We start from the raw sequence: 55,139 nt of genomic DNA, 5'->3' as shown, positions 1-55,139 counted from the left end.
GCCTTGTGCAGAAGCACCGCTATCCACAGCAAAACCGCTTTCCAGTTGGAAAATAGCAGCTAAACCGCCACCTAGGTCTTCGCTGCCCTTCATGCCCCAACGGCTACCGTTCAGGCCGCCGGAGTCTTGCTTGGTTTGCGTCAGGCTTTTGATGCTGGCGGGAGCTACAGGTGTAGTGGTTGCAGGAACCAATGCATTGGTCTTGAAAGAACCGACGTTGGCATCAATCAAACCATACAAGGTAACCGTGGATTGGGCCATGGCGGTGCCGGAAGCGGCAATAACAGCCAAGGCGATCAGGGATTTTTTCATTCAAGTAACTCCAAAGATTGAAAGATGTCGGGTTCGCAGTCTGGCTGCCACCTCAACGTTACTTCTGATTCAGAAGCTGCCGCGATTACAGCAGATGGTTTATAAATATTCGGTGAATAGCTTGTCACAAATCCGTATATGTTGAATTTAAACAACGGTTTTTGCCTGGGTAACAGCAACCACCCCTGCAGAATAACCAGTTCGTAACTTTAGCCGAAATCGTTACAACCAAGCGCTGTTTGTGTTGTAACTTTGCCAAAAAGACACACAGTAGATACTTAGCGTGGAGCGGCTTGGCGCTGGGCAAAGTGCAACTACACAGGGTTTCCCCCTGTCAAAAAAGTCGCGCAAGCGACCTACACCCCGCTGCAATTTGGCAACATGCAGGCTCACGCAATGTGGTGTGTGCAGCAAATTCACTATTTAAAATAGTTGTTTCACTGCGCAATTTTGAGAATAACTTTGGAGCAAGTATGAAGAAGATGACATTGGTTTCTGTCGCAGCGCTGGGCTGTCTGGCGGCCTCTACCACCATGGCACAAGAAGCCGCCAGCAGTGTCACGCTGTACGGCATTGCCGATGCGGGCATAAACCACGTTACCGGTTTGAAGCAAGGCACCGTCACCCAGCTGGCCAGCGGCATCATGGAAGGCTCGCGTTGGGGCATGAAGGGCAATGAAGAGCTGGGCGGCGGGTACAAGGCCATCTTCACGTTGGAAAGCCGGGTGGAGCTGGATACGGGTTCGGTGAGCAACCGTCCCGCCTCAGGTTCACAAGTGCCCGATCGCCTGAATACAGCCACCCTCATGGGCCTGCCTGCAGCATTTCAACCTGCAGTCACGGCCGTCGCAGGTAGCCTGGGCGCGCAGCTTGGCGTCAACCATATTGATAAGAATTTATTTGACCGCCAGGCCTACGTCGGCCTAATCACCCCGGTAGGTGCCATCACGGCGGGCCGCCAGTACACCCCTGGCTATTTGGCATCCGCGACCTTCGACTCCATGCACACCGAATCCAGTCTGGCGCTGGGCCAGCTGGTGTCGGTGCCCGTGTCATTCACGATCCGTACCAGCAACTCATTGCAATACGCCATCCAGACCAATGGCATTACCGCCACGGTGATGTACGCCATGGGCGAAGTCGCGGGAAATAACTCGGCCAACCGCCTGGTAGGCACCATGCTGACGTACAAAGGTGCGGGCTTCTCGGTCGGTGGTGGATACAACACCCAAAAGAACGAAGTAGGTCAAAAGTCCCTTACTAACGGCATTCTGGGCGCATCGGTTGATATCGGCCCTGGTACTTTAAGCACCATGTTTGCCACTATCAAAGACGACAATCCAGCGGGCGTGTCGGGCATTGCGACCTTGGTTGGTGGCGGAGCAGGTGTATTGGTACAAAACGCCTTCACCACAGCACTGAAGCAAAACGCCACCTTGGCCCACATCGGCTACCGCATGACCATGGGTGCCAACACCGTCACCGTGGCCTACAATACCATGAACGACAAAACCGCGTCCAATGCCGACCGTGACTCGTACGGAGTAGCGTATAGCTACGCGCTGTCCAAGCGAACCGACCTGAACGCCGTGTTGACCCGTTTCAACAACAAAAACAGTTCGCAACTGGCACCCGGCGGCAACGGCTTCCTGGGGGGTGTCACCGCATCTGCAGGCACCGATTCGACCAACGTCGCCTTTGGTATCCGCCACCGGTTCTGATCGGGCGGCCTGAATGGCCTCTCATAAAAAGTCCTCTTCCGTGGAGGACTTTTTTTTGGGCGACTGCAAGCGGGCGGGCTTGCTTTACAGTGGGCGGATGTCTTCATCCAGCCCACGCATGTCCTTGCCCCGCCTCCCTACCCTCGACCAGCTCTGCCGCGCGGCCGATACCGCACTGCGCACGGTATTCACCCAGCCCCACGCCAGCCGCAGTTGCCCGACAGTGCCTGAGCGTACGACCGAACTCAGTCCGGCCGACAAAGCCCATGCCGGTGCGCTGATGCGGGTCAACCACGTCGGTGAAGTGTGCGCCCAGGCCTTATACACCGCGCAGGCGCTGGTGACGAAAAGCCCCGCGCTGCGCAGCCATTTCCTGCACGCAGCTGCCGAAGAAACCGACCACCTGGCCTGGACGCGCCAGCGGCTGGACGAATTGGGCGCCCACCCCAGCGTGTTGAATCCCCTTTGGTACGCCGGGGCTTTTGGCCTGGGGCTGGCCGCCGGTCAATTCGGCGGTGACCGCTGGAGCCTGGGCTTTGTGGTGGAAACCGAAAACCAGGTCGCAACACATCTGCAAAGCCATCTGGAGCACCTGCCCGCCGACGACCACGCTTCACGGGCCATCGTGGTGCAAATGAAAGACGACGAAGAGCGCCACGCGCAGCAGGCTGCGCTAGCCGGTGCGCTGGATCTGCCCGCGCCCGTCAAAACCCTGATGACGCTGGCCGCCAAAGTGATGACCACCGTGGCGCACCGGATTTAAGCTGCTTCGACCAGGTCAAAACTGGTGGTGATCTCCGCCGTCTTGCCCAGCATGATGGTGGCCGAGCAGTATTTATCGTGGCTCATGGCGACGGCGCGCTCTACCGCCACGGCGGGAATGCCCTTGCCGGTCACGGTGAAATGCATGTTGATCTTGGTAAACACCTTGGGATCGACCTCGGCGCGCTCGGACACCAGCTTGACCGAGCAGCCGCGTACGTCGTGGCGGCCACGTTTCAAGATCAGCACCACGTCATAGGCGGTGCAACCACCGGTTCCCGCCAGCAGGGTTTCCATGGGGCGGGGGGCGAGGTTCTGGCCGCCGTTTTCGGGTTTGGCTGCGTCGGGCGCGCCGTCCATGGTCAAGGTGTGGCCGCTACCGGTTTCGGCCACAAAACCCATACCCGAACGGGTGCCCGCTGCGCCGGTCCAACTGACTGTGCATTCCATGCTGCTATCGCTTTCTTTAACAAATGACGAAAGAAAAGTCGGATTTTGCCCGTGATGCCTACTTGTTCACGTTTTTCGCCACACAACATGCTGCATCGCAACATCACTAAGGGAAAACGACTACAATAAATCATCGTAACAAAATTACCTTGTTACCCCGGTTGTCTCCTCCACCCTCTGAAAAGGTGGATTTAAGCCCCGAGTTTCACGACTCGGGGCTTTTTTTATGCCTTTTCCAAGACCTTTTGGCTGCCCCTTATCATCCAGGGCCCAGGAGAACACATGACAACCGCATCCGCCAAGGCTGAAAAATCCCCCAAGGCCTCCAAGCCGCTCACCCCCGCCGACTATCTAAAGAAGATTTTGACCGCCCGCGTCTACGACGTGGCGATTGAGACCGCGCTGGAACCCGCCCGCACCTTGAGCTTGCGGCTGAATAACACCGTGCTGCTCAAACGCGAAGACACACAGCCGGTGTTCAGCTTCAAACTGCGCGGTGCGTACAACAAGATGGCGCACCTGAGCCCAGCGCAGCTCAAGAAAGGCGTGATTTGCGCCTCGGCCGGTAACCACGCCCAGGGTGTGGCCATGAGTGCCCGCAAACTGGGTACCCGCGCGGTCATCGTCATGCCCACCACTACGCCCCAACTTAAAGTGGATGCCGTGGCGGCACTGGGCGGCGAAGTGGTGCTGTTTGGCGACAGCTACACCGATGCCTACAACCATTCCCTGCAACTGCAAAAAAAGCAGGGCCTGACCTTTGTGCACCCCTTCGACGACCCGGACGTGATCGCGGGCCAGGGCACGATTGCCATGGAAATCCTGCGCCAGCTGCAAAGCCTGGGCTCGCAGAAGCTGGATGCGGTGTTTGTGGCCATCGGCGGCGGCGGTTTGATCTCGGGCGTGGCCAACTACATCAAGGCGGTGCGGCCCGAGATCAAGGTGATCGGCGTGCAGACCGAAGATTCGGATGCCATGCTGCAGTCCGTCAAGGCCAAAAAGCGCGTCACCCTGGCCGACGTGGGCCTGTTTGCCGACGGCACCGCCGTCAAGCTGGTGGGCGAAGAAACCTTCCGCGTGGCGCGCGGCCTGGTGGACGACTACATCACCGTAGATACCGATGCCGTGTGTGCCGCCATCAAGGACGTGTTTGTCGACACCCGCAGCATCGTCGAGCCCTCGGGCGCGATGGCGGTGGCGGCCATGAAACAGTACGTGGCCACACACAAAACCAAGGGCGAGACCTACGCCGCCATTTTGTGCGGTGCCAACATGAACTTCGACCGCCTGCGCTTCGTAGCCGAGCGGGCCGAGGTGGGCGAGGAGCGCGAAGCCCTGTTTGCCGTCACCATCCCCGAAGAGCGCGGTAGCTTCAAGCGTTTTTGCGAAGCCATCGGCCAATTGCCCGGCGGCCCGCGCAATGTGACCGAGTTCAACTACCGCATCAGCGATGCGGCCAAGCGCAACACCGCCCACGTGTTCGTCGGGCTCACCACCACGGCCAAAGGCGAATCCCAAAAGATTGCTGCCAACTTCAGCAAGCAAGGCTTCCAGACACTGGACCTGACCCACAACGAGTTGGCCAAGGAACACATCCGCCACATGGTGGGCGGACAGTCGGCATTGGCGCAGGACGAGCGCCTGCTCAGCTTTGTCTTTCCGGAGCGGCCCGGCGCGCTGATGAAATTCCTGAGCCTGGTGCGTCCCGGCTGGAACATCAGCTTGTTCCACTACCGCAACCAGGGCGCGGACTATGGCCGCATCCTGGTCGGTCTGCAGGTGCCCAAGGCCGATGCCAAGACCTTCGACAAGTTTCTGGCTACGTTGGACTACCCCTGCGTCGAAGAAACCCTAAATCCGGTTTACCGGCTGTTCCTGCAAAGCTAAGCACGAACCCATGGACGGTGTTCGCCACTACCTGCTAGCCGTCCAGTTCTTCACCCGTATCCCGGTGACCGGGCGGCTGGCGGTCTGGGTGGGCTACAGCCCGGCCATGCTGCGGGCTAGCGCGGCGCATTTGCCCGGCGTGGGCTGGCTGGTGGCGCTGGTGGCCTGCACGGTGGCGGCAGTGAGCGGCACGCTGCTGCACGGGCGGCCCGGCAGCGCGCTGGTGACGGCGGTGCTGTGCACCATTGCCACCGTGATGCTCACCGGCGGCTTCCACGAAGACGGCCTGGCCGACGTGGCCGATGGACTGGGCGGCTTCGTTCCGCGCGGGCGGGCGCTGGAGATCATGAAGGACTCGCGCGTCGGCGCGTTTGGCGCCATGGCGCTGGTGCTGGCGCTGACCGCCAAGATCGCCTTGCTGGCCCTGCTGGACGCGAGCAGCGGCACGGCCTTGCTGGCGGCGCTGGTGGGTGGGCACGTGTGGTCGCGCTTTTGCCCGCTGGTGCTGGTGCGTCTGCTGCCGCACGTGGGCGACACCGCCACGTCCAAGAGCAAGCCGCTGGCAGACCAGATCAGCCGCCGCGCGCTGGGCGTTGCGTTTTTATGGTGTTTTATGCCGCTAGCGCTGGTTGCATATGCACAAGCAGCTCCTTTTTTAATAGCAGGCATGCTGGCCAGCGGGTTGGCACTGGCCTGGATGGGCCGGATGTTCCAGCGGCGACTGCAGGGCTTTACCGGCGACTGCCTTGGTGCCACGCAGCAGGTCTGCGAGATTGCGTTCTACCTGGGTGCGGCAATCGCTTTATGACACTTTGGCTGGCCCGGCACGCTCTGCCGCTGGTGGAGCCCGGCGTGTGCTACGGCGCGCTGGATGTAGCGGCAGATGCGCAGGCTACCCTGGCGGCGGCGCACACACTGGCAGCCACACTGCCTCCGGGTATTGCCGTTAATAGCTCACCGCTACAAAGATGTGAGCAGCTAGCGCAGGCGCTATCTACGCTAAGACCCGATTTAACTCCTATTTTTGACCCCCGCCTGCGCGAAATGGATTTTGGCCACTGGGAGGGCTTGCGCTGGGATGCCATCGGCCAGCCCGCACTGGAGGCCTGGACGGCTGACTTTGCTCGGCACCGGCCTGGCGGCGGTGAATCGGTGCAAATGTTCATGCAGCGGGTAGCGGCGGCCTGGGATGCTGTGGGCACGCAGCCCGCGCTGTGGATTACGCACGCAGGGGTGGCGCGCGCCTGCACGCTGCTGGCAGCGGGCAGCCGCGAGATCCACCGTGCCGACCAGTGGCCGCACGCGGCGCCCGGCTACGGCGAATGGCTTATTTTCGAACCGGCAATTCCAACGCGAATGCCGCCGGACCTTCCAGGCTGTTAGCCAATTCGGCACGGCGCGGGCCGACGGATTGCAGCAGCAAGCCGCCGTCCACCACACTGCCCACCCGGAAAGGCTTGGGCGGCTTGCCATCAACCGCAATCAGGGCTGCGCCCCCGTGGCCCTGGCCGGCAATCACGCCCGACAACACAAACCGGGTCGAGGGATTCACCAGCGCCACCGCCGCCACACCCTGCGGCACGGCACCCAGTACACGGGCGACAGCCGCAGTGTCGATGGGCGCACGGGTCTGCGTGGACACGGCGGTCTGCGGGCCGGCCGCATCGGCGGTGGACTTCAGCCCCCAGTACGCCGCGCTGGCCAACGCCAAAGCCCAGACCACAAAAGTCACCAGCCGGGGTGCCCAGCGTGCTGCAAGGGAATAAGATGTGTTTAGTAACATGGATTGATTATCATCGCTGCCCATGACGACACCACAATCCGCTTTTCGCCGCCTGCAAGCAGGCTTTACCCTGATCGAACTGATGGTGGTGCTGGTCATCATCGGCGTGCTGGCCGCGCTGATCGTGCCCAATGTGCTGGAGCGTGCCGACGACGCCCGCGCCACCGCCGCCAAGACCGACGTAAACAATCTGGTCCAGGCCCTGAAGCTATACAAGCTGGACAACCAGCGCTACCCCACCGCCGAACAGGGCCTGCAGGCCCTGGTCACCAAGCCCACCACCAACCCCATTCCCCCCAACTGGAAGCCCTACGTCGAGAAGCTTCCCAACGACCCCTGGAGCCGCCCCTACCAGTACCTGAACCCCGGCGTGCAAGGCGAGATCGACGTGATGTCCTTCGGTGCCGACGGCGTGGCCGGTGGTGAAGGCAAGAATGCCGATATCGGCAGTTGGCAATAATCTGGCCCCCCGGCTTGTCACTGCGTGTACTACGCCACCCCCCGAGGGGGAGGCGCGGCTCGCCTTGGGGCGGCCCGGCGCTGCGGCGTTGAACCCCGCTCAAAAGGGCTTCACGCTGCTGGAGCTGTTGGTCGTCGTGGCCATCATCGCAATCGCCAGCGCAGGTGTCGCTTTCGCCCTTCGCGACAACAGCCAGACCCTGCTGGAGCGCGATGCCGCCCGGCTGGCGGCGCTGTTCGAGTCGGCCCGCGCCCAATCGCGGGCCATTGGCGTGCCGGTGCGTTGGAGGCCCACGCCCGAGGGTTTTGCCTTTGACGGCCTGCCTGGTACTGGTTCCGGTGCCCTGCCTAACCGCTGGCTGGGCACCGACACCGTGGCGCGCAATAGCGCCCCCTTGCTGCTCGGCCCCGAGCCGGTGATTGGCCGCCAGGAGGTCGTTTTGCAATCCGTCAGCCAGCCCAGCCAGGCCCTGCGCATCGCCACCGACGGCGCACGGCCTTTTACGGTACAGAGCGTGCAAGCGGTCACTCCATGAAGACCCGCGGCTTTACTTTGATCGAAGTGCTGGTGGCCCTGGCCATCGTTTCAATCGCGCTGATCGCCGGGCTGCAGGCTACCCAGGCGCTGACCACCAACGCCACCCGCCAGACCAATGTGCTGTTGGCCCATCTGTGCGCCGAGAACCAGCTCATCGCAATGCGCCTGTCGGCCCAAATGCCCAGCGTGGGCGACAGCACCCAGCAGTGTGAGCAGTCCGGCCACGTCTACGAGGTGCGCCTGAACGTGCTGCCCACGCCCAACCCGAGCTTTCGGCGGGTGGACGCACAGGTGTTCGATGGCACATCGCCCATCCTTCGCCTCTCCACCATAGTCGGGCGGTTTTGATGCAGCGCCAAAAAGGCTTCACCCTGGTCGAGCTATTGGTAGCACTGATGGTGATGGCGCTGCTGGCGGTGCTGAGCTGGCGCGGGCTGGACGGCATGACCCGGGCGCAAAGCCAGACCCAGCAGCGCGCCGACGAAGTGCTGACCCTGCAAGCCGGGCTGAGCCAATGGACGGCGGACCTGGACGCGCTGCTGGAGCAGCCCATGACCAACGCCCTCGACTGGGACGGGCGCGGTCTGCGCCTCACCCGGCGCAGCAGCGACCCGCAGGCCACCGGCCCGCTGGTGGTGGCCTGGACGCGCCGCACGGTGGACGGCACCGACCAGTGGTTACGCTGGCAGTCGCCCCAGGTCCATAGCCGCGCCGAGCTGGCCCAAGCCTGGAGTAACGCCGCGCTGTGGGCGCAAAACCCCAGCAACGAGTCCAAGCGTGCCGAAGTCGCACTGACCCCGCTGGCCGATTGGCGCATTTTTTATTACCGCGACGGGGCCTGGAGCAACCCGCTGTCCAGCAGCGCCACAGCCCCCGCTCCCGCAAACCCAGGGTTACCCGCCGACGCCAGCATCCCTGCAGGTGTGCGCCTGGTGCTGACCCTGCCGCCTGGCCAGGCACTGGCCGGGGTGATCACACACGACTGGATCCGGCCCACATGGGGTGGTGGAAAGTCATGATGGTTCATATATATAAAAAATCGGCTTCTAGCGCATATTCCACCTATGCAAGAAGCTCTCAATTAAATAGCAATCATCGCCAAGGGGGTGCCGCCCTGTTGATGGCCATGTTGACCGTCACGCTGGTCGCGACCCTGGCCGCGGCCTCGCTGTGGCAGCAGTGGCGCAGCGTAGAAGTGGAGGCGGCAGAGCGCCAGCGCGTGCAGTCCACCTGGATTTTGACTGGCGCGCTCGACTGGGCACGGCTAATCCTGCGCGAAGACGCGATCTCGGGCACCACCGACTACCTGGGCGAACCCTGGGCCGTACCGCTGCAGGAATCCCGCCTGTCCACCTTCTTGGCAGCCGACCGCAACAACACCGGCGGCATCGACAGTGACGAGCAGGTGGACGCATTTTTGTCCGGCCAGATCACCGACATGCAGTCGCGCCTGAACATTACCAACCTGGTGCAAGACGGCAAGATCTCTGCGGTCTCTCTGGCCTCCTTTAACCGCCTGTTTGAACTGCTGAACCTGCCGCCGCTGGAACTCACCCTGCTCAGCACCGAGCTGCCATTGGCAATGGACACCCGCAATGCCAGAAACACAGATACCACCGTACCCCTGCTGCCGAAAAATGCATCGCAACTGGGCTGGCTGGGCCTGTCGCCCGGCACCGTGGCAGCCCTGCAGCCCTACGTGACCGTGCTACCGGTACCCACGCCCGTCAACCTCAACACCGCCAGCGCCCAGGTGCTGGTGGCCAGCGTGCCTAACCTGAGCATGGCCCAAGCCCAGAAACTGGTGGCCGCGCGGGCCAGCAAATACTTTCGTAGCCCCGCCGATGCCAATGACATTCTGAACCAACCCACCATCGTCTTCAACAGCACCGAACACGGCGTGGCGACCAACTATTTCGAAGTATTGGGTCGCCTGCGCATGGGCACCACCACCGTGCTGGAACGCTCGCTGGTAAGACGCGAAAACAGAATTGTGACCACCGTCCAGCGCGAGCGTGCGGTCGCCGATCCTGTCGGCCAAGCTCCCCCCTGAAGTCTGCATGCCACTACATACAATGGTTGACCCTTTACGTCGCACATGAGCACCCTGATCGTCCTACTTTCCCTAGAGTCTGCCAACGGCATGCTCGACTACGTGCTTACCTCTGACGGACGCAGTGCAGGCACCCACGACCGCGCTCCCGCCGCCATGCTGCCACGCAGCACGGAGCTGGTGGCCATGGTACCCGCACAGGCTTTGTCGTGGCACCAGGTTACCCTGCCCAAAGGCAGCCTGAAACCGGGCACGCTCGGCGGAGCCACGGACTCGCCCCGGCTGCGCGCCGTGCTCGAAGGCCTGTTGGAAGACCGACTGCTGGAAGAACCTGCCGAGCTGCACTTTGCACTGCAGCCCGCCGCTCCCGCAGAAGGCCCGGTGTGGGTGGCGGCCTGCAACCGTGCCTGGCTGCGCGCCGCACTGGCCGTGCTGGAAGCCGCCAAGCGCCCGGTGGCCCGCATCGTGCCCGAATGTGCCCCCGACGGCCTGCGCCTGCAGGTGCTGGGCACCCCCGACCAGGCCCAACTGCTCAGCACCAGCCTGCACGGTGTCAGCCTGCTGCCACTGAATGCCGCCACGCTGGCCATGGCCCAGGCCGCCCACGCGGAACCGGTGGAGCTGGTGGCCGAACCTGCCGTAGCCGCGCTGGCCGAGCAACTGGCGCAGCGCCCGGTAACCCTGCAACAGGCCTCGGAACGCTGGCTGGCATCGGCCCGCGGGCGCTGGGACCTGGCGCAATTCGACCTGAGCAACTCCACCCGCAGCCGCGCCTGGAAAGGCCTGGCCGCACAGGCCACCGTCTGGCTGCAGGCACCCCAATGGCGGGCTGCGCGCTGGGGCCTGGCCCTGCTGCTGCTGGCCCAGATCGTCGGCCTGAACGCCTGGGCCTGGAAGGAAAGCAACAGCCTGCGAGCCAAACGCAACGCCTTGGCGCAAACGCTGACACAGACCTTCCCCGGCGTGAAAGTGGTGGTGGATGCGCCAGTGCAAATGACCCGGGAGCTGGCGCTGCTGCGCCAGACTGCCGGGGCCACCTCGGCCCGCGACCTGGAGGCCATGCTCAGCGTGCTGGGCAGCGTTCTGCCGCCCGGGCAAGCAGCCACCGCGCTGGACTTTGCCCCTGGCGAAGCCCGGCTTAAAGGCCTGCCGACCAGCAATGGCACGGGCAGCGACACAGCCACCGCTGAAAGCCTGCGCGCCCAGGGCTACAGCCTGCGTTTTGAGGGCAACCTGTCCATCCTGCAACCCATTGCGCCATCGGCCACCGGAGCCGCCCCATGAAGCTGCCAGCATCCATCCGCCCCCATTGGGACAGCCTGGCCCCGCGTGAGCGCCGCAGCGTGCAGGCCGCGTTGGTCCTGGTTGCCGCAGCCCTGCTGTGGTGGGTGGGCATCGGCCCGGCCCTGCACACCCTGAACGCCGCCGATGCCCAGCACCGCAGCCTGGACGCCCAACTGCAAACCATGCACAGCCTGCAGGCCGAAGCCCAGGCGCTGCAAGCCCAGCCCAAGCTCAGCTTTGACGATGCCCTCCGGGCGGTCGAACTGGCGGTCAAGGCGGAACTGGGCGGCAGCGGCCAGCTCAACGTCACCGGCGAACGCGTCACCGTGAGCCTGAAAAACACCCCGGCCGACGCGCTGGCCCGCTGGCTGGCGCAGGTGCGCATCAACGCCCGCGCCCTGCCCACCGAGGCCCGCCTGGTGCGCAGCACCGCCACCGCGAACGCCAGCATGGCCAGCTGGGACGGCTCGCTGGTGCTGACCCTGCCCAGTAATCGCTGATGCGCCGCTCGATCACCCGCTCCGCCAACACCGTGGCAAACACCCCCTGGCGCTGGGCCTGGGCGGGCGGCCTGCTCGGCCTGGCCCTGGCTGTGCTGCTGTGCGCCCCGGCGCGCTGGCTGGCCGCAGGTGTGGCCCAGGCCAGCCAAGGCCATGTCCAACTGGCCGACCCGCGGGGCACGGTGTGGAACGGCTCGGCCCAATTGGTATTGGCCGGGGGCGAAGGCAGCCGTGACAGCACCGCCCTGCCCGAACGCCTGCATTGGCAAATCCGCCCTGGCTGGAACGGGTTGCGCACCGCACTGCAGGCCGACTGCTGCATGGCCCAGCCCCTGCAACTGCACGCCATACCCCACTGGGGCGGTGCGCAACTGGCGCTGACCGACAGCCAATCGCACTGGCCTGCGCCCTTGTTGGCCGGCCTGGGCGCGCCCTGGAACACGCTGCAACCCGAGGGCACATTGACCCTGAGCACCCAGGCCTTGGTGTTGGACTGGAATGCCGGTCGCATGGTGCTGGCAGGCCAGGCGCGGCTGGAAGCCACCGACATGGCATCCCGCCTGTCCACCCTGAAACCCATGGGTAGCTACCGGCTGACGCTGACCGGCGGCAGCCCTACCACCCTGCAACTCGAAACCCTGGGCGGCAGCCTGCAGCTCATCGGCAGCGGCCAGTGGGTGGGCGCACGGCTGCGCTTTGAAGGCATGGCCACCGCCGCACCGGACCGGGTGGATGCCTTGTCCAATCTTCTCAATATCATCGGGCGGCGCGATGGCGCGCGCGCCACCATCAAAGTAGGCTAACGGTATGCAAAAGTCTTCCTCACAGCATTTTTCGCGCGCTATTATTTCAATAGCTGCTTGCGCACTTTGTACCTGCGGTACAGCCCTTTTTTCTATAAATGCCCAGGCCCAGGCACCGGTGATCGCCCCGAAGCGCGGCGAGCCGGTGACGCTGAACTTCGCCAATGCCGAAATCGAGTCCGTGGCCCGCACCATGGCCGTCATCACCGGGCGCAACGTGGTGGTGGACCCGCGCGTCAAGGGCACCATGACCCTGAGCACCGACCACGCGGTGTCGCCCGCTGTGGCCTACAGCCAGTTTTTGTCGGCCTTGCGGCTGCAGGGCTTTACCGTGGTGGAATCTGCCGGGCTGGACAAGATCGTGCCCGAGGCCGATGCCAAGCTGCAGCCTGGCCCGGTGACTGTGGGCGAGAACAATGCTGCCGTGGGCAGCCAGATCGTCACCCAGATATTCAAGCTGAACTACGAAAACGCCGCCAACCTGGTGCCGGTGCTGCGCCCGCTGATCAGCCCCAACAACACCATCAACCTGAACCCCGGCAACAATTCGCTGGTCATCACCGACTACGCCGACAACCTGCGCCGCATCGGCCGCATCATCGCGGCAATGGACGTGTCCAACGCCACCGATGTCGAGATCATTCCGCTCAAGTACGCAATTGCCGGTGACCTGGTGCCGCTGCTGACCAAGCTGGTCGAATCCGGCAGCAGCAGTGGGGTGGCTCCGGCTGCCGGGCAGACCGACAGCGCGTTCAAAACCACCATGCTGGCCGAGCCGCGCAGCAATGCCGTGATCCTGCGCGCTGCGAATCCGGCCCGGGTGTCGCTGGTCAGGTCGCTGATTGCCAAGCTGGACCAGCCGACCATGAGCGGCACCAACGGCGACGCAGGCAACATCTACGTGGTGTACCTGAAAAACGCCGATGCCACCAAGCTGGCCACTACTCTGCGGGCGGCCATGAGCGGCGAGGCCAGGGGCAGCACCGGCAGTTCCGGCGGCAGCAGTTCGGGCAACACCGCCAACCCGCTCAGCAGCCTGAGCCCGACCAGCAGCGCGTCCACCGGCAGCTCTACCAGCAGTGCCAGCACCTCCGCCCTCAGCGGCACCACCAGCAACCAGCCGTCCACCGGCGGCCAGATCCAGGCCGACCCTTCCACCAATTCGCTGATCATCACCGCGCCCGAACCCCAGTACCGCCAGTTGCGCGCCGTCATCGACAAGCTCGATGGCCGCCGCGCCCAGGTGCTGGTGGAGAGCCTGATTGTGGAAGTCAACAGCGACAAAGCGGCCGAGTTTGGCATCCAATGGCAAGGCGTGCTGGGCAGCGTCGGCCTGGGCACCAACTTCGGCAGCGGCAGCAGCAACCTGGCGACGTTGGCCACCAGCATTGCCTCTGGCAGCACCAGCACCGTACTCAGCAAGGGACTGAACCTGGGCGTGGCCACCAAGATCGGCGGTACCTACGTGCTGGGCGCGCTGGCCCGGCTGATGGACCAAACCGGCACCGGCAACGTGCTGTCCACCCCCAATCTGCTCACACTGGACAACGAAGAAGCCAAGATCGTCATCGGCCAGAACGTGCCGTTTGTCACCGGCACCTACACCAGCACCAGCTCCACCACCACCGCCAACCCGTTCCAGACCATCGAGCGCAAGGACGTAGGCCTCACCTTGCGCGTGCGCCCGCAGATCAACGAAAACGGCACGGTGAAGATGGCCATCTACCAGGAAGTCTCCAGCGTGGACGCGTCCACCAAGAGCAACAGCAACGGCCCCACCACCAACAAGCGCTCCATCGAATCCAATGTGCTGGTGGACGACGGCTCCATCGTGGTGCTGGGCGGTCTGCTGCAAGACACCTATGCAGGCAGTATCGAGAAAGTGCCGCTGCTGGGTGACCTGCCCTACCTGGGCAACTTCTTCAAAAGCGAAAGCCGCAGCCGCACCAAGACCAATTTGATGGTGTTTTTACGCCCGATTGTGGTCCGTGACGCGGACACCAGTGACACCCTGGCCTCGGACCGTTACGACATGATGCGGGTGCAGCAACAGGGCATGAAGCCCACCCCGCACCCCATGCTGTCGGCCGTGCCCTCGGCCAATGAAATGCCCGAACTACCGACCACGGGCGAACGCAAAGCCAACGTGCCCCAACCACTAACCACCCTGCCCACGGCATCGGCCCCATGACCGGCCCCTTAACCGGCTCCATCACCGGCTCCTGACCCATGCGCCACCCCCTGCCCTACGCCTTCGCCCGCACCCAGCAACTGCTGCTGGAGGACAACCTGGGCGATTTCACCCTGTGGCTACACCCGGCCAGCGCCCCGTCGGCCTTGAGCGAGGTCATGCGCAAATACCCCGTGCGCCAAATAGAAACCCTGGCCCTGGATGCCCTGCTGCAGCGCATCAGCGCCGCCTACGCCCAGGGCGAATCCAGCGCCGCGTCGGTAGTCAGCGAGGTCGAGAGCGATGCCGACCTTTCGCGCATGATGCAAGAGCTGCCCGCGGTCGAGGACTTGCTGGAAATGAGCGACGACGCGCCCATCATCCGCATGCTCAACGCCCTGCTGACCCAGGCCGCGCGCGACGGGGCCAGCGACATCCACATCGAACCGTATGAACGCCATTCCAGCGTGCGCTTTCGGGTGGACGGCACGCTGCGCGAGGTGGTGCAACCCAACCGCGCCCTGCACGCCGCCCTGATCTCGCGGCTGAAGATCATGGCCGACCTGGATATCTCTGAAAAACGCCTGCCACAGGACGGCCGCATCAGCCTGCGCATCGGCACCCGGGCCGTGGACGTGCGCGTCAGCACCCTGCCCAGCGCCCATGGCGAGCGCGCCGTGCTGCGCCTGCTGGACAAAAGCGGGGCTAAGCTCACGCTGGAGGCTGTGGGTATGCAGGGCGAAGTGCTGGACCAGCTGCAAAACCTGATCAACCAGCCGCACGGCATCATTCTGGTGACCGGCCCCACCGGATCCGGAAAAACCACCACGCTGTACGCCGCCCTGAGCCGCCTGGATGCCAGCACCAGCAACATCATGACGGTGGAAGACCCGATCGAATACGAGCTGCCCGGCGTGGGCCAAACCCAGGTCAACGCCAAGATCGACCTCAGCTTCGCCAAGGCCCTGCGCGCCATCCTGCGCCAAGACCCGGACGTGATCATGATCGGCGAAATCCGCGACTTCGAAACCGCGCAAATCGCCATCCAGGCATCGCTCACCGGCCATCTGGTACTGGCCACCCTGCACACCAACGATGCGGCCAGCGCGGTGAACCGGCTGATCGATATGGGCGTGGAACCGTTTTTGCTCAGCTCCACCCTGCTCGGCGTGCTGGCCCAGCGCCTGGTGCGCAAGCTGTGCCCGGTCTGCATGGGTAAAAACTGCGACAAATGCAACCAGACCGGCTACCTGGGCCGCACCGGCATCTTCGAGCTGCTGGTCACCAACGATGCCATCCAGGCGCAAATCCACAACCGCGCCAGCGAGGCCGACATCCGCGCCGCCGCCCGCACCGCCGGCATGGCCCTGATGCGCGAGGACGGCGAGCGGCTGGTGCAGGCGGCCATCACCTCGCGTGAAGAGTTGTTACGTGTGACGCGGGACTAAATCAACTTAAAATAAGACGAAATTTCGTCTATTTACCCCACAGGAACGTCCATGGATGCCCTACTTTCACGCCACAGCATTGGCATTTCAGACTTACGCGAAGCCCCTGCGCGGGCTTTTGAGCAGGCGGGCGATGAGGCCGTGGTGGTGCTCAACCACAACCGGCCCGCAGGTTACATCGTGTCCAACCAACTCATGGCGCACATCCTGGACCAGCTAGCCGACCGTGCCGTCGCCGACAAAGCCCGCCAGCGCAGCACCAGCCTGCACCTGGCCCGCAAAACCAGCCTTGATGCCCTTTGAGCTGGCCATCCATCCGGAAGCCGAGGCCGAATGGGCGCGTCTGGACGAAAGCGTCAAGCGCCGCTTCAAGCAAAAACTGCTTAAAGACCGGCTTGTACAGCCCCGCGTCGCCAAAGATGCATTGCACGGCCTGCCCGACTTTTACAAAATCAAAACCACCACCCCGCACTTCCGCCTGGCCTACCACGTCAACGATGCGGAGCAGTTGCTCACCATCGTCGCCATCAGCAACCGCGACGATGTCTACCTCTTGCTGCGAAGCCGCCAAAGCTAAACCCCATGCCCGCTTATTCCTTCGAAGCCCTTGACAGCCAAGGCCAGACCCGCAAGGGCGTGATGGAAGCTGACACGGCCAAGGCTGCGCGCGGCCTGCTGCGCGCGCAGGCGCTGGTGCCGCTGGCGGTGGAGCCGGTGAATGCCAGTGGCCACCAAGGTGGCAAAGGCCTGCGCACCACTTTGTTTGAAAGCCGGGTCTTCAACTCCACTGGCTTGGCCATCTGGACCCGGCAGGTGGCCGGACTGGTATCCAGTGGCCTGCCGCTGGAGCGGGCGCTCACCGCGCTGACCGACGAGGCCGAAGACGAGCGCCAGCGCAACCTGCTGGCCTCGCTGCGCGCCGAGGTGAATGCGGGTGCCAGCTTTGCCAAGGCGCTGGGCCAGCATCCGCGCGAGTTCTCGCCCATTTTTGTCGCGGTGATTGGCGCGGGCGAGCAAAGCGGCAGTCTGGGTCTGGTGCTGGAGCGCCTGGCCGACGACCTGGAGGAGCGCCAGGCGCTGCAGTCCAAGCTGATCGGCGCGGCCCTCTACCCGGCCATCGTCACCCTGGTGGCGATTGCCATCGTGCTGTTTCTGGTGGGCTATGTGGTGCCGCAGGTGGCCAATGTGTTTGCCGGGAGCAAACGCGCCCTGCCCTTTCTCACGGTGGCCATGCTGGCCATCAGCGATGTGGTGCGCAACTACGGCTGGGCGATGTTGATTGCTATTATTTTAATAGCTATCAGCGCACGCGCTGCATACGCCAACACCTTATTGCGCCAAAAAATCGATGCCGGCTTTTTGAAGCTGCCCCTGCTCGGCCCGCTGGCCCGGGGCTACAACGCGGCGCGGTTTTCCGGCACGCTAGCGATGCTGGCCTCGGCAGGCGTGCCGATCTTAAAAGCCCTGCAGGCCGCGGCCGAAACCTTGAACAACACCGCCATGCGCGCCGATGCGCTGGATGCCCTGGTGCTGGTGCGCGAAGGCGCGCCGCTGGCCTCGGCCCTGGCGCAAAAGAAACGCTTTCCCGGCCTGCTGGCCATGTTTGCCCGGCTGGGCGAGCAAACCGGCCAGTTGCCGGTGATGCTGCAGCGCGCCGCCGTGCAGCTCAGCACCGAGGTACAGCGCCGCGCCATGGCCCTGGCGACGATTCTGGAGCCGCTGCTGATCGTGGCCATGGGGCTAGTGGTGATGCTGATCGTGCTGGCGGTCCTCATGCCGATTATTCAATTGAACCAATTCGCGAAATAGCCATGCCGATCTCTCTCGACGACAAACTGGTGGTGGCGATTTCCTCGCGCGCCCTGTTCAACCTCGAAGAAGAAAACCGCCTGTTCGACGCGGGCGACGACAAGGCCTACATGCAGCTGCAGTTCGACCGGCTGGACCTGCCTGCACAGCCGGGTGTGGCGTTTTCGCTAGTCAAGAAGCTGCTGGCTTTTAACGACGACGGCATCAAACGGGTCGAGGTGGTGATCCTGTCGCGCAACGACCCGGTCAGCGGCATGCGCATATTTCGCTCCAGCAAAGCGGGCGGTCTGCACCTGGAGCGGGGCGTGTTTACCCAAGGTCGATCGCCTTACGGCTACCTGCGGGCACTGGGCGCGCATCTGTTTCTATCGGCCAACGAGAAGGATGTGCGCGACGCGCTGGCGGCAGGCTTTCCGGCGGCGCGGGTGCTGACCGAATCGACCCAGGCGGGCCACAACTACCCCGACGAAGTGCGCATTGCCTTCGACGGCGATGCCGTGTTGTTCAGCGATGAGGCTGAGCGGGTCTACCAGAGCCACGGGCTGGATGCTTTCCAACGCCATGAGTCCGACAAAGCCACCATGCCCCTGCCCGACGGCCCGTTCAAACCGCTGTTGGTGGCGCTGAACCGGCTACAGCAGGCCAACAACCCGCACATGCGCATCCGCACCGCCCTGGTCACCGCCCGCAGCGCCCCGGCGCACGAGCGCGCCATCCTGACGCTGATGGACTGGCACATCGCGGTGGACGAGGCCATGTTCCTCGGCGGCCTGCCCAAGGGCGAGTTCCTACGCGAGTTCGAACCCGACTTTTTCTTCGACGACCAGACCGGCCACGTCAACTCCGCCGCCCGCCACGTGCCTGCCGGGCACGTGAGCAGCGGTGTTTCCAACCCGGCGAACTAAATCGCCGCGCGCGGGTCCACCGCCCCGCCCACTTCATAAAAGATCCCATGCGCCTAGCCAACCTGAAAGCCCAGACCGCCCAAGTCTGGAAGCTGTCGATCCCGTACTTCCAGTCCGAAGAAAAATGGAAGGCCCGCGCCCTGCTGGCCTCCATCGTGGCGCTGAACCTGCTGGGGGTCTACCTGCTGGTACTGCTGAACAACTGGAACCAGGTGTTTTACGACGCGCTGCAAAACAAGGACGCGGCGGTGTTTTGGCAGCAGCTGGGGCGCTTCACTTACATCGCCTTTGCCCTGATCGTGCTCGCGGTGTACAAGTTTTACCTGACGCAGCTGCTGGAAATGCGCTGGCGCGCCTGGATGACCACGCACTACCTGGGGCGCTGGCTGTCCAACCAGGCCTTCTACAAGATGGAGCTGGCCCGCTTCGCCAAGGCCAACCCCGAGGCCGGGCCGGACAACCCCGACCAGCGTATCCAGGAAGACCTGAACCAGTTCACCAGCCTGACCATCGGCCTGTGCATGGGCGTGTTGAATTCGGTGGTTACGTTGGTCAGCTTTGTCGGAATTTTGTGGGGGCTGTCGGGCGACTTCTCGTTTCACCTGGGCGGCAGCGAATACTTCGTTCCCGGCTTCATGGTCTGGATGGCCCTGCTGTACTGCCTGGCGGGCAGCATCATCACCTTCTACATTGGCCGTCCGCAGATCAAACTGAACTTCCAGCAGCAGCGCGTCGAGGCCGACTTTCGGCACCACATGGTGCGGGTGCGCGAATACAGCGAATCCATCGCGCTGGACCACGGCGAAAAGGTCGAGCGCGCCCACCTGGACATGCGCTTTGCCGCCGTGCTGAGCAACTACCTGCGGCTGCTGAAGGCACAAAAAAGCCTGATCTGGTTCAACAGCTTCTTCGGCCAGGCGGCGGTGGTGTTTCCGTTCATCGTGGCCGCACCGCGGTTTTTCAGCGGTGCCATCCAGCTCGGTACGCTGATGCAGATTGCGTCGGCGTTTGGCCGGGTGCAAGACTCGCTGAGCTGGTTTGTCGACAACTACAGCAGCCTGGCCACCTGGCGCGCCACCACCGACCGGCTGACTTCATTTGAAGAACAAATTCAGGCTCTAGCGCAGGTACCGTCTGCACAAGCAGCTACGAATTCAGTAGCAAACAACACCCTGGAAGCCCGCGACTTGACATTGCGCCTGCCAGACGGCAGCGTGCTGCTGAATGGTGTCAACCTGCAGGCCCGCCCCGGCGACCACATTTTGCTCAGCGGCCCCTCGGGTAGCGGCAAATCCACGCTGTTCCGGGCGTTTGCCGCTATCTGGCCGTTCAGCAGCGGACAAATTGCGCTACCGGCCGATGCGATGTTCATCCCCCAGCGCCCCTACTTCCCCGACGGCACTTTGCGCAGCGCCCTGGCCTACCCCACCGCCGCCAGCGGCTACAGCGACGAGGCCCTGCGCCAGGCCTTGGTAGATGCGTTGCTGCCCAACCTTGCCGACCAGCTGGACCAGGAGGCTGCCTGGGGCCAGAAGCTGTCGGGCGGCGAGCAGCAGCGGCTGGCAGTTGCCCGCGTGCTGCTGAAAAAGCCGCGCTGGATTTTTGCCGACGAAGCCACCAGCGCGCTGGATGCCGTAGCCGAAAATTTGATATACAAACGGCTTCTAGCGCAGGTAGAATCTGCGCAAGGTGCTATTATTTCAATAGCACACCGTCCTGGCGTGGCGGCATTCCACAATCAGCGCTGGACGCTGGAGCCGCAACCCGCAGGCGCCGTAGCGCGCTACCAGATCGCACAAACCGCCCTATAAAAAAAGCCGCTCTGGGAGCGGCTTTTTGGATCAGACCCCCGTCGTTTTCTTGACAGCGGACGGGTCTTGGTAGGTTAGCGGCCCCTCGGCCAACTTGTCGGGGTTGAGGGTCTGGTTGGCGGTATGCGCCACATCAATGGCATTGCCACCGGCCCGCCACAGCAGTTGCAAAAAGTCCAGCAGCTTCTTGGAGATCGGCTCGGGCGGCGGATTCTCGGGTTTCTTTTCCACCGCCTTGGGCGTGGTGGTCCAGTCGGTAGACGGGCCTTTTTCGGTGCTCAGCGGCTGGTTCGGGCCGGGTTCTTTCCCGGCTTCCAGCAGCTTGGCGGCTTTGGCGGCGCTTTCGGGGGATTCGTTTTGCAGGCCGTTGTCAGGCTTTTTGCCGGTTTCGGTGGCCGCTACCTTTTGGCTGACTGCCGCGGTAGCCGCCGTGGGCGTGCTGGCTTGCACGCCGCCCACCGCTTTCACCGCATTGGTCTCTGCCGCCTCGCCTTTGGGCACGGCCCGCACGGCCGTACGGGCCTGGGCTGCCGCTTCCAGCTTGGCGATGTCTTCCTGGGTGGTCGAAATGATGAGTTTGACCGACGGGGTGGGCTTGCTAGCCGCCTCCACCTTGGTGGTTTCTTCCTGGATGGCCGCCGTCACCGGCTGGGTATTGGGCCCCTGGGCCGCCGCAGACCCCGCGCCAGAACGCGTGCCAGCCGCAGCGGGCGGCCAGTTCACGGTACGTTCGACAGGAGGGATTTGCATTGTGTTCACCAGGTAAGGGAGTCTGTGGATACTTTTTTCAGACCTCGTACTTTGGTTAACGGCAGAAATGCGGGGTTATTTAGGGTCTTTTTTAAATTAATTTAAAAAAGTTTCTAGAACATCCCCAGGCTTGCCCACTGCGTGTAGCCGCCACCCCCCTTGCAGGGGGCGATATCTGTGGCCTGGCGAAGCCAGTTCCACGGTATCCCTGATGGGCTGCGTCCCGGCTGGTAGGTGCTGCGTTACAAGAATCGCTCCAGCAGCCTGCGCGAGCCCCGGTCCAGCGCGGTCATGTCGCGCACGCCGAACTGCACGCCTGCGCCACCGGCGATCAGCAAGCCGGTACGGCCCAGGCGGCGGATGTCTTCCTCGGTCTTAAGCACAAAGTCGGTGTCGCCACGGTCGGTTTCCACCGTCCAGACGCTGGGCGTGGAGAAGGTGGACACAGCCTTGACCCGCAGGATTTCGGGCACAAATTCGCGGGTGGCCAGCTCCTCCTCCAGCAGGCTGCGGGTGGCGGGCGGCAAGGCGCTGAGGCTGTCAATCCACACCAGCTCATGGCCCTCGGTGCCGACCAGGGATACGCCCTCGTCCGGCGCGGCAATCGGAAAGGCGCGCACCGGCACCACGCCTTCATGGCGTTCGCCGGTAGTGAAAACCACGGCCAAGCGGCCGAACGCATCGCGTTCCAGCAGGAAATCAGGGATGTTATTGCTCATAGATAGTCACTCAGATAGTCACTCGTCAACAGTCAGAACACACTTATTCGTGGGATGCCGTAGAACCGGCTTTGCCGAGCCACTGGCATCGCCCCCTGCAAAGGGGTTGGCGGAAACACGCAGTGTGTAGCCTGGGGGTGTTTCATCAGCCTCCGGCAGGGTGGGCGGAGTGTTCTACGGGGCGCGACAGGCTCAGGCCTTCGTCTTCGCTCTCGGTGCGGCGCAGTTGCGCCTGGTACAGCCGCCAATACGCACCTTCGCGGGCCATCAGCTCTTCGTGCGGGCCGACCTCGACCACGCGGCCCCGGTCCATCACCACCAGGCGGTCGGCCTTGCGCAGGGTGGACAGGCGGTGGGCGATGGCGATGGTGGTGCGGCCTTGCACCAGGTTGTCCAGCGCCTTCTGGATTTCGTTTTCGGTTTCGGTGTCCACCGAGGATGTGGCTTCGTCCAGGATCAAAATGCGCGGGTCGATCAGCAGCGCCCGGGCAATCGAGATGCGCTGGCGCTCGCCGCCCGACAGGCCCTGGCCGCGTTCGCCCACCAACGAGTCGTAGCCCTGGGGCAGACGCAAGATGAACTCATGTGCGTTGGCGGCACGGGCCGCGGCCACGATTTCGCGCCGGGTGGCATCTGGCTTGCCGTAGGCGATGTTCTCGGCGATGGTGCCAAAGAACAGAAACGGCTCTTGCAGCACCAGGCCGATGTTGCGCCGGTAGTCGGCCACGGCGTAACGGCGGATATCGGTGCCGTCCACCTGGATAGAGCCGTCGGTCACGTCGTAGAAGCGGCAGATCAAATTGACCAGCGTGCTTTTGCCCGAGCCACTGTGGCCTACCAGGCCGATCATTTCGCCGGGGCGGATGACCAAGTCCAGCTCGCGGATGACGGCGCGGTTGCCGTAGCGGAAGCCAATGCGCTTCATCTCGATCTGGCCTCTTACCGCACCTTTGCCACGTTCGACGTTGTTGACGGGAACCGGCTGGGCAGGCTCAGGCACATTGGACACGTGGTCCAGGATGTCAAAAATCCGCTTGGCCCCGGCAGCGGCCTTTTGCGTCACCGAAACGATGCGGCTCATCGAGTCCAGCCGGGTGTAGAAGCGGCCGATGTAGGCCAAAAAGGCGATCAACACACCTACGGTGATTTGGCCCTTGCTGACCTGCCAGATGCCGAACGCCCAGACCACCAGCAGGCCGATGTCGGTCAGTAGCGACACGGTAGGGGTGAACAGGCTCCAGGTCTTATTGAGCCGGTCGTTCACCGCCAGATTGGCCTGGTTGGCGGAATGAAAGCGGTCTGCCTCGCGGCGCTCCTGGGCGAAAGCCTTGACCACGCGGATACCGGGAATGGTGTCGGCCAGCACATTGGTGACCTCGCCCCAAACCCGGTCGATCTTCTCGAAACCGGTACGCAGACGGTCGCGTACCGCGTGGATCATCCAGGCGATGAAGGGCAGCGGCAACAAGGTGACCAAGGCCAGCCAGGGGTTGATGGAGAACAGGATGGCCGAGGTCATCAGCAGCATCAGCACGTCGGTGGCGAAGTCCAGTGCGTGCAGCGACAAAAACACCGAAATGCGGTCGGTCTCCGAGCCGATGCGGGCGATCAGGTCGCCGGTGCGCTTGGCACCAAAGTAGTCGAGTGACAGGCCCAGCAGGTGCTCAAAGGCGGTGGTGCGCAGGTCGGCGGCAATGCGCTCGGACACCAGGGCCAGCAGCCAGGTGCGTATCCAGCCCAGGCTCCAGGCTAGCAGCGCCGAGCCCAGCAGCCCGATCAGAAGCCACTTCACCTGCGCAATGTCGATCTGTTTGCCGCTCTGAAACGGGATCAGCACCTCGTCCATGAGCGGAATCGTCAAATACGGCGGCACCAGCGTGGCGGCGGTGGAGGCCAGCATCAGAAGGAAGCCGGTGAGCAATTTACCCTGGTAGGGCTTGGCAAAGCGCCACAGCCGCAGCAGCACCCAGGTGCTGGGCACGGTGTTGAGCTCTCGGGTACACACCGCGCATTCGTCGCTGTCGGGCGGCAGCGGGGCGTAGCAGGTGGGGCATTGGCCGGGTTCGTCCAGGCTGGCTTCCACGGGCTTCAGGCGGTGTTCGAACAGTTTGACGAGCTTGAGCGCCTGGGCGTCTACCCCCAGGGTATAGCGCCAACGGGCCAGCCGGGTGTGGGCGTTATGCAGCTCCAGGGTGCCGACACCGGCGTGGTCCGAGTGGCGCAGAGCCAGGTCGGGCGTGAGCGGCCAGGCTTGCCATTCACCGCTTTGGTGGCTCAGCAGGCGCTGGTCGGTCAGGGCCAGCAGCCCAGACGCAAAGCGCAGCTGGGTGTCCAGGTCAACGGCCAAGCTGACTAGGGCGTTCTCATGGGGAAGGAGCTGCGATTGCAAGCCACTGCTTAATTCGACGGGATGATGGTGTTGCATGTATGTGGGGACCCTGAGATTTCTGGCCAAGCGCCGGTGCTTCGTCGGGGCACCAGATTCTCGCCGATGCCAAGTCCATTTCTAATTACCATATGCACCTGCGCACATCAGCCACCAGCAGCCGGGCCGCCCGGACAGTACTTACGCCAAAACCTTACGCCAAAAACATGAGCCCCAAGGACGACATCCAACTGCTGCGCATCAATTATTTGCGTGGCCCCAACATCTGGACCTACCGGCCCGCCCTCGAAGTCTGGCTCGACCTGGGAGAGCTGGAAGAATTTCCCTCCAACCTGCTGCCCGGCTTCACCGACCGCCTGGTCGCCCTGCTGCCCGCCCTGGTGGAGCACCACTGTGGCGTGGGCGAGCGCGGGGGCTTTCTGCAGCGGCTGGTGGAAGGCACATGGGCCGGGCATACGCTGGAGCACGTGGTCATCGAGCTGCTGAACCTGGCGGGCATGCCCACCGGCTTTGGCCAAACGCGCAGCACCTCGCAACGCGGCGTGTACCGCATGGTGTTCCGGGCCCGCGACGAGCAGGTCGCCCGCTGCGCCCTGGCCCAGGGCCACCGACTGATCATGGCGGCCATCAACGACCAGCCATTTGACGTGGCTGCTGCCGTGGCCGCCGTGCGCGCCGAGGTGGACGACTGCTACCTGGGCCCCAGCACCGCCTGCATCGTGGCCGCCGCCACCGACCGCGGCATCCCGCACATCCGCCTGAACGACGGCAACCTGGTGCAACTGGGCCACGGTGCCCGCCAGCGCCGCATCTGGACGGCCGAAACCGAATTCACCAGCGCCATCGCCGAGGGCATTGCCCACGACAAGGACCTGACCAAGACCCTGCTGCAGTCTTGCGGTGTGCCCGTGCCCGAAGGCGTGGTGGTCGACAGCCCGCAGGCCGCCTGGGAAGCCGCACAAGACGTGGGCTTGCCGGTGGTGGTGAAGCCGTCCGATGGCAACCATGGCCGGGGCGTGGCACTGGACTTGAGCACCCAGGCCGATGTGGAAGCCGCCTACCTGGTGGCCGAACAGCATGGCAGCGAGGTACTGGTGGAGCGTTTCGTGCGCGGCAACGAACACCGCCTGCTGGTGGTGGGCGGCAAGGTCGTGGCGGCCGCCCGGGGTTCGGTCGCCTGGGTCACCGGCAACGGCCAATCTACCGTGGCCGAGCTGGTGGATGCGCACATCAACACCGACCCACGCCGTGGCACCCACGAAGACGCGCCGCTGGGCCTGATCGACACCTTTAACGACGAAGCCGTGCTGCTGGACCTACAGCGCCAGGGCCTCACGCCCGACGCGGTGCCCGCCGCGGGCAAACAGGTGCTGATCCAACGCAACGGCAACGTCGCCATAGACTGCACCGACCTGATGCACCCCGAGGTAGACCACATCGTGTCGCTGGCCGCACGCATCGTCGGGCTGGACATTGCCGGGGTAGACGTGGTGTGCGAAGACATCTCCAAGCCCCTGGGGGCCCAGGGTGGCGCGATTGTGGAAGTCAACGCCGGCCCCGGCTTGCTGATGCACCTGAAACCCGCCGAGGGCTCGCCCCGCCCGGTGGGCCGGGCCATCGTGGACCACCTGTTTGACGAAGACGAGACCGGCCGCATCCCCATCGTGGGCGTGGCCGGTACCCAGGGCACGCACACCATCGCCCGGCTGGTGGCCTGGCTGCTGCACCTTAGCGGCAAGCGTGTGGGCCTGGCCTGTCGCGACGGCTTGTTTCTGGACACCCGGCGCATCGAAACCAAGGACTGCGCCCACTGGGAACCGGCCCACCGCCTGCTGATCAACCGCTCGATGGAAGCCGCCGTCATCGAAAACGGGGCCGCCAGCATCCTGCGCGACGGCCTGGCCTACGACCGCTGCACCGTCGGCATCGTCACCGACCTGGGCGGTGCCTCCACGCTGACCGAATTCGACATCACCGAAGAAGAGCAACTGGTGAAAGTGCTGCGCACCCAGGTGGACGTGGTGCTGGCCGATGGCGTGGCGGTGCTGAATGCTGTGGACGAGCGCGTGGCCGCCATGGCCGAACTGTGCGACGGCTCTGCCATTTTGTATGGAATTGACCCGCTACTGCCCGCCACCATTGCACACCGCGCTACAGAAGGCAGAGCAGTCATCATCCATAAGGGCCACATCATGCTGGCCACCGGCAGCGCCGAAGTGCCGCTGGTCAACCTGGAGCGGCTCACCGCCAACTGGACCACCCCGGCACAGCTGGAGCCCATCCTGGCCTCGATTGCCGCCGCCTGGGCGATGGATATTTCGCCCGATCTGATCGTGGCCGGGCTCAAGACCTTCGAACTGGACCTGCCCACCGTGCGCCCCACGCCTCCTGTCCGCCCCACCCTGCCCCCGGCCGCCCCCCGCACCGAACAAGAAGATAGAAAGACCGACTGATGGAAGTCTCACGCATCCGGGCCCTGCGCGGCCCCAATCTCTGGAGCCGCCACACCGCGGTGGAAGCCGTGGTGGCCTGCGCGGAAACTGAGCAGGACATTGCCCAGCTCCCCGGGTTCGAGGTTGCCGTGCGCGCCCTGTTCCCGGCCATCGGGCCGCTGCGCCCGCACCTTGAACACGGCTCGGTGTCACTAGCCCATGTACTGGAAGCCGCCACGCTGGCGCTGCAGGCCCAGGCGGGCTGCCCGGTGACTTTCAGCCGCACCTCGGCCACTGAACAGACTGGCATCTACCAAGTGGTGGTGGAATACAGCGAAGAAGCCGTGGGCCGCCAGGCGCTGGAACTGGCCCAGGCCCTGGTCCACGCCGCGCTGAACCACACCGCATTCGACAAAGATGCTGCCATCGCCCAACTGCGCGAAACAGACGAAGACGAGCGCATGGGCCCTAGCACCGGGGCCATCGTGGATGCCGCTGTGGCCCGGGGCATCCCCTACCGCCGCCTGACCAAGGGCAGCATGGTGCAATTTGGCTGGGGTTCCCGCCAGCGCCGCATACAGGCGGCAGAGTTCGACCTGACAAGCGCCGTGTCCGAGGCCATCGCCCAGGACAAAGACCTGACCAAAAAGCTGCTGCACGCTGCCGGCGTGCCCGTGCCGCTAGGCCGCCCGGTGGAAACACTGGAAGAAGCTTGGGCAGTGGCGATGGAAATAGGCCTGCCCGTGGTGGTGAAGCCGCAAGACGGCAACCAGGGCAAGGGCGTCACGGTCAACATCGTGGACCGTGCACACCTGGATGTGGCCTTTGCGGCGGCCGCCGAAATCGGCGAAGTGATGGTCGAGAAATTCTTGCCCGGCAGTGACTTTCGCCTGCTGGTGGTGGGCAACAAGCTGGTGGCTGCGGCCCGCCGCGACCCGCCACAGGTGCTGGGCGACGGTGTGCACACCGTGCGCGAGCTGGTGGACATCGTCAATTCCGACCCCAAGCGCGGCGAAGGCCATGCCACCTCGCTGACCAAGATCCGCTTTGACGACATCGCCATCGCCCGGCTGGCGCTGCAAGACCTGGCCCCGGAATCGGTGCCCGCCATTGGCCGCCGCGTCATTCTGCGCAACAACGCCAACCTGAGCACCGGCGGCACCGCCACCGATGTCACCGACGATGTGCACCCCGCCGTGGCCGCCCAGGCGGTGGCCGCAGCACAAATGATCGGCCTGCACATCTGCGGCGTGGACGTGGTCTGCGAAAGCATGCTCAAGCCGCTGGAAGACCAGCACGGCGGCATTGTGGAAGTGAACGCCGCGCCCGGCCTGCGCATGCACATTTCGCCCTCGTTCGGCAAAGGCCGCAATGTGGGCGAGGCCATGATTAGCAACCTGTACGCCGCGGGCGACGATGGCCGCATCCCGGTGGTGGCCGTCACCGGCACCAACGGCAAAACCACCACCGCCCGGCTGATCGCCCACCTGTTCACCAGCGGCGGCCTGCGCGTGGGCATGACCAACACCGATGGCGTGTACGTGAATGGCCGACAGATCGACAGCGGCGACTGCTCGGGCCCCAAAAGCGCCCGCAATGTACTGATGCACCCCGACGTGGACGCAGCCGTGTTTGAAACCGCCCGCGGCGGCATGCTGCGCGAAGGCCTGGGCTTTGACCGCTGCCAGGTGGCCGTGGTCACTAACATCGGCGCGGGCGACCACCTGGGCCTGAACTACATCACCACGGTGGAAGACCTGGCGGTGCTCAAGCGCATCATCGTGCAAAACGTGCCCGCCACCGGCTACGCCGTGCTGAATGCCGCCGACCCCATCGTGGCCGCCATGGCTTCGGTTTGCCCTGGCAACGTCATCTACTTCACCGCCGACCGCCACCACCCGGTGATGGCCACCCACCGCGCCCAAGGGCGGCGCACGGTATATGTCGATGGTGACTACATCGTGGCGGCCGTGGGATCGTGGCGCGAGCAGATCGCCCTGCGCGATGTACCGCTGACGCGTGCAGGCACCATTTCTTTCCAGGTGGACAACGCCATGGCTGCCGTGGCCGCCGCCTGGGGCGTGGGCATGAACTGGGACACCATCCGCCGGGGTCTGTCGAGCTTTTCCAACGATGCCGACAACGCGCCGGGCCGCTTTAACGTGATGGACTACAAGGGTGCCACAGTGATTGCCGACTACGGCCACAACCCGGATGCCATGCGCGCCCTGGTCTCCGCGGTGGAAGCCATGCCCGCCAAGCGCCGCTCGGTGGTCATTAGCGGCGCGGGCGACCGGCGCGACGAAGACATCCGCGAGCAAACGGTGATTTTGGGCGACGCGTTTGACGACGTGATCCTGTTCGAAGACGCCTGCCAGCGCGGCCGTGCCGACGGCGAAGTGGTCAAGCTGCTGCGCGAAGGCCTGGCCAACGCCCAACGCACCCGCACGGTGGACGAGATTTACGGCGAATTTATCGCCATCGACCACGCCCTGGCGCGCTTGCAGCCTGGCGACCTGTGTTTGATCCTGGTGGACCAGGTAGAAGAAGCCCTGGCGCACCTGGCGCAACGGGTGGCTGCGGCCTGAGTCCTCAGCGGAGTGGGACGGCATGGGCGGTAAAATCGTGCCTTTGTCGTCCTTCCCCCCTACTCCATCCATGTCGTCTGTAACCGCCGGGCCTGCCCGGGCCTGCTTTGACCTGAAAAGCGCCACGCTGCCCCTGATTGCGGTGGTGCTGAAAACCGCCGACCTGGCCGCACTGGCCAAGGAGATGGAAGCCCGCTTTGGCGATACCCCCGATTTTTTCGACCAGGACCCGGTCGTCATCAACCTGCTGCCGGTAGCCGACAACGCCGACCCCATCAACTTCAAGCTGCTGGTCGAGCTGTTGCGCAGCTACCGCATGCAACCGATTGCCGTGCATGGCGGCAGCCCAGCCCAGCGGCAGATGGCTGTGCAGGCCGGGCTGGTAGACGCACCCGACATCACCAACGCCGCGCCCCTGCCCCCCGCTGCGCCCCCGGTGGCCGCGCCTGCGCCCGAACCCGCCGCGGTGGTGCCCAGCGGCGCACTGGTCATCGACAAGCCCTTGCGCTCGGGCCAGCAGGTGTACGCCCGAGGCAGCGACCTGGTGGTGCTGGCCATGGTCAGCAACGGGGCCGAGGTGCTGGCCGATGGCAGCATCCATGTGTACGCCCCGTTGCGCGGCCGCGCCATTGCCGGTGCCAAGGGCAATGAAGATGCCCGTATTTTCAGCACCTGCCTGGAGGCCGAGTTGGTATCCATCGCCGGTGTGTACCGCACGTCCGAAATCCCCCTGCCCGCCGAGGTGCTGGGCAAACCCGCCCAGGTGCGGCTGCTCAGCGAAAAGCTGGTCATGGAAGCCCTGTAATGGCGACGCGACGCAGGCAAAACCCTGTGCGCCGCCCGCCGCCCGCATCTGCAACCCTATTCAAACCCAGAACCCTGAAAGACCCGCAACCCATGACCAAGATCATTGTGGTGACATCCGGCAAAGGTGGCGTTGGCAAAACCACCACCAGCGCCAGCTTTGCCTCCGGCCTCGCGCTACGCGGCCATAAAACCGCCGTGATCGACTTTGATGTCGGCCTGCGCAACCTCGACCTGATCATGGGCTGCGAACGCCGCGTGGTGTACGACCTGATCAACGTGATCCACAACGAAGCCAACCTGAACCAGGCCCTGATCAAGGACAAGCAGTGCGACAACCTGTTTGTGCTGGCCGCCTCGCAAACCCGCGACAAAGACGCGCTGACGCAAGACGGCGTGGAGCGGGTGCTGAAAGACCTGGGCGACATGGGCTTTGAGTACATCGTTTGCGACTCGCCCGCGGGCATAGAGACCGGCGCGCTGATGGCCATGCACTTTGCCGATGAAGCCCTGGTGGTGACCAACCCCGAAGTCTCATCGGTACGCGACTCCGACCGCATTCTGGGCATGCTGGGCTCCAAGACCAAGCGCGCCATCGAAGGCAAAGAGCCCATCAAAGAGCACCTGGTTATCACCCGCTACAACCCGGTGCGGGTAGAAGACGGCCACATGCTGTCGCTGGAAGACATACAGGACATTCTGCGCATCCCGCTGATGGGTGTGATTCCCGAGTCGGAAACCGTGCTGCAGGCGTCCAACCAGGGCCTGCCCGCCATCCACTTGACTGAAACCGATGTATCGGAAGCCTACAAGGACGTGGTGTCGCGGTTTTTGGGCGAAGACAAGCCCATGCGTTTTGTCGAAGCCGTCAAGCCCGGGTTTTTCAAGCGCCTTTTCGGAGGGAAATAAGCCATGTCTTTCCTGTCGTTCTTCTTGGGCGAGAAGAAAAAAACCGCCTCGGTGGCCAAAGAGCGGCTGCAAATCATTCTGGCGCACGAGCGCAGTGGCCGGGGTGCCAGCCGCCCCGACTACCTGCCCGCCCTACAGCGCGAATTACTGGCGGTCATCTCCAAGTACGTGTCGATCAACGCCGAAGACATCAAAGTGCATCTGGAGCGCCAGGACAACCTGGAAGTGCTGGAAGTAAAAATCGAACTGCCCGAAGCCCTGCGCTGACATTGGAGATACGGATGAAACTATGGACTATCAGCTTGGCATTGGCTACCACCTGCATAGCCGCCCAGGCCGAGCAAATCGGTTCGGTCGATACGGCGTTTCAATGGATTGGACCGGACCACAAAATCGTCGTCGAAGCCTATGACGACCCGCTGGTGCAGGGCGTGACCTGCTTTGTGTCGCGGGCCAAAACCGGCGGCATCAAAGGTGGACTGGGCCTGGCAGAAGACAAGGCCGAGGCCTCGATTGCCTGCCGCCAGGTCGGCCCGATCAGCTTCACCAAGCCGCTGCCGCAAAGCGACGAAGTATTCAACGAGCGCCTGTCTATCTTGTTCAAAAAGCTGCGCATCGTGCGCATGGTGGACACAAAGCGCAACGCCCTGGTCTACCTGACCTACTCCGACAAGCTGATCGACGGCTCGCCGCAAAATGCCGTCACTGCCGTGGCGGTAGACCGCGGCACGGCCATTCCGCTTAAATAAGCTCAGGCCCAGTCGCTGGAGCTGTCACCGCCGCTGTCACCACCGACATCCAGCCCGTCGTCGTTGCCAAACACGTCGGTGTTGGCATCCGCGACGGATTGCGCCGCCTCGGGTGCAGCCGCCGTTGGCTCACTCAAGCCAAAAGCCGAAGCCGGTGTGCCCGCCAACGCATTGCTGCCATGGTGGCCCACCAGGCTCTCAATCCCCTGGAATAAAAACGCTCCTGCCGCCACGCCTGCAGCGGTGGTCGCCATGCTGGTCAGAAAGCTGGGGGCCTGGAAGCGCGAGGGCGCTGGCGCAACCGGTGCCGCCTGTGGGTAAGCAGGTGCTGCGGGTGCATAGGCCGCCGACGGCGCCGCCGCATACGATGGCGCTACGGGTGCCCGGCCCCAGCCGTTGGCATCCAGAAAATTAGCGCTTGCGGGTGCTGTGGCGGCTGCTGACCTGGCCTGCTGCAGCTCGGTTTGCAGGCTGGCGATCTGCGCCTGGGCCGCTTGCAAGGCGTTGTCTTGCAGCAGGCAGCGCTGCACCAGCAGATAGGCCGCGTCAGGCTGGCGTGCTACCGCGGTGCCTATCAGCGTCTGCGCCTCAGCGTCCAGCGCGGCGGCCTGTGCCTGGCCAAGTTGCTGCAAAAAGCGGCTCAGTTGGTCGCGTTCTTGGGTATTCATGGAAACCTCAACAGTGGTGGGAGTTGCACAGTAGATACCGCCCACACCCCCAAAATTCAATGCCTGTACCGGTCGTGGCAGTGAAGAGGTGGTAAAGATGGATAGAGCCCACTTTGTATTTGCTATTATTTTAATAGCTAAAAGCGCATGCAATACATGCGCTTTCACCCTATTTCTTATAAATTTTTGCACCCGAGCCTCAGCGAGCGGGTTAGCCCACTGGCCGCCAGTTTCCGCTGCGCAGCCCCCAGGACCGGCAACCCGGCACTAATGCGATACTCAAAGGCTTGCCCCGAGGAGCGGGTTGCCCCCTCCAGCAGCCCGCGCACACCCGGCGTTTGCGCTGACGGGCGCGATATTCGTCCTACTACCGCCCCTCTACCGCCCCACCACCACCCAGAAACCAGCCGCCTCCGGATGCGAATCGCCACAGCCTCGCCCTCCACGCCACCCTTGGCCACCGCACCACCGCCGCAGGTCAAAGGCTGGTGCCCTGGTGCCCTGCGTCCGATGCTGTCGGGCGACGGCCTGGTGGTCAGGGTGCGCCCACATGCTGGCAGGCTCACACCGGCCCAGGCCGCCGGTATCGCCGCGCTGGCCCGCCAGTATGGCAATGGCCTGCTGGACTTGACCAGCCGAGCCAACCTGCAACTGCGCGGTGTCCATCCCGAATCCCACGCCGCCTTGCTGCAAGGCCTGCACGCCCTGGGTCTGGTGGACGGCAGTGCAGACCAGGAATCCCGGCGCAACATCCTCGTCAACCCTTTCTGGCAGCCGGATGACGGCACGCAAACCATCGCCTCTGCACTGGCCAAAGCCCTGGCCGCCCCGGATGCCCCCGCACTGCCTGGTAAGTTCGGCTTCGCGGTGGACTGCGGCGTGCAAGCGGTGCTGCGGGCCAGCCCGGCCGACATCCGCATCGAACGCGGCCCCAGCGGCTACACCGTGCGCGCTGAGGGCTATGCCACGGGCAGCTGCGTCAGCGCCGGAGAAGTTGTACCCGCAGCGATGGCGCTGGCGCACTGGTTCGTAGCGCAGGGCGGCAAACGGATGGCGGCGCTGGCCCCCCAGCATGCCATGCCAGAACGCTTTCAGAGCAGCACCGATGTGTCAGCCACCGCTGCCCCACCCCAGCCAGGTGCAAACGCCATCGGCTGGCTGGTAGGTGCAGAATTTGGCCAGTTACAAGCCCACACCCTGGCCTCCCTGTCTACTTTGGGTGCACTGCGGCTGACTCCCTGGCGCATGCTGCTGGTAGAGGGCTTGCAGCATGCGCCCGATGTAGCCGGCCTGGTCACCCTGCCCTTGGATGCCCGCCTGAGGGTGGTCGCCTGCACCGGCGCACCCGGCTGCCTGCAAGCCGCCGCGGCCACCCGTCCGCTAGCCCGCGCACTGGCACATTTGGTTCCTATGGACCAGTTGCTGCATGTGTCCGGCTGCAGCAAGGGCTGCGCGCACCCGCGTGCTGCCCTGACATTGGTGGCCACACCGGCAGGCTTCAACCTGGTTCGCCACGGCACAGCAGCCTCAGCACCCGATCTGCTGGCCTTGGCACCCGAAACGATTGCTTCCTCTTTGTTCCCGACGCTCGATGCCCCACGTATTTGAAACCGATGGCGCAGCCATCTACCGCCAGTCCTTTGCCATCATCCGGGCCGAGGCCGACCTGGTCCGCTTCAACCCCATAGAAGAGCTGGCCGTGGTCCGCATGGTGCACGCCACCGGCATGGTCGGGCTGGAAGCCCAAGTGCGCTTTTCTGAAGGCATGGCCGAAGCCACCCGCGCGGCCCTGGAAGCCGGTGCGCCCATCCTGTGCGACGTGCGTATGGTCAGCGAGGGCATTACCCGCAGCCGCCTGCCCGCCGACAACGCTGTCATTTGCACGCTGAACGATGCCAAGGTACGCGACCTGGCCCAAAGCATGGGCACCACCCGCAGCGCTGCCGCATTGGAGCTGTGGCGGCCCCATCTCGCCGGTGCGGTGGTAGCCATCGGCAATGCCCCCACCGCGCTGTTCCACCTGCTCAACATGCTGCAAGACCCCAGTTGCCCGCGTCCGGCGGCCATCATCGGCTGCCCGGTGGGCTTTGTGGGTGCGGCCGAATCCAAGGCCGCGCTGATGGCTGCACCGCCCGTGCCCGCCATGGTGGTGCAAGGCCGCCTGGGTGGCAGCGCCATCACCGTCGCTGCCGTGAATGCACTCGCTTGCCGGAGGGAAATCTGATGGGCCGCATCCTCTGCGCGGGCTTGGGCCCCGGTGATCCGGACCTGATGAGCGTGCGCGCCGACCGCGCCATCCGCAGCGCCCGCCATGTGGCGTATTTCCGCAAAAAGGGCCGCCCGGGCCAGGCCCGGCGCATCGTGGACGGCATGCTGGCCCCCAACGCCATCGAGTACGCGATGGAATACCCGGTGACCACCGAGCTGCCGTTCGACAGCCCCGAATACATCGCCTGCCTGGCGGCGTTCTACGACGACTGGACCACCCGCCTGGCGACCCTGGCGCAAACCGAGGACGTACTGGTGCTGTGCGAAGGCGACCCGTTTTTTTACGGCTCCTTCATGCACCTCTACACCCGCCTCAAAGGCCGGGCCGAGGTGCAGGTGATTCCCGGCATTCCCGGCATGGTGGGCTGCTGGTCGGCCACTGGCACGCCCATCACCTGGGGCGATGATGTGCTGGTGGTACTGATGGGCACGCTGCCCGAGGCCGAACTGCTGCGCCACATGCAGTCTGCCGATGCCCTGGTGATCATGAAGACGGGCCGCAACCTGCCCCGCGTACGCAATGCACTCGCCAAGGCGGGCCGCCTGGACCAGGCCTGGCTGGTAGAGCGCGGCACCATGCCGGGTGAGCGTGTCGTGCCGCTGGCCGAGGTGGATGGCACCGACTGCCCCTACTTCGCCATCGTGCTGGTGCATGGCCATGGCCGCCGGCCCGAGGTGCTGGAATGAGCAGCGGTTGGCTGTGCATCGCGGGCCTGGGCCCCGGTGACCCCACCCTGGTCACGCCCGAGGTCACGCAGACATTGGCGGATGCCACCGACATCGTGGGTTATATCCCTTACGTCGCCCGCATCGCGCCGCGCACAGGGCTGACCCTGCATGCATCCGACAACCGGGTCGAGCTGGACCGCGCCCGCGCCGCCCTGGCGATGGCCGCTGAGGGCCGCCGCGTGGTGGTCGTATCGTCCGGCGATCCAGGCGTGTTTGCCATGGCCTCCGCCGTGTTCGAGGCACTGGAAAACCAGCCCGATTGGCAGGCGCTGGACATCCGTGTGCTGCCCGGCATCACCGCCATGCTGGCCGCCGCAGCCAAAGCGGGTGCGCCGCTGGGGCACGACTTTTGCGCCATCAACCTCAGCGACAACCTCAAGCCCGCCGCGCTGATCGAAGCCCGCGTGCGCGCCGCTGCCGGGGCTGACTTTGCCATGGCGTTCTACAACCCTCGCTCGGCCAGCCGCCCGCACACCTTTGGCCGCGTGCTGGAGATATTGCGCGAAACCTGCGGACCCCACCGTCTCATCACCTTTGCCCGCGCCGTGAGCACGCCGGAAGAAAAGCTGCGAACCGTCACCCTGGCCGAGGCCACGCCCGAGATGGCCGACATGCGCACCGTGGTGATTGTGGGCAACTCAACTACCCGCCGCGTGGGCCGCTTCGTCTATACTCCGCGCTTCATGCTATGAATTCAATAGCATTAGGCCAAGGTAATCCATTGGCAAGCGGCATTTACGGTGTGAACTGTCTGGCGCACGGGAATGAAAGGCCGGTCGATCAAAATTACCGGCAAACCCAGCTCCCGCGCCGCCGTCAGCTTGGCCTGCGCACCCGCGCCACCCGAGTTTTTGGACACCACATGTGTGATGCCGTGCGCCTGCAGCAAAGCACGGTCGCCCTCCAGGGTGAACGGCCCCCGGTCCAGCACCACCTCGCCACGCTCGGCAGGCAAGTCCAGCACCGGGTCCACCAGCCGCAACAGGTACCAATGCTGCGCACATGCCAAAAACGGTGCCAGGTGCTGGCGGCCAATGGCCAGGAACACACGGGCAGGCGTGGCGGGCAAGGCCTGCACCGCAGCAGCGATGTCCAGCACGTGTTGCCACACATCGCCGCTCTGGGCCTGCCACGCGGGCCGCTCCAGCACCAGCAGGAGCACGCCTGCAGCGGCACAGGCCTGCACGGCGTGGCTGCTCATTTGCGCGGCAAACGGGTGGGTGGCATCCACAACGTGGGTGATGCGCTCAACCTGCAAAAAAGCCTGCAAACCCGCCACCCCACCAAAGCCCCCCACGCGGGTGGGCAGCGGCTGGGCGACGGGCGCGCTGGTACGGCCTGCATACGAAAATATGCCGTCCACGCCCGCCTGCGCCAAGGCCTGGGCCAGGCGGCTGGCCTCCGTGGTGCCGCCCAATACAAGCACGCGTGGAAGGACCTGCGGAATGGCTGAACCCTGGCTGTCAATCATAGGTATCGGAGAAGATGGTCTGCATGGCCTTGGCGATGGTAGCCGCTCGGCCCTGGCCCAGGCGCAGCACGTCTTCGGCGGCGCGCGGCACCTGGCGCTGGCCGGAGTGGGCAGCCGGGGCCTGGAATGGCCCCTGCCCTTTGACATCGCCCCGGTGCTGGCCTTGCGCGGCCAGCCGGTGGCCGTATTGGCCTCGGGCGACCCGTTCTGGTTTGGCGCGGGCGGCAGCCTGGCAAGCCACCTGCTGCCCGGCGAATGGCAGGCTTTTCCGGCACCGTCTACCTTCTCAATAGCCGCATCGCGCCTGGCATGGCGGCTGGAAACCGTGCACTGCTTTGGTCTGCACGCCGCGCCCTTTGCCCGCAGCCGCTCTGCATTGCACAACGGTGCGCAACTGCTATGCCTGCTGCGCGATGGCCCGGCGGTGTGCGATTTTGCGCAGTGGCTGGTCCAGCAAGGCGCGGGTGCGTCCAGCGTGTGGGTGCTGGAAGCTCTGGGCGGCCCGCGCGAACGCATACGCCAGTGCGCGGCTAGCGCGCTGGACTTTGCAGACATCCAAAACCCGGTGGCCGTGGCCATTGAAGTCGTCGGTCTCCTGGGCTTGCCGCGCGCCCCCGGCATACCCGACAGTAGCTTTGCCCACGACGGACAAATCACCAAGTCGCCCATCCGCGCCCTCACCCTCAGCGCCCTGGCACCCCGCCCCGGCGAACACCTGTGGGACCTGGGCGCAGGCTCGGGTTCGGTATCGGTGGAATGGTGCCTGGCGGGCGGCACGGCCAGCGCGGTGGAGCAGCATGCCGAGCGCGTGGTGAACATCCGCGCCAACGCCGCATCCTTCGGCATCGACCACCGCCTGTGCGTGCACTTTGGCGCCGCGCAAGACCTGCTGGCTGGCCTGCCCACACCCCATGCCATTTTTGTTGGCGGTGGTTTTGATGCGGCCTTGTTCGGCAGCTTGCAGTCCGCAGCCCCCGCAGGCTGCCGCCTGGTAGTGAACGCGGTCACGCTGGAAACCGAATCCGCCCTGCTGCAACTGCATGCCCAGCATGGCGGCACCCTCTTGCGTATCGAGCTGGCGCAGGCCACGCCGCTAGGCCGTATGCGCGGCTGGCAGCCCAGCCGCCCGGTGGTGCAGTGGAGCGTGGTGCTGTGAGCGTGGCAGGCTTGGGGTTTAGGGCCGGGAGCCGCGTGGCATCTTTGCGCGCCGCTCTCCATGCTGCGCAACAAACCCACAGCGCGCCCCTCACCGCCCTGTCCACCGCCGCCGACAAGGCCAACCACCCCGCCCTGCTGCAACTCGCCGCCGAACTGCAGTTGCCCATCATCCCCATCCCCCTGCCACAGTTGGCAGCCCAAGCCGCCACACGCAGCGACCATGTGCCCGCCCGCTACGGCGCGCACAGCGTAGCCGAAGCTGCCGCGCTGGCCGCGGCGGGACCAAACGCCAACCTGGTATCCGCCCGCTGCGTCAGCCCCGACGGTCTGGCCACTGCCGCCATTGCCACCCCTGGAAATACCCTGAAATGACTGTCCACTTCATTGGCGCTGGCCCCGGCGCACCCGATCTTTTAACCCTGCGGGGCCGCGACCGGATTGCCGCCAGCCCGGTGTGCCTCTACGCAGGCTCCCTGGTGCCCGAGGGCGTGCTGGCCCACTGCCCGCCCGGTGCGCACATCGTCAATACGGCATCACTTTCACTGGAGCAGATACTGGCCGAGATCAGCGCCGCGCACGCCGCCGGGCAGGATGTGGCCCGCCTGCACTCGGGCGATTTGTCGGTGTGGTCGGCCATGGGCGAGCAACTGCGCGGCCTGCGGGTGCTGGGCATTCCGTACACCGTCACGCCCGGCGTGCCCGCGTTTGCGGCAGCGGCGGCCACGCTGGAGGCCGAGCTGACACTGCCGGGCCTGAACCAGTCGGTAGTGCTCACCCGCACCTCGGGCCGCGCGTCGGCCATGCCCAGCACCGAATCCTTGGCGAACTTTGCCGCCACCCAGGCCGTGCTGGCCATCCACCTGTCCATCCACGTGCTGCCGCGTGTGGTGGCCGAGCTGACTCCGCACTACGGAGCCGACTGCCCCGTGGCCGTGGTCTGGCGCGCCAGCTGGCCAGACGAACGCGTAGTGCGCGCAACGCTGTCCACCATCGAAGCGGCGGTGGGCGAGGGCATGGAGCGCACGGCCTTGATTCTGGTCGGCCACACCTTGGGCGCAGAAGAATTTGCCCACAGCCGCCTCTACGCAGGCGACTACGACCGCCGCTACCGCCCGCTGGGCACCGCGCCGCGCTTCCCGGCAGGCTCGGAATGATCGAGCTCTGCCTGGTCGGCATAGGCACCGGCAACCCCGACCACGTGACCCGCCAGGGCGTGAAAGCACTCAACGCCACGGACCTGATCCTGGTGCCGCGCAAAGGCGCAGGCAAAGCCGACCTGGCCGAACTGCGACTGCAACTGTGCAAAGCACTGGTGACCAACCCCGCCACCCAGGTCGTAAGCTTCGACATGCCGGTGCGCGATGCCGAAGACCCCGACTACCCCGCCGCCGTGCACCGTTGGCACGATGTGATTGCCGAGGTCTGGCTGGCCACCATCCGCGCCTATTTGCCCGCCGGTGAGACAAGCGTAAAGGTGGCCCTGCTGGTGTGGGGCGACCCCTCGCTGTACGACAGCACCCTGCGCATCGCCGAGCGCCTGGCGGTGCAGCTACCGGTGAAAGTGTCTGTGGTCCCCGGCATCACCGCCCTGCAAGCCCTCACCGCCGCCCACGCCATAGCGCTAAACGAGATCAACGCCCCCGTCACCATCACCACCGGCCGCCAACTCCGCGACTTTGGGTGGCCCGTGCATGCGGATACCGTGGCGGTGATGCTGGACGGGCATTGTGCGTTTCAGCATCTGGCACCGGAAGGCATCATGATTTGGTGGGGGGCTTATTTGGGGATGCCGCAGCAGATTTGCATTGCGGGGCCGCTGGCTGAAGTAGGTGCGCAGATTCTGGTGGAACGGCAAGCGGCGCGGGCAGCGCATGGGTGGGTGATGGATACGTATTTGATGCGGCGGGACACGCGGGGTTGATCGGCAGCTACGTCTGCAAAGCAGCGAGTCCAGTCGGTCGTGGCCATGTGATGAACTCACGGTCTCGGCCGCATTGCACTCGCTGGACATTCATGCGCGGGTTGGCCGAGCGCCTGCTGGTCTGGCGACTCTCAGATTCAAGGGTAGTGCCGGCGAGTTCCTCGACGCGGCAGGACTCGGGAACAAATTGCGCAGAAGACAACGACAATATCCGGGCCGAGGATCGAAAACTTTCCCGGTATTTACGACCCCAGAGAGGATGCAGATGAGAGAGTACTCCGAAGAAGATATCCAGGATCTCACGGATCGCGTGTTCCTGGCGAGGGAGCAGCTTCAGGCAGGGAAAGTGCACTTCGCAGCGCACCTCGCTGACGACTTCTTTCGCAGCTTCGAAGCCATTCGGCTTCGCGCGGACGGCAAGGTCGATCCTCGCACCGTGGACGGTCGCATCCGGTCCTTCACGCTTGCAATGGTCGCCATGCGTCAGCGAGAGGACGCCAAGAAGGCAGTGAGCCTCGCCGACATCCAGTCAGCGTATTTTGACTTTCTGTTCCAGCAGTTCGGTGTCTTCTACGAACCGATGATCAAGGCCGGAGGCAATCCCGGTCAGGCTGGGCGATTGATCTCCAACGATCCTAAGCTGGTGGAGAGCTTCATCAGAGGACTGCCAGAACTCGCTCAGGTCGTAAAGGAGTTCTGGAATTCCATCGCAGATGCTGCGGCGTATCACCTCCAAGACGGCACGCAGCTAAAGGCGACATTCGCTGGTGATCTATTCCCGGCATATTGGGAGAACGCCGTTTCGACGGCAGGCCTCTACGTGGACACCATCGTGCTGCCCTGCCCGATCATGCGTATAGCCCTGCTTCTCCATGTGATGCCGCCGAAGGAATTCGTTAGCATGCTCATTAAGCATACGTTCACTGCAATGGGCTATCGCGAGCTTGCGACAGCTGACATCTCCCCCCCTCTAGCCTTGGTTGTGCCCAACCCCTCGGACTTTGAAGACGATGGCAGGTCCGCCCTTGTGGCGGAATGCAAGCCGCTTATCTGCAAGCATGCGGGCTAACTGTTCGGACGGCAGTTCGAGTCGGTGGAGGACTTTCAGGAATTCTGCGGGAACCTCCCCACCGTAGAAAACGTGCTGGCGGAGTTGAAAGGGAAAGATCGGCTAATCTTCGACACAGAGTGGGGCAGCGAACCCAAGGCCCAGCTTGAACATGCGATGAAGGATGTGCTATTCCCAGGTCTGGATCCGAAGGTTGCCGGGAATCACGTCTTCAAGGCGTGTCTTGGCCGAATGCCGCAGGCTGTGGCTACGCAACGGAATGCACGGCATTTCGGAAGCACACCGCTGATCAACGCGGAAACGTCATGGCTGCACTACACCTGGATGCTGGAGTACGAGGGCACTCCTGTTCGCGCCGACGAGAAGGACCGCACAAGCATGCATGTAGTCAGGGCTTTGATGAGCGAAACAGGGAAAAACTTGGAATGGCTGGGCAACGTTCCCCCTGAAACCGTTCTGCAGATCCGCAAACAAGGACTTGCTGAAGAGGTTCGTGCAATCCTTGGGCACGGCGTGCCTGACCTTATCGGCATCAACCCAGACAACTATTTCAGAACTGCCGATCAAGTGGTCGAGAACCTTGAGCAGGCGTTTCGTGCCCACCAAAAAGCTATTGCTGAGGCAAGGCTCAAAAAGCTCAAGCTGTTTGGCATTGATGTGACGCAGTGCGTGGCAACAGGAGGATTGGCGGTGGCGGCCGCCCTAACTGGCAGCGTTGCACTAGGAGTGGCATCCGGCATCGTCGGCAGCGCTGGTTTTGCCAACCTCAAGGACATCAAGACCAAGTTCACCAATATCGTGGCCGAGGACCGGGCTAGAAAGCTCTCTCCCACTGGCCTCCTGTTCCGCCATGTCCGTAGATAGGACTCGTCACCCTTGTCCATGCTCTGAAGCCAGATGGGAGGCTGTTTTTCTGAGGCTGGCTTCGAAGCGGCATGGTGTTCGGCAACGCGAAGACGGCCGCTATGGTCGAAAGTAATCGGTCGTGACGATCGACCCGAACGACCGCTCGCAGCGTTTTGCCGACCATCGATCTAATCACCCCCAAGAACGGGTCAGCAGCTCATCCAACGCATCGGCAATAGCCTGCCCATGCTCAGCCAATGAGGTGACATGTCCCCCAAGCTGGTCCAGCGCCACCGACACCATGTCCAGCGGATGCAGCACCACCGGCACGCCCTCCACTTCAAACACAGGATTCATGCGAGAGCCCGCTGTGGCCGTATTCCCGGGGAGTGCGCTGCGGCGTACTAGCGGCACCACCATACGCCTGCGATAGCGGTCAAACAGGGAAGATTGGACGAGCACCACAAAAGGGATGGATTCTTTCAGCGCGCCCTTGTTGCGGTGGACATCAAACTGGGCCATTACAGGGTGGAGTGTTCGTCGGCAAATGAACCCACGGTGGCATGCACGGCATTCCAATCCATGGCCGCCGCATCCGCCTGCTGCTGGCGCGATAGGCGAGCTTGCTGTTGCTGGGCTACGTAGGCCGCCAGCAGCTCTTCCATGGTGGCTGAGAGGTTGCTGGTGTAAGTCTTGGCCTGTGCAACCAAGCCTTCGTTCAAGGTCAGGTTGACGGCGCGTTTACGAATAGGGGCAGTGGATGTGGCCAGCATGGCGGACTCCGGGTGTTGTATGTATGCGCATATTATGCGCATAGATCGCACAACGTAATTGCTATTTTATTCATAGCTGCTTGCGCAGGTACTAGCTGCGCAAGAGGCCAATTTGGCTTAAATACCCAATATGGGTATGTTCAACCCCAATTTGGGTATGACAAGCACACCACCTACCGAGCCGCGCGCACCGCCCCCGTATCCGCCAAGCCCACCCCCTTTAAAACAGCCAGCAACCCCGGCTGCACCCAGCGCTGGAACGCCAGGCCACCCACCAGGCCCATGCTGGCCCAGAACGACAGCGAGATCCAGGTGGTGGCCCAGATGAACTGGGTGCCGAGTTGGCGCAAGGCGGTTTGGGCCTCGGGGCCAAAGCCGGCCAGGGGGTCGGTGCTGATGTGCGGTGCGCCCACCACGTAGGGCAAGGCCAGCCAGGCAGCGGCAGCGGCCCAGCGCAGGGGACTGCGCAAACCGGCAATCGACGCACAAGCCAACGCGGCACTCACGGCGGCCAGCAGCCACCAGCCCTGGCGCGAACCCAGGCGGGCGGCATCCATGCCGGGTATCTCGGCATGCAAGCCCAGGGACGGCCAGAAGTGGAACACCAGCCAACCGGCGGCCGCCGTCCACAAAGCCAGGGGCAGCGCGCGCACGGACGCTCCGCGCCACAGGCACACACCCATCACCGCAAACACCAGCAGCGCCATGCTGAAGGCGTGCAAGCTGTTGGCCACCCAGGTCCAGCCGGTGCGCTCCAGGCCGTTTTCGGGCTCCCATTCAGGAACAGCAGTGTGGTCATGGGCCGCCGCTTCAGCATGCGCATGGGTAACAGGAGCCACCGATTCGGGAGCTTCGGCTTTTTGCGATTCATAGACCTCGGCGGCCAGAATCAACGGGGCGGCTTGCAGTTGCTGCACACCGGTTTGCACGCTGCCCACCACCACAGCGGTAGCCAGCGCCGCCCAAATCAATCGTTGAAAAATCATAATTTCTCCAGAAGTTTTTTACCCACTTTGCAATCGACACCCATCGCCCAGCCACAACGCACGCCTTCCAGAGCATCCGTGGAACTGGCTTTGCCAGGCCACTGGATGCGCCCCCTGCAAGGGGGTTGGCGGAAAGCGCTTCGCGCTGGAGCCTGGGGGTGAGCCACAAGCTCAATGGCAGGGTTTGACGGTGATGTGGCGCACGTCGTGCGCGGCGTTGTGCACCAGCGGGCTTTCGGCAAAGGCCACGCCGTACAGCACGACCATGCCGAGGGCGGCACCGGCAGCGAGCTGCAACAAAAGGCTGCGCACCGCGCTGGAGGTGCGAGGCAGTGCGGTGGTGGTGCACGGGTTGGTGGGTTGCATGCGGTACTCCTTGTGAAAAACGAAAAGGTGCGCCCGTGGGATTACGGATGCACTGCAAAAACTAAGCCGAACTGGCAGCCAACTCCAAAGGCGGCAGGCGCGCCAGGATGCCGCTGCGCAGCCGCTCCGGGCGGTCTTTGCGCAGCAGGTTGCCGTCGACACTGATGGCGTGCAACTGCGCGCAGGCCAGCACCTCGGCGGCGGTGGTGTCGTCGGCGACCAGATCGCCAAAGTAATAGGTGTACTTGCCCGGTGCCTGCAGCGCCACGGTGCAGGCGCGGGAGCAGCCGCTCATGCAGGCCAGGCCGCGCACGCGGATGCGGGCTTGCTGGGCAGTGTCCAAGTCCCAGGTGGCGACCTGCACGGCTTCCAGCAGCGCCTCGCCTGCAGCGGACACATCGCGCGAGACCCCGGCAGGTCGGCAGGTGGTACAGATGATGAGCTCGGTCACCGTGGGTAAAAAAACAGGTTCGGTCATGCGGAGGGTGTGTCTTTGCGTAATCGTTGAAAAATCAGCTGGCACTGGCCAGGCGGTATTCCGCGCCCCAGCGTGCGGCCCAGGCGGCGCATCGGCCGATGGCAGGTAGGTGGTTGTCGAAATCCATCACCACGGCATGCTCCACGCCGGTGGGCGTGGCGGGCTGCTCCAGGGTGCGGCCATCGGTGAGCAGCCACAGCCAAGCCGGGCCGCTGCTGCCACGCCTACGGGCCTGCGCCAGCAAGGTATTCGCCATGGCCAGTGCCTGCCGCAGCGGTGTTCCGCCGCCACCACCGCATTGGCGTACCCGCGCGGCACCGGCGGCGCGGGCTGGACCGGGGGGCAGCACTATGTCCACGCCACTACCGCCAAAACACAGCAGGCCCACGTGGTCGCCAGCGCGCGCCGCCAGCTCAACCAAACGAGCCGCATGGCCTTTGGCCAGAGCCAGACGGCCCCCTTGGCGCATGGAGCCCGAAGTGTCCAGCACGATCAGGTGCAGGCGCGGTGCGGCTGCAGCCTGGGGTTGGTAGCGCAGGTGGTCGCGCTGCAACGTGCGCGAACCTTTGGCCAGCAAGGTGCGCAGCCAGGCAATCGCCGGGCTGTTGCCTTGGGCTTTCGCCGCGGGTTTGAGGGAGGGTTGTATTTGCATGGAGGGGTTGCGCCACCGCACACTGCCAACCGATGGGGACGGCTGGCGGATGCGGTGGCTCAGGCTTTTTTTGCGGGCCAGGCTCCTGGGGATAGCACCCGGGTGGTGGGTGTGGGTTGTGGTGGCAGTGCACCCCAATCGCCCGAACCGCCCGAATCACTACAAGGGGCGGCAGCGCGAGACTGCGGTGGCTCTGTGCGCGGGTGGGTTCTGGTGTCTGCCGACGGCTCCACCGTACGGCGGTGCGCCAGCGCCAGCTCTGCCACGGCATCCACGTCCTGCGGGGTGACGGTATCGCGGCCTTCCAGGGCAGCCAGGGCGCGGGCGGCGCGCAGCATCACCAGGTCGGCACGCATGCCGTCCACGCCAGCGGCCAAGGCCAGCGCGGCGGCGTGTTGCAGCACGTTATCCGGCCATGCCAAGTAAGGAAGGGCAGCCTGCGCTGCGGCTACGGTGGCGGCCAACGCCTTCAACTGCGCTGCGTGCGCTGCCAACAGCGCCAGTGGGTCTTCGTCGAAGGCCAGGCGGGTGCGCAAAATGTCCAGCCGCTGCTGCGGGTCCAAGGGGTTGCCCAGCACCACCGACAGGCCAAAGCGGTCCACCAATTGGGACCGCAGTTCACCTTCTTCGGGGTTCATCGTGCCCACCAACGCGAATCGCGCTGCGTGCTGCTGCGAGATGCCGTCGCGCTCCACCGTGTTGACACCGCTGGCGGCCACGTCCAGCAGCGCGTCTACCAGCGCGTCGGGCAGTAGATTGACCTCGTCCACGTACAGCACGCCGTGGTGGGCGCGCGCCACCACTCCGGGGGCCAGGCGCAGTTGGCCGTCGCGCAGGGCATCTTCCACATTTAGCGTGCCCACCAGTTGCTCCAGGCTGGCGGCCAGCGGCAGGGTGACAAACGGTGCGTCCGGCAACAGCGCCGCCAATGCGCGCGCAGCCGTGGATTTGGCCGTGCCACGCGGGCCGCTGACCAGCACGCCGCCGATGCGCGGGTCGATGGCCAGCAGCAGCAGGGCGCGCTGCAGCAGCGGCTGGCCGACCAGGGCGGTGAAGGGGAATGCCACGCGGGTGGCGGTGTGCACAGGGGTCATGTCAGGATGCTTCCAAATGGTTTTCTAGCGCCAGCAGGTGGTCTGCTATGCGCTCGCGCTGGTCGCCCGGCTCGGCCCACAGGCCGCGGTCCATGGCTTCCAGCAGGCGCTCGCCGATGCTGCGCAGGGCCCCAGGGTTGTGCTGCTGCAGAAAGTCGCGGGTGTGGTCGTCGTGCACATAGGCATCGGCCACCAGCGCGTACTGGTGGTCGCCCACCACGCCGGTGGTGGCGTCAAAGGCAAACAGAAAGTCCACCGTGGCGGCGATCTCGAACGCCCCTTTGTAGCCGTGGCGCTTGATGCCGTCCAGCCACTTGGGATTGACGGCGCGGGAGCGCACCACGCGGGCCACCTCTTCGCCCAGCGTGCGGATGCGCGGCGCGCCGGGTACGCTGAAGTCGCCGTGGTACAGCGCGGCGGGCGTGCCGCTGAGGTGCTCTACGGCTGCGGCCATGCCGCCCATGAACTGGTAGTAGTCGCCGGAATCCAGAATGTCATGCTCGCGGTTGTCCTGGTTGTGCAGCACCGCGTCCAGCCCGGCGATGCGCTGGGCGAAGGCCTCGGGCGCGGCGGTGCCGTGCGCGTCTTGGCCATAGGCAAAGGCACCGGCGCGCAGGTAGGACTCGGCCAGCTCGGACCGCTCGGTCCAGTTGCCGCTGGCAATATTGGCCTGCACGCCCGCACCGTAGCCGCCGGGCCGGGGGCCAAACACGCGCCAGGTGGCGGCGCGCTCATCTGCTTGGACGGCCATCTCGGCCTGTACCCGTGCGCGGATGGGGTTGACATCGTCCGGTTCATCCTCAACCGAGATAGCAGCCACGGCGCGCACGGCGGTGTCGAACAGGTCAATCACATTCGGGAATGCGTCGCGGAAGAAGCCAGACACCCGCAGCGTCACGTCCACGCGCGGGCGGCCGAGCACGGTCATGGGCATGACTTCGATGTCCACCACGCGGTTGCTGCCCGGTGCCCACTTGGGCCGCACGCCGAGCAGCGAGAAGGCCTGCGCCACATCTTCGCCGCCGGTGCGCATGGTGCTGGTGCCCCAGACCGACAGGCCGATGGCCGTGGGGTAAGCGCCGTGGTCTTGCAAGTGCCGTTCCACCACCCGGTCTGCGCCCTTGGCACCCATGGCGTAAGCGGTTTGGGTGGGGATGGCGCGCGTGTCCACCGAGTAAAAGTTACGCCCGGTGGGCAGCACATCTGGCCTGCCGCGTGAGGGTGCGCCGCTGGGGCCGGGGGGGATAAAGCGCCCGTCCAGACCGCGCAACAACTGGCCGATTTCATTCGGGCCACAGGCATCGAGGCGCGGGGCGAGTGTGGTGTGCAGGCGCTCCAGCACTTGGGCGGTGTGGGGCCAAGTTTCTGGCGCAAGCCGTGCGCCGTCTTGCACCAGTTGCACGGCCAACAGCTCCAGCCGCTCGCGGGTGTGGCCTGCGTGGCGCCAGGGATCGGTGCTCAGGGCTTGCAAGACCTGCGGGCGTTCACTGGTCCAGGGTGCGGCCCAGTCGGGGCTGAGCGCATCAAAGCCTTGCAGCCCCAGGTCGTGCGCCAAGGCCACCGTCAGGCTGCCCTGCGCCGCACCCGCGCCCCCGGGGTAGCGGGCCAGGGCCACCAGGGTGTCTACCCGTTGGCGGCCGGTGGGGGACTGGCCGAAAGTGTGCAGGCCATCGCGGATTTGCGATTCCTTGATTTCGCACAGGTAGGCATCCAGGCGGCGCAGCAGGGCTTCACGCTGCGTGTCGTCGGTGGGTTGGGCGAAGCCGAGTTCGGCGTGCAGGCCGTCTGCCAGCACTTGCTCCAAAATGCTGGCGCGCAGCAGTTTGGCACGGCGCGGGTCTAGCGACAGGGCCTCGTAATACTCGTCCATGCGGCCTTCGAGTTGCTGCAAAGGCCCATAGGTTTCGGCCCGGGTCATGGCGGGCATCAGGTGGTCGATGATGACGGCCTGGGTACGGCGCTTGGCCTGCGCCCCCTCGCCGGGGTTGTTGACGATGAAGGGGTACAGGTGCGGCAGCGGCCCCAGAATGGCATCCGGCCAGCAGGCGGCTCCCAGCGCCACGCTTTTGCCAGGCAGCCATTCCAGGTTGCCATGGGTGCCCACATGCACCACCGCATCCACCGCGTAGGCGCGGCGCAGCCAGAAATAAAAGGCCAGGTAATTGTGGGTGGGCACCAGGTCGGCATCGTGGTAAGTGGCCACCAGGTCCAGGCCGCGCCCGCGTGCAGGCTGGTTACCCACAAACACATTGCCGTAGCGCTGGCCCGACACCATGAAGCGGCCTGCGCGCACCAGCGGGTCTTGCGCTGGCTGGCCCCACAGGGTGTTGATGGCGGCCTGGCTCTCAGCAGGCAGGGCGGCAAAATCTTGCAGGTAGTCCGCCATGGCCAGGCTTTGGCCTGCGGGGCGGTCGTCGTTGGCATCCAGCTTGTTGGTGATGCCGCGCACCAGATCGGCCATGAGCGCGTCGCCATGCTCTGGCACATCGCCAGTGGCATAGCCTGTGGCTTGCAGGGCCTGCAGGATGACGACGGTGGACGCAGGCGTGTCCAGCCCCACGCCGTTGGCCAGGCGGGCGTCGTCGTTGGGGTAATTGGCCAGCACCAGGGCCACGCGCTTATTGCTATTATTTTTATAGCGCAATGCGCACCATCTACTTGCGCTAGCGGCCACAAAGGCTATACGTTCCAGTTCGGGCTGGTAGCGCACCACGTCGATCTCGGCGCGCTCGCAGCGCCAGGCCAGGCCTTTGAAGCTGATGGGCCGGGTGCCGATGCGGCCATCCACCTCGGGCAGCACAATTTGCATGGCCAAGTCGCGCGGGGTAAGGCCGTGGGGGTCGTCTTGCCACTGGGCTTGGGAGCAACCGGCGGTGATGAGCTGCAACACGGGGGCGTCGCCTGCCAGCAGCACGGGCTGGGCCGTGTCTTCTTGCCCGTCCATCGCGCCCACGGCAAAACTGGTGGCGTTGAGCACCACGTCCACCTTGTGCTCTTGGGCCAAAGCATGCAGCAGCGCCATGCTGCTGGGGTTCTTGAGCGAGTCGAGCGCCACGGCCAGGGTGTTGAGGCCCTGCCCTTCCAGCGCGGCCAGCATGGCATCAAACGCCACGGTGTTGCCTGCCTGCCAATGCGCTTTGTAGAACACCAGCAAGGCCACGGGGGCCGCCTCGCGCCACAGTGTCTGGCCGATGGCGGGCGTGTAGCGGATAGCAGCGGGCACCACGGCTGCCGGTGCGGGACGCTCACCCTGGCCAAAGGCGGCGTGGGCGATCAGCTGGAAGAAGTTCTGGGCGTTGTCGCGCCCACCTTCGCGCAGGCAACGCCAGAGGTGGGTGCAGTCATCTTTTGTGGCGGTGCTTCGCAACAGGAGCTGCGCGTCTTCCACACATTCACCCGACACCATCACCAGCCACTGGCCGCGCGCCTGGGCAGACTCGCAGACCTGGTCCACGATGTAGGCCCAGTCGCTGGGGCTGCCCAAGTGCTCGATGACAATGGCCTTAGCGTGGCGCAGCACGTCGTCCATGTACATGTCGATCGACGCGGGCTGGCGCAGCCACATTAGGTTGGCCAAGCGCACACGGGGAAAGTCATCCGGCAGGCCGCTGGCCACTTCGGCGAGCAGGGACAACGTGGTGTCCGCCACGGTAAGCACCACGATGTCACCCGGCGTTTGCGCCACGCGCACCACCCCCAGGCCATCGTCTTCAACATGGCCGCCAGGGCGGGTAGACAGTAGGTGCATGTTTTATTTCACTCAGCAGAAACGGTTGTGGCGCGCCGTAGAGGGTGGTGTGGGTAGCTCCGCGAATGTCCCCCGCAGCGGCCTAGGGCCGGCTGCTCCTCCTTTATTTCGCTACGCCACCCACACCACCCTCTACGGAAACCAGCATGCGGCTTGTGCATCGGTTGAACAAGCCGAAACTCAACAGGCGTTGGTCGATGGGGTGCTCTGCGCAGCGGCATAAAGGAGGAGCCCGCAGGGCGGAGGACAGCCGCGGAGCAGAGTGCCCCGTCGGCCGACGTCCACCACCAACGTACAACATCAGCCTGCATTCGGTGTTAACCCAAAGCCGCCTGCAACTCCGCCTGCAACACACCCGCATCCAGGTGGTCGCCAATCACAACCAGGCGCGTCACACGGGTTTCATCGGCACGCCAGGCCCGGTCGAAATAGCTGTCAAACCGCTGCCCCACCCCCTGCACCACCAGGCGCATCGCAGCCCCCGGCACGGCCACAAAGCCTTTGACGCGGTAGATCTCGTGGCGCTGCACCAGGGCGGCTAGCGCAGTGAGCAGCTTGGCGCGGTCGGTCACGGTCAGCGCGACCGACACCGAGTCGAAGGCATCGTGGTCGTGGTCTTCTTCTGCGTCGTGGTGGGTTTTGCGGGCGTCGATCACATCTTCCACCGCGCGCTCCAGACCCAGCAGCACATCCATCGGCACATTGCCGTGCGATGCACGCACCAGCTTCACACCGGCGGGGGCTTCTGCGCGGATGGTGGCCTCCACGGCTTCCAGGGCGGCGGCATCCATGCCGTCTACTTTGTGGACGATCACCAGGTCGGCCGTGGCCAACTGGTCTTCAAACAGTTCGTGCAGGGGGGAATCGTGGTCCAGGTTGTCGTCGGCGCGGCGCTGGGCGTCCACGGCCACCGGGTCGTCGGCAAAGGTGCCTGCGGCCACGGCGGGCGCGTCCACCACGGTGATGACTGCGTCCACGGTGAAGGCATTGCGTAGCGCGGGCCACTGGAAGGCCTGCACCAGCGGCTTGGGCAGGGCCAGGCCGGACGTTTCGATCACCAGGTAGTCGATCTGGTCGCGGCGGGCGGCCAGTTGCTCCATCACCGGGGCAAATTCTTCCTGCACGGTGCAGCACAGGCAGCCGTTGGCCAACTCGAACAGTTGGCCGTTTTCGACACCATTCTCATCGCAGCCAATGCCGCAGCCGCGGAGCAGCTCGCCGTCTATGCCCAGTTCGCCAAACTCGTTGACGATGACGGCGATGCGGCGGCCTTGGGCGTTGGTCAGCAGGTTGCGCAGTAGCGTGGTTTTGCCGCTGCCGAGAAAGCCGGTGACGATGGTGGCGGGAATTTTCTTGGTTTGCATTTTGTTTACTTCTCAAAAATCAATCTTCGATGCCACGTTGGGCCGGGACACCCGCTTTGAAGTGGTGCTTGATGAGGGTCATCTCGGTCACGGTGTCGGCCAGTTCCACCATTTCAGCGGGCGCGCCACGGCCTGTGAGCACCACGTGCACGTGGTGCGGACGCTCGCGCAAGCAGGCCAGTACGGGCTCCAGCGCGATCCAGCCGTAGCGCAGCGGGTACATGATTTCGTCCAGCACCACCATGAAATGTTCGCCCGCCCGTACCGTGGCCTCGGCCTGGGCCCAGCCGGCCTGGGCCAGCTCGGCGGAATGGTCGATGTCGCGGCTCTTCCAGCTGAAGCCGTCACCCAGCCCAATGATGGGGATGCCGAGTTGCTCGAACAAACGGTGCTCGCCAAAGCGCGCGGTCGGCACCTTCATGAACTGGTAGACCTTGACCGCCTTGCCCCGGCCATGGGCGCGCAGGGCCAGGCCGAAGGCAGCCGTGCTTTTGCCCTTGCCGGTGCCGGTGTGCACGATGACCAGGCCGCGCCGCTCGCCCTGGGGCTTGGGGGTGTCGCGCAACAGGGGTGGGGATTCAATTTCCATAAGAGGTCTTGGTAGATCAGCCCGGCGCAAACAGCTGCGCCACGGCGTGGGGATTTGACGGAAAGTACATGTGCATGAACGAGGCGTGCAGACGGCGGCTGCGGTACACCGGCTCGGCATGGCTGCGTGCGCGCTGCGGTTCGGTAAAGACCACGGCGGGCTCGGCACTGTCCATGCGCGCATGGTGAAAACTGTGGCCGCGCAGTCGGCCTTCGGGCAGCTGTACTGCGTGCATGCCCAGGTTCACAAAGCGCTTTTGCAAGGCCGCCGTGCCGGGCAGCAGACCCCACATGGGCACTGCGATGCCGTCGTGCGCCGCCAAGCTGTCCAGCAGAGCCAGCATGCCGCCACATTCGGCCACGATGGGCTGGCCCTGGGCGTGGTGGGCGCGGACCGCCTCCCGCATCGCATGGTTGGCGTGCAGTGCGCCCAGGTGCAGTTCGGGGTAGCCGCCCGGCAGGTACAGGCTGTCGGCATGCGGCAGGGTGGTGTCATGCAAGGGCGAGAAGAACACCAGCTCGGCACCCAGCGCGCGCAAGGTGTCCAGGTTGGCGGCGTACAGGAACGAGAACGCGGCATCGCGTGCCACCGCGATGCGCACGCCCTGCAACAGCGGCGGCAGCGGCTCGGCGGCCACCGGCTCGAAGCGTACCGGGCTGGCCATGCCTTCCACACTGGGCCCGATGGCCTGGGCGGCGCGGGCAATGCGTTCGTCCAGCTGCGCCACTTCATGGGCCTGCACCAGGCCCAGATGGCGCTCGGGCAAGGCGTAGTCGGCCGAGCGTGGCATGGCGCCGAACCAACGCAAACCGGCAGGCAGGCTCATCTGCAGCATCTGCGCGTGGCTGTCGCTGCCCACGCGGTTGGCCAGCACCCCGGCGAACTGCAAACCGGCCCGGTAGGTCGACAAACCGTGGGCCACGGCGCCAAAGGTCTCCGCCATGGCGGACCCGTCAATCACCGCCAGCACCGGCAGGCCGAGTGCCTGGGCCAGGTCGGCGCTGCTGGGCGTGCCGTCGAACAAGCCCATCACGCCCTCGACCAGAACCACATCGGCCTCCAGCGCCGCCGCATGCAGCAGCGCCCGGCAATGGGCTTCGCCGCCCATCCACAGGTCCAGCTGGTAGACCGGGTGGCCACTGGCGCGTTCCAGAATCATGGGGTCCAGAAAGTCGGGGCCGGTTTTGAACACGCGCACCCTGCGGCCCTGGCTGCGGTGCCAGGCGGCCAGCGCGGCCGTGACGGTGGTTTTGCCCTGGCCGGAAGCAGGAGCCGACACCAGCAGTGCATCGCACACTTTTGGCATCAAATTGGCCTCCAGCGCATATAGGATCTGCGCAGGCAGCTATAAATTTGGTAGTAAATGGTATTGTCCTCCACGCCCGCCGCGCGACAGTTGGGTCGGTGTGGTTTCAGGGGGTAAAGGCATCAGAAGACGGCTCGGGTTCTGGGCGTGCAGCCTATGCCGCCCCGTAAAGCCTGTACGTCTGCTGAGTTTTGCCCGCCGCAAAGCCACTCTCGGGTCAATAGGCCGGTCTCCGGGCTGGCGAGCGAAGAGCCTGGGCTCTTCTGCAAAAACCACCTTCCCATGCAGGCTGTGCACAGTGGTGAGGACCCAGTCCCTGGAATTCGCTTTGACTCGCTTACCGTTGCGGGGGCAGCGTCGGTATTGCACCGACTTCCCGTTTAATCCTTGTTACCTTACTGGTAGGTCTGGCTTCAGGACACCTGTTGACATGGTTTGAGTGTAGCAGCGTAACTTTTCAGGATTCAAACCCGCAGCCCGGTCTGTACCGCCTGCTTCAGCGCCACGCCAATCAGGTCCAGAAATGCGGAGCGCATGCGCCAGCGGTGCCAGTACAGTGCCACGTCCAGATGCTCACCGGGCAGGATGTCGATCAGCTCACCGGCCGCAATGCCTTCTACCACCAGCGCCTCTGGTGCCAGGCCCCAGCCCAGGCCGCGCTTCACAGCGTGTACAAAGCCGCGCACCGAGGGAATGAAATGTGTCGGCGACAGCGGTGCCGCGTTGGCGCGCTGGGCGATCAGCAGGTCATGCAGCCGGTCTTTGCGGTTGAAGCCCAGCATCGGGGCCTGGTGCAAGGCGGCCTCACGGTCGGCGGCAGAAAAATAGGTCTGGGCAAAAGCCGGCGACGCCACCGCCAGATAGCGCATCACGCCCAGCACTTCGGCGGTACAGCCGTGGATCGGGTCGGGGCTGGAGCTTACCGCGCCCATCACCGTGCCTTCGCGCAACAGCACCGCGGAATGGTCCTGGTCTTCCACGCGGATATCCAGGCACATCGGCAAGCCGGACGGCAGCACATCCAGCACCGACAAAAACCAGGTTTCCAGCGAATCCACATTCACCGCGATCGGCACCCGCTGCAGCGTGCCACCCAGCATTTCGGGCGCGCCGACTTCACCCAGCATCTCGGCCTCCAGCATGGACACCTGCTCGGCAAACCGCGCCAACACCATGCCAGCACTGGTCGCCTGGGTCGGCGTGGTGCGCTGCAACAGCACCTGGCCAAGGTGCTCTTCCAGCTGCTTGACGCGCTGGCTGATAGCCGAGGGCGTGACATGCAGCCGCTTGGCGGCCGCCTCAAAACTGCCTTCGCGCAAAACCATCGCAAAAGCCGCCAGATGCGCGTTGTCTATTTTCATAATTTAGAAATACTAAACCATCGTTAAAAAAATTAGTTTTGTTTCTTTTTCAATGCCCACTAAGCTGCGGCACCCTGACATCCAAGGGTGATTTGCCAGCGCAAGGGCAAACCCTCAACCACCGCATCCCCACCGAGAACCCCGATGAAAAAACTCCTACTGACTTTCGCATTGACCGCCCTCGCTGCTGCCGCCCTGGCGCAAGGCAAAGACCTCAAAGTCGCCATCGACCCGACCTACGAACCCTTCACCTTCAAGAC

Annotated in this window: 56 protein-coding genes and 1 riboswitch (1 of these 57 running past the window's edge); of the genes, 36 read left to right on the top strand and 20 right to left on the bottom strand. The window is 64.4% G+C overall.

Features of this window, described 5'->3' with window-relative positions; all coding sequences use genetic code 11:
• On the bottom strand, window positions 1-312 hold the 5' end (the start) of the coding sequence (locus tag AC097L_RS12575; protein WP_479586776.1) for a porin. Its footprint begins 852 nt before the window's first position; the window shows 312 of its 1,164 coding nt (coding positions 1-312); it begins with the start codon at window positions 310-312; its stop codon lies beyond the left edge, outside the window.
• A 473-nt stretch (window positions 313-785) separates the two neighbouring features.
• Here AC097L_RS12575 and AC097L_RS12570 point away from each other — a divergent pair, with 473 nt between their 5' ends.
• Together AC097L_RS12570 and coq7 are read left to right on the top strand one after the other, a co-directional pair.
• Window positions 786-2,033: a porin gene (locus AC097L_RS12570; RefSeq protein WP_479586775.1), complete on the top strand. Its 1,248-nt coding sequence runs from the start codon at window positions 786-788 to the stop codon at window positions 2,031-2,033.
• 118 nt (window positions 2,034-2,151) lie between these two features.
• Entirely contained in the window at window positions 2,152-2,796 is a 645-nt protein-coding gene (gene coq7 / locus AC097L_RS12565; RefSeq protein ID WP_479586774.1) for a 2-polyprenyl-3-methyl-6-methoxy-1,4-benzoquinone monooxygenase, read from the top strand.
• Here coq7 and AC097L_RS12560 read toward each other — a convergent pair.
• Window positions 2,793-3,245, bottom strand: a complete 453-nt coding sequence (locus AC097L_RS12560) for an OsmC family protein (RefSeq protein WP_479586773.1) — start codon at window positions 3,243-3,245, stop codon at window positions 2,793-2,795. The two genes, coq7 and AC097L_RS12560, sit on opposite strands and share 4 nt — an antisense overlap.
• Before the next feature lie 282 nt (window positions 3,246-3,527).
• Between AC097L_RS12560 and ilvA the strand changes: the two genes are divergently transcribed.
• Genes ilvA through AC097L_RS12545 form a run of 3 tightly spaced genes read left to right on the top strand, consistent with a single transcriptional unit; the run spans window position 3,528 to window position 6,515 of the window.
• Window positions 3,528-5,132 carry a threonine ammonia-lyase, biosynthetic gene (gene ilvA, locus AC097L_RS12555; protein ID WP_479586772.1) on the top strand — a complete coding sequence of 535 codons (1,605 nt, stop codon included), beginning with the start codon at window positions 3,528-3,530 and terminating at the stop codon, window positions 5,130-5,132.
• 10 nt (window positions 5,133-5,142) lie between these two features.
• On the top strand, window positions 5,143-5,940 hold the full coding sequence (locus AC097L_RS12550; protein WP_479586771.1) for an adenosylcobinamide-GDP ribazoletransferase: 798 nt from the start codon (window positions 5,143-5,145) through the stop codon (window positions 5,938-5,940).
• Window positions 5,937-6,515, top strand: a complete 579-nt coding sequence (locus AC097L_RS12545; RefSeq protein WP_479586770.1) for a histidine phosphatase family protein — start codon at window positions 5,937-5,939, stop codon at window positions 6,513-6,515. Before AC097L_RS12550 ends, AC097L_RS12545 begins: the two co-directional genes overlap by 4 nt.
• Here AC097L_RS12545 and AC097L_RS12540 read toward each other — a convergent pair.
• Window positions 6,460-6,915 (bottom strand): type II secretion system protein N, encoded by a 456-nt coding sequence (locus AC097L_RS12540; protein WP_479586769.1) that lies wholly within the window; start codon window positions 6,913-6,915, stop codon window positions 6,460-6,462. The two genes, AC097L_RS12545 and AC097L_RS12540, sit on opposite strands and share 56 nt — an antisense overlap.
• Window positions 6,916-6,937: 22 nt before the next feature.
• On the opposite strand from AC097L_RS12540, the gene gspG reads away from it, so the two are divergent.
• The 15 genes from gspG (at window position 6,938) to AC097L_RS12465 (ending at window position 20,695) form a co-directional block, all read left to right on the top strand.
• Entirely contained in the window at window positions 6,938-7,375 is a 438-nt protein-coding gene (gene gspG / locus AC097L_RS12535) for a type II secretion system major pseudopilin GspG (RefSeq protein WP_479586768.1), read from the top strand.
• A gap of 88 nt (window positions 7,376-7,463) precedes the next feature.
• Window positions 7,464-7,910, top strand: coding sequence for a prepilin-type N-terminal cleavage/methylation domain-containing protein (locus tag AC097L_RS12530; RefSeq protein WP_479586767.1), 447 nt, complete (start codon window positions 7,464-7,466; stop codon window positions 7,908-7,910).
• On the top strand, window positions 7,907-8,260 hold the full coding sequence (gspI, locus tag AC097L_RS12525) for a type II secretion system minor pseudopilin GspI (RefSeq protein WP_479586766.1): 354 nt from the start codon (window positions 7,907-7,909) through the stop codon (window positions 8,258-8,260). Before AC097L_RS12530 ends, gspI begins: the two co-directional genes overlap by 4 nt.
• The gene (locus AC097L_RS12520) at window positions 8,260-8,931 is read left to right on the top strand and encodes a PulJ/GspJ family protein (RefSeq protein WP_479586765.1); all 672 of its coding nucleotides are present in this window, start codon (window positions 8,260-8,262) and stop codon (window positions 8,929-8,931) included. The genes gspI and AC097L_RS12520 overlap by 1 nt, the downstream gene beginning before the upstream one ends.
• Window positions 8,910-9,965 carry a type II secretion system minor pseudopilin GspK gene (gspK, locus tag AC097L_RS12515; RefSeq protein ID WP_479586764.1) on the top strand — a complete coding sequence of 352 codons (1,056 nt, stop codon included), beginning with the start codon at window positions 8,910-8,912 and terminating at the stop codon, window positions 9,963-9,965. Before AC097L_RS12520 ends, gspK begins: the two co-directional genes overlap by 22 nt.
• Before the next feature lie 45 nt (window positions 9,966-10,010).
• The gene (gene gspL / locus AC097L_RS12510; RefSeq protein ID WP_479586763.1) at window positions 10,011-11,249 is read left to right on the top strand and encodes a type II secretion system protein GspL; all 1,239 of its coding nucleotides are present in this window, start codon (window positions 10,011-10,013) and stop codon (window positions 11,247-11,249) included.
• Entirely contained in the window at window positions 11,246-11,749 is a 504-nt protein-coding gene (gspM, locus tag AC097L_RS12505; protein WP_479586762.1) for a type II secretion system protein GspM, read from the top strand. The genes gspL and gspM overlap by 4 nt, the downstream gene beginning before the upstream one ends.
• Window positions 11,749-12,552, top strand: a complete 804-nt coding sequence (gene gspN, locus AC097L_RS12500; RefSeq protein WP_479586761.1) for a type II secretion system protein N — start codon at window positions 11,749-11,751, stop codon at window positions 12,550-12,552. Before gspM ends, gspN begins: the two co-directional genes overlap by 1 nt.
• 4 nt (window positions 12,553-12,556) lie before the next feature.
• Entirely contained in the window at window positions 12,557-14,743 is a 2,187-nt protein-coding gene (gene gspD / locus AC097L_RS12495; RefSeq protein WP_479586760.1) for a type II secretion system secretin GspD, read from the top strand.
• 38 nt (window positions 14,744-14,781) lie between these two features.
• Complete coding sequence (locus AC097L_RS12490) at window positions 14,782-16,170, top strand: GspE/PulE family protein (RefSeq protein ID WP_479586759.1); 1,389 nt, start codon at window positions 14,782-14,784, stop codon at window positions 16,168-16,170.
• A 51-nt stretch (window positions 16,171-16,221) separates the two neighbouring features.
• On the top strand, window positions 16,222-16,473 hold the full coding sequence (locus tag AC097L_RS12485; protein ID WP_479586758.1) for a type II toxin-antitoxin system Phd/YefM family antitoxin: 252 nt from the start codon (window positions 16,222-16,224) through the stop codon (window positions 16,471-16,473).
• Window positions 16,463-16,747 (top strand): type II toxin-antitoxin system RelE family toxin, encoded by a 285-nt coding sequence (locus AC097L_RS12480; RefSeq protein ID WP_479586757.1) that lies wholly within the window; start codon window positions 16,463-16,465, stop codon window positions 16,745-16,747. The genes AC097L_RS12485 and AC097L_RS12480 overlap by 11 nt, the downstream gene beginning before the upstream one ends.
• Before the next feature lie 5 nt (window positions 16,748-16,752).
• Window positions 16,753-17,979, top strand: a complete 1,227-nt coding sequence (gene gspF, locus AC097L_RS12475; RefSeq protein WP_479586756.1) for a type II secretion system inner membrane protein GspF — start codon at window positions 16,753-16,755, stop codon at window positions 17,977-17,979.
• A gap of 2 nt (window positions 17,980-17,981) precedes the next feature.
• Window positions 17,982-18,884 carry a 5'-nucleotidase gene (locus AC097L_RS12470; RefSeq protein ID WP_479586755.1) on the top strand — a complete coding sequence of 301 codons (903 nt, stop codon included), beginning with the start codon at window positions 17,982-17,984 and terminating at the stop codon, window positions 18,882-18,884.
• Window positions 18,885-18,931: 47 nt separating this feature from the next.
• Window positions 18,932-20,695 (top strand): ABC transporter ATP-binding protein/permease, encoded by a 1,764-nt coding sequence (locus tag AC097L_RS12465; RefSeq protein ID WP_479586754.1) that lies wholly within the window; start codon window positions 18,932-18,934, stop codon window positions 20,693-20,695.
• Between the two features lie 30 nt (window positions 20,696-20,725).
• Here AC097L_RS12465 and AC097L_RS12460 read toward each other — a convergent pair whose 3' ends face one another.
• From AC097L_RS12460 to AC097L_RS12450, 3 genes are all read right to left on the bottom strand, one after another.
• The gene (locus AC097L_RS12460) at window positions 20,726-21,445 is read right to left on the bottom strand and encodes a hypothetical protein (protein ID WP_479586753.1); all 720 of its coding nucleotides are present in this window, start codon (window positions 21,443-21,445) and stop codon (window positions 20,726-20,728) included.
• Window positions 21,446-21,687: 242 nt separating this feature from the next.
• The gene (locus AC097L_RS12455; protein ID WP_479586752.1) at window positions 21,688-22,164 is read right to left on the bottom strand and encodes a cyanophycin metabolism-associated DUF1854 family protein; all 477 of its coding nucleotides are present in this window, start codon (window positions 22,162-22,164) and stop codon (window positions 21,688-21,690) included.
• A gap of 145 nt (window positions 22,165-22,309) precedes the next feature.
• Window positions 22,310-24,589 carry a cyanophycin metabolism-associated ABC transporter gene (locus AC097L_RS12450; RefSeq protein WP_479586751.1) on the bottom strand — a complete coding sequence of 760 codons (2,280 nt, stop codon included), beginning with the start codon at window positions 24,587-24,589 and terminating at the stop codon, window positions 22,310-22,312.
• Window positions 24,590-24,756: 167 nt separating this feature from the next.
• Between AC097L_RS12450 and AC097L_RS12445 the strand changes: the two genes are divergently transcribed.
• From AC097L_RS12445 to AC097L_RS12420, 6 genes are all read left to right on the top strand, one after another.
• A complete protein-coding gene (locus AC097L_RS12445) occupies window positions 24,757-27,003 on the top strand; it encodes a cyanophycin synthetase (RefSeq protein ID WP_479586750.1) in 2,247 nt (748 codons plus the stop codon).
• On the top strand, window positions 27,003-29,570 hold the full coding sequence (cphA, locus tag AC097L_RS12440; protein ID WP_479586749.1) for a cyanophycin synthetase: 2,568 nt from the start codon (window positions 27,003-27,005) through the stop codon (window positions 29,568-29,570). The genes AC097L_RS12445 and cphA overlap by 1 nt, the downstream gene beginning before the upstream one ends.
• Before the next feature lie 70 nt (window positions 29,571-29,640).
• Window positions 29,641-30,375 carry a septum site-determining protein MinC gene (gene minC / locus AC097L_RS12435; RefSeq protein ID WP_479586748.1) on the top strand — a complete coding sequence of 245 codons (735 nt, stop codon included), beginning with the start codon at window positions 29,641-29,643 and terminating at the stop codon, window positions 30,373-30,375.
• A gap of 92 nt (window positions 30,376-30,467) precedes the next feature.
• Entirely contained in the window at window positions 30,468-31,283 is an 816-nt protein-coding gene (minD, locus tag AC097L_RS12430) for a septum site-determining protein MinD (protein WP_479586747.1), read from the top strand.
• A gap of 3 nt (window positions 31,284-31,286) precedes the next feature.
• On the top strand, window positions 31,287-31,550 hold the full coding sequence (minE, locus tag AC097L_RS12425) for a cell division topological specificity factor MinE (RefSeq protein WP_295953647.1): 264 nt from the start codon (window positions 31,287-31,289) through the stop codon (window positions 31,548-31,550).
• A 14-nt stretch (window positions 31,551-31,564) separates the two neighbouring features.
• Entirely contained in the window at window positions 31,565-32,032 is a 468-nt protein-coding gene (locus AC097L_RS12420; protein ID WP_479586746.1) for a CreA family protein, read from the top strand.
• 2 nt (window positions 32,033-32,034) lie between these two features.
• Here AC097L_RS12420 and AC097L_RS12415 read toward each other — a convergent pair whose 3' ends face one another.
• Window positions 32,035-32,700 (bottom strand): DUF2076 family protein, encoded by a 666-nt coding sequence (locus AC097L_RS12415; protein WP_479586745.1) that lies wholly within the window; start codon window positions 32,698-32,700, stop codon window positions 32,035-32,037.
• A 417-nt stretch (window positions 32,701-33,117) separates the two neighbouring features.
• On the opposite strand from AC097L_RS12415, the gene cobG reads away from it, so the two are divergent.
• Genes cobG through cobJ form a run of 4 tightly spaced genes read left to right on the top strand, consistent with a single transcriptional unit; the run spans window position 33,118 to window position 36,389 of the window.
• Complete coding sequence (gene cobG, locus AC097L_RS12410; protein WP_479586744.1) at window positions 33,118-34,308, top strand: precorrin-3B synthase; 1,191 nt, start codon at window positions 33,118-33,120, stop codon at window positions 34,306-34,308.
• The gene (locus tag AC097L_RS12405; RefSeq protein WP_479586743.1) at window positions 34,292-34,924 is read left to right on the top strand and encodes a precorrin-8X methylmutase; all 633 of its coding nucleotides are present in this window, start codon (window positions 34,292-34,294) and stop codon (window positions 34,922-34,924) included. Before cobG ends, AC097L_RS12405 begins: the two co-directional genes overlap by 17 nt.
• On the top strand, window positions 34,924-35,655 hold the full coding sequence (locus tag AC097L_RS12400; RefSeq protein ID WP_479586742.1) for a precorrin-2 C(20)-methyltransferase: 732 nt from the start codon (window positions 34,924-34,926) through the stop codon (window positions 35,653-35,655). The genes AC097L_RS12405 and AC097L_RS12400 overlap by 1 nt, the downstream gene beginning before the upstream one ends.
• Window positions 35,652-36,389 (top strand): precorrin-3B C(17)-methyltransferase, encoded by a 738-nt coding sequence (cobJ, locus tag AC097L_RS12395; protein WP_479586741.1) that lies wholly within the window; start codon window positions 35,652-35,654, stop codon window positions 36,387-36,389. Before AC097L_RS12400 ends, cobJ begins: the two co-directional genes overlap by 4 nt.
• 11 nt (window positions 36,390-36,400) lie before the next feature.
• Here cobJ and AC097L_RS12390 read toward each other — a convergent pair whose 3' ends face one another.
• Window positions 36,401-37,168, bottom strand: coding sequence for a cobalt-precorrin-6A reductase (locus AC097L_RS12390; RefSeq protein ID WP_479586740.1), 768 nt, complete (start codon window positions 37,166-37,168; stop codon window positions 36,401-36,403).
• On the opposite strand from AC097L_RS12390, the gene cbiE reads away from it, so the two are divergent.
• The 6 genes from cbiE (at window position 37,143) to AC097L_RS12360 (ending at window position 42,180) form a co-directional block, all read left to right on the top strand.
• On the top strand, window positions 37,143-38,324 hold the full coding sequence (gene cbiE, locus AC097L_RS12385) for a precorrin-6y C5,15-methyltransferase (decarboxylating) subunit CbiE (RefSeq protein ID WP_479586739.1): 1,182 nt from the start codon (window positions 37,143-37,145) through the stop codon (window positions 38,322-38,324). The two genes, AC097L_RS12390 and cbiE, sit on opposite strands and share 26 nt — an antisense overlap.
• Entirely contained in the window at window positions 38,306-38,698 is a 393-nt protein-coding gene (locus AC097L_RS12380; protein WP_479586738.1) for a cobalamin biosynthesis protein, read from the top strand. The genes cbiE and AC097L_RS12380 overlap by 19 nt, the downstream gene beginning before the upstream one ends.
• Window positions 38,695-39,480 carry a precorrin-4 C(11)-methyltransferase gene (gene cobM / locus AC097L_RS12375; protein ID WP_479586737.1) on the top strand — a complete coding sequence of 262 codons (786 nt, stop codon included), beginning with the start codon at window positions 38,695-38,697 and terminating at the stop codon, window positions 39,478-39,480. The genes AC097L_RS12380 and cobM overlap by 4 nt, the downstream gene beginning before the upstream one ends.
• The gene (gene cobF, locus AC097L_RS12370) at window positions 39,477-40,247 is read left to right on the top strand and encodes a precorrin-6A synthase (deacetylating) (RefSeq protein WP_479586736.1); all 771 of its coding nucleotides are present in this window, start codon (window positions 39,477-39,479) and stop codon (window positions 40,245-40,247) included. Before cobM ends, cobF begins: the two co-directional genes overlap by 4 nt.
• Window positions 40,248-40,512: 265 nt before the next feature.
• Entirely contained in the window at window positions 40,513-41,316 is an 804-nt protein-coding gene (locus AC097L_RS12365; RefSeq protein ID WP_479586735.1) for a hypothetical protein, read from the top strand.
• Between the two features lie 72 nt (window positions 41,317-41,388).
• The gene (locus AC097L_RS12360; RefSeq protein WP_479586734.1) at window positions 41,389-42,180 is read left to right on the top strand and encodes a hypothetical protein; all 792 of its coding nucleotides are present in this window, start codon (window positions 41,389-41,391) and stop codon (window positions 42,178-42,180) included.
• A gap of 174 nt (window positions 42,181-42,354) precedes the next feature.
• On the opposite strand, the gene AC097L_RS12355 is transcribed toward AC097L_RS12360, so the two are convergent.
• The 12 genes from AC097L_RS12355 to AC097L_RS12300 form a co-directional block, all read right to left on the bottom strand.
• Entirely contained in the window at window positions 42,355-42,684 is a 330-nt protein-coding gene (locus AC097L_RS12355; RefSeq protein WP_479586733.1) for a CcdB family protein, read from the bottom strand.
• Window positions 42,684-42,935 carry a type II toxin-antitoxin system CcdA family antitoxin gene (locus tag AC097L_RS12350; protein WP_479586732.1) on the bottom strand — a complete coding sequence of 84 codons (252 nt, stop codon included), beginning with the start codon at window positions 42,933-42,935 and terminating at the stop codon, window positions 42,684-42,686. The genes AC097L_RS12355 and AC097L_RS12350 overlap by 1 nt, the downstream gene beginning before the upstream one ends.
• Before the next feature lie 173 nt (window positions 42,936-43,108).
• Entirely contained in the window at window positions 43,109-43,921 is an 813-nt protein-coding gene (locus AC097L_RS12345; protein ID WP_479586731.1) for a CbtA family protein, read from the bottom strand.
• 171 nt (window positions 43,922-44,092) lie between these two features.
• Window positions 44,093-44,287: a CbtB domain-containing protein gene (locus AC097L_RS12340; RefSeq protein ID WP_479586730.1), complete on the bottom strand. Its 195-nt coding sequence runs from the start codon at window positions 44,285-44,287 to the stop codon at window positions 44,093-44,095.
• Between the two features lie 61 nt (window positions 44,288-44,348).
• Complete coding sequence (locus tag AC097L_RS12335; RefSeq protein WP_479586729.1) at window positions 44,349-44,765, bottom strand: DUF1636 family protein; 417 nt, start codon at window positions 44,763-44,765, stop codon at window positions 44,349-44,351.
• A 34-nt stretch (window positions 44,766-44,799) separates the two neighbouring features.
• A complete protein-coding gene (locus AC097L_RS12330; protein ID WP_479586728.1) occupies window positions 44,800-45,417 on the bottom strand; it encodes a vWA domain-containing protein in 618 nt (205 codons plus the stop codon).
• A 59-nt stretch (window positions 45,418-45,476) separates the two neighbouring features.
• Window positions 45,477-46,511, bottom strand: a complete 1,035-nt coding sequence (locus AC097L_RS12325) for an ATP-binding protein (protein WP_479586727.1) — start codon at window positions 46,509-46,511, stop codon at window positions 45,477-45,479.
• A gap of 1 nt (window position 46,512) precedes the next feature.
• Window positions 46,513-50,259, bottom strand: a complete 3,747-nt coding sequence (gene cobN, locus AC097L_RS12320; protein ID WP_479586726.1) for a cobaltochelatase subunit CobN — start codon at window positions 50,257-50,259, stop codon at window positions 46,513-46,515.
• 317 nt (window positions 50,260-50,576) lie between these two features.
• Complete coding sequence (gene cobW / locus AC097L_RS12315; protein ID WP_479586725.1) at window positions 50,577-51,623, bottom strand: cobalamin biosynthesis protein CobW; 1,047 nt, start codon at window positions 51,621-51,623, stop codon at window positions 50,577-50,579.
• Between the two features lie 19 nt (window positions 51,624-51,642).
• Window positions 51,643-52,212 (bottom strand): cob(I)yrinic acid a,c-diamide adenosyltransferase, encoded by a 570-nt coding sequence (gene cobO, locus AC097L_RS12310; RefSeq protein WP_479586724.1) that lies wholly within the window; start codon window positions 52,210-52,212, stop codon window positions 51,643-51,645.
• 16 nt (window positions 52,213-52,228) lie between these two features.
• Complete coding sequence (locus AC097L_RS12305) at window positions 52,229-53,518, bottom strand: cobyrinate a,c-diamide synthase (RefSeq protein ID WP_479586723.1); 1,290 nt, start codon at window positions 53,516-53,518, stop codon at window positions 52,229-52,231.
• 206 nt (window positions 53,519-53,724) lie between these two features.
• Window positions 53,725-53,959: riboswitch (cobalamin riboswitch) on the bottom strand.
• A 23-nt stretch (window positions 53,960-53,982) separates the two neighbouring features.
• Window positions 53,983-54,879, bottom strand: a complete 897-nt coding sequence (locus AC097L_RS12300) for a LysR family transcriptional regulator ArgP (protein ID WP_479586722.1) — start codon at window positions 54,877-54,879, stop codon at window positions 53,983-53,985.
• Between the last annotated feature and the right edge of the window lie 260 nt (window positions 54,880-55,139).

Source organism: Rhodoferax sp. RT5P35 (genome assembly GCF_056521385.1).
The sequence above is the reverse complement of the archived record's forward strand: the minus strand, read 5'-3'. Positions and strand labels throughout refer to the sequence as shown.

What these genes read in the sequence shown, in the direction of transcription:
- AC097L_RS12570 (WP_479586775.1), top strand. Translation starts at nt 786, where the DNA reads ATGAAGAAGATGACATTGGTTTCTGTCGCAGCGCTGGGCTGTCTGGCG.
- coq7 (WP_479586774.1), top strand. Translation starts at nt 2,152, where the DNA reads ATGTCCTTGCCCCGCCTCCCTACCCTCGACCAGCTCTGCCGCGCGGCC.
- AC097L_RS12560 (WP_479586773.1), bottom strand. Translation starts at nt 3,245, where the DNA reads ATGGAATGCACAGTCAGTTGGACCGGCGCAGCGGGCACCCGTTCGGGT.
- ilvA (WP_479586772.1), top strand. Translation starts at nt 3,528, where the DNA reads ATGACAACCGCATCCGCCAAGGCTGAAAAATCCCCCAAGGCCTCCAAG.
- AC097L_RS12550 (WP_479586771.1), top strand. Translation starts at nt 5,143, where the DNA reads ATGGACGGTGTTCGCCACTACCTGCTAGCCGTCCAGTTCTTCACCCGT.
- AC097L_RS12545 (WP_479586770.1), top strand. Translation starts at nt 5,937, where the DNA reads ATGACACTTTGGCTGGCCCGGCACGCTCTGCCGCTGGTGGAGCCCGGC.
- AC097L_RS12540 (WP_479586769.1), bottom strand. Translation starts at nt 6,915, where the DNA reads ATGTTACTAAACACATCTTATTCCCTTGCAGCACGCTGGGCACCCCGG.
- gspG (WP_479586768.1), top strand. Translation starts at nt 6,938, where the DNA reads ATGACGACACCACAATCCGCTTTTCGCCGCCTGCAAGCAGGCTTTACC.
- gspI (WP_479586766.1), top strand. Translation starts at nt 7,907, where the DNA reads ATGAAGACCCGCGGCTTTACTTTGATCGAAGTGCTGGTGGCCCTGGCC.
- AC097L_RS12520 (WP_479586765.1), top strand. Translation starts at nt 8,260, where the DNA reads ATGCAGCGCCAAAAAGGCTTCACCCTGGTCGAGCTATTGGTAGCACTG.
- gspK (WP_479586764.1), top strand. Translation starts at nt 8,910, where the DNA reads ATGGGGTGGTGGAAAGTCATGATGGTTCATATATATAAAAAATCGGCT.
- gspL (WP_479586763.1), top strand. Translation starts at nt 10,011, where the DNA reads ATGAGCACCCTGATCGTCCTACTTTCCCTAGAGTCTGCCAACGGCATG.
- gspM (WP_479586762.1), top strand. Translation starts at nt 11,246, where the DNA reads ATGAAGCTGCCAGCATCCATCCGCCCCCATTGGGACAGCCTGGCCCCG.
- gspN (WP_479586761.1), top strand. Translation starts at nt 11,749, where the DNA reads ATGCGCCGCTCGATCACCCGCTCCGCCAACACCGTGGCAAACACCCCC.
- gspD (WP_479586760.1), top strand. Translation starts at nt 12,557, where the DNA reads ATGCAAAAGTCTTCCTCACAGCATTTTTCGCGCGCTATTATTTCAATA.
- AC097L_RS12490 (WP_479586759.1), top strand. Translation starts at nt 14,782, where the DNA reads ATGCGCCACCCCCTGCCCTACGCCTTCGCCCGCACCCAGCAACTGCTG.
- AC097L_RS12485 (WP_479586758.1), top strand. Translation starts at nt 16,222, where the DNA reads ATGGATGCCCTACTTTCACGCCACAGCATTGGCATTTCAGACTTACGC.
- AC097L_RS12480 (WP_479586757.1), top strand. Translation starts at nt 16,463, where the DNA reads ATGCCCTTTGAGCTGGCCATCCATCCGGAAGCCGAGGCCGAATGGGCG.
- gspF (WP_479586756.1), top strand. Translation starts at nt 16,753, where the DNA reads ATGCCCGCTTATTCCTTCGAAGCCCTTGACAGCCAAGGCCAGACCCGC.
- AC097L_RS12470 (WP_479586755.1), top strand. Translation starts at nt 17,982, where the DNA reads ATGCCGATCTCTCTCGACGACAAACTGGTGGTGGCGATTTCCTCGCGC.
- AC097L_RS12465 (WP_479586754.1), top strand. Translation starts at nt 18,932, where the DNA reads ATGCGCCTAGCCAACCTGAAAGCCCAGACCGCCCAAGTCTGGAAGCTG.
- AC097L_RS12460 (WP_479586753.1), bottom strand. Translation starts at nt 21,445, where the DNA reads ATGCAAATCCCTCCTGTCGAACGTACCGTGAACTGGCCGCCCGCTGCG.
- AC097L_RS12455 (WP_479586752.1), bottom strand. Translation starts at nt 22,164, where the DNA reads ATGAGCAATAACATCCCTGATTTCCTGCTGGAACGCGATGCGTTCGGC.
- AC097L_RS12450 (WP_479586751.1), bottom strand. Translation starts at nt 24,589, where the DNA reads ATGCAACACCATCATCCCGTCGAATTAAGCAGTGGCTTGCAATCGCAG.
- AC097L_RS12445 (WP_479586750.1), top strand. Translation starts at nt 24,757, where the DNA reads ATGAGCCCCAAGGACGACATCCAACTGCTGCGCATCAATTATTTGCGT.
- cphA (WP_479586749.1), top strand. Translation starts at nt 27,003, where the DNA reads ATGGAAGTCTCACGCATCCGGGCCCTGCGCGGCCCCAATCTCTGGAGC.
- minC (WP_479586748.1), top strand. Translation starts at nt 29,641, where the DNA reads ATGTCGTCTGTAACCGCCGGGCCTGCCCGGGCCTGCTTTGACCTGAAA.
- minD (WP_479586747.1), top strand. Translation starts at nt 30,468, where the DNA reads ATGACCAAGATCATTGTGGTGACATCCGGCAAAGGTGGCGTTGGCAAA.
- minE (WP_295953647.1), top strand. Translation starts at nt 31,287, where the DNA reads ATGTCTTTCCTGTCGTTCTTCTTGGGCGAGAAGAAAAAAACCGCCTCG.
- AC097L_RS12420 (WP_479586746.1), top strand. Translation starts at nt 31,565, where the DNA reads ATGAAACTATGGACTATCAGCTTGGCATTGGCTACCACCTGCATAGCC.
- AC097L_RS12415 (WP_479586745.1), bottom strand. Translation starts at nt 32,700, where the DNA reads ATGAATACCCAAGAACGCGACCAACTGAGCCGCTTTTTGCAGCAACTT.
- cobG (WP_479586744.1), top strand. Translation starts at nt 33,118, where the DNA reads ATGCGAATCGCCACAGCCTCGCCCTCCACGCCACCCTTGGCCACCGCA.
- AC097L_RS12405 (WP_479586743.1), top strand. Translation starts at nt 34,292, where the DNA reads ATGCCCCACGTATTTGAAACCGATGGCGCAGCCATCTACCGCCAGTCC.
- AC097L_RS12400 (WP_479586742.1), top strand. Translation starts at nt 34,924, where the DNA reads ATGGGCCGCATCCTCTGCGCGGGCTTGGGCCCCGGTGATCCGGACCTG.
- cobJ (WP_479586741.1), top strand. Translation starts at nt 35,652, where the DNA reads ATGAGCAGCGGTTGGCTGTGCATCGCGGGCCTGGGCCCCGGTGACCCC.
- cbiE (WP_479586739.1), top strand. Translation starts at nt 37,143, where the DNA reads ATGGCTGAACCCTGGCTGTCAATCATAGGTATCGGAGAAGATGGTCTG.
- AC097L_RS12390 (WP_479586740.1), bottom strand. Translation starts at nt 37,168, where the DNA reads ATGATTGACAGCCAGGGTTCAGCCATTCCGCAGGTCCTTCCACGCGTG.
- cobM (WP_479586737.1), top strand. Translation starts at nt 38,695, where the DNA reads ATGACTGTCCACTTCATTGGCGCTGGCCCCGGCGCACCCGATCTTTTA.
- cobF (WP_479586736.1), top strand. Translation starts at nt 39,477, where the DNA reads ATGATCGAGCTCTGCCTGGTCGGCATAGGCACCGGCAACCCCGACCAC.
- AC097L_RS12365 (WP_479586735.1), top strand. Translation starts at nt 40,513, where the DNA reads ATGAGAGAGTACTCCGAAGAAGATATCCAGGATCTCACGGATCGCGTG.
- AC097L_RS12355 (WP_479586733.1), bottom strand. Translation starts at nt 42,684, where the DNA reads ATGGCCCAGTTTGATGTCCACCGCAACAAGGGCGCGCTGAAAGAATCC.
- AC097L_RS12350 (WP_479586732.1), bottom strand. Translation starts at nt 42,935, where the DNA reads ATGCTGGCCACATCCACTGCCCCTATTCGTAAACGCGCCGTCAACCTG.
- AC097L_RS12345 (WP_479586731.1), bottom strand. Translation starts at nt 43,921, where the DNA reads ATGATTTTTCAACGATTGATTTGGGCGGCGCTGGCTACCGCTGTGGTG.
- AC097L_RS12340 (WP_479586730.1), bottom strand. Translation starts at nt 44,287, where the DNA reads ATGCAACCCACCAACCCGTGCACCACCACCGCACTGCCTCGCACCTCC.
- AC097L_RS12335 (WP_479586729.1), bottom strand. Translation starts at nt 44,765, where the DNA reads ATGACCGAACCTGTTTTTTTACCCACGGTGACCGAGCTCATCATCTGT.
- AC097L_RS12330 (WP_479586728.1), bottom strand. Translation starts at nt 45,417, where the DNA reads ATGCAAATACAACCCTCCCTCAAACCCGCGGCGAAAGCCCAAGGCAAC.
- AC097L_RS12325 (WP_479586727.1), bottom strand. Translation starts at nt 46,511, where the DNA reads ATGACCCCTGTGCACACCGCCACCCGCGTGGCATTCCCCTTCACCGCC.
- cobN (WP_479586726.1), bottom strand. Translation starts at nt 50,259, where the DNA reads ATGCACCTACTGTCTACCCGCCCTGGCGGCCATGTTGAAGACGATGGC.
- cobW (WP_479586725.1), bottom strand. Translation starts at nt 51,623, where the DNA reads ATGCAAACCAAGAAAATTCCCGCCACCATCGTCACCGGCTTTCTCGGC.
- cobO (WP_479586724.1), bottom strand. Translation starts at nt 52,212, where the DNA reads ATGGAAATTGAATCCCCACCCCTGTTGCGCGACACCCCCAAGCCCCAG.
- AC097L_RS12305 (WP_479586723.1), bottom strand. Translation starts at nt 53,518, where the DNA reads ATGCCAAAAGTGTGCGATGCACTGCTGGTGTCGGCTCCTGCTTCCGGC.
- AC097L_RS12300 (WP_479586722.1), bottom strand. Translation starts at nt 54,879, where the DNA reads ATGAAAATAGACAACGCGCATCTGGCGGCTTTTGCGATGGTTTTGCGC.